We start from the raw sequence: 57,671 nt of genomic DNA, 5'->3' as shown, positions 1-57,671 counted from the left end.
CGGGTCCGGTACGAACCGCTCGGCGGTCGCACCGGGCCGGCCGAGGTACCCCCGGGCCAGCCCGGTGCCCGCCGCGTACAGCTCGCCCGGCACGCCGACCGGGACGGGACGCAGCCGCGGGTCGAGGACCAGCGTCCGGGTGCCGTCGATCGGACGGCCGATCGGTACGGTGTCGCCGTCGGCCGCCGCGTCGAGGGTCGCGCAGGCGGTGAAGGTGGTGTTCTCGGTCGGGCCGTAGCCGTTGGTGAACCGCAGCCCGGGAGCGGCGGCGAAGAGTTGCGCGACCGCGGCCGGTGAGATCACGTCCCCGCCCGCCAGCACGTGGCGCAGCCCGTCGAAGGCGTCCGGACGCCGCGCCACCAGCTGGTGGAACAGCCCGGCGGTCAGCCACAGGACGGTCACGCCCTCGGCCCGCACGGTGTCGGCGATCCGGTCCAGGTCGGCCGGGCCGGGGGGAAGCAGGGCCAGTCGTCCGCCGTTGCACAGCGGCGCCCAGATCTCCAGGGTGGCGGCGTCGAAGGCGACCGGGGCGGCCTGGAGGAACACGTCCTGGGCGGTGAACTCCGCCCAGCGCGGCGAGTTGACCAGGCGGGAGACGGCGGCGTGCGGGACGGCCACGCCCTTGGGGGTGCCGGTCGAGCCGGAGGTGTAGCTGACGTAGGCGAGTGCGTGGGCACCGGCCGGGCCCTCGGCCGCCGGCGCGGGCGCCGCCGCTTCGGGTTCGGTGAGCGGCTGGACGGAGAACCCCTCGGGTATCCGGGCGGCGGAGGCGGCGGAGGCCAGCACCAGCCGGACCCCGGCGTCGGCCAGCAGGCCGGAGAGCCGGGCCGCGGGCACCTCGCCGTCCAGGGCCAGGTAGGCGGCGCCGGCCTTGAGGACGCCGAGCAGGGCGACGATCAGGTCGGGGGAGCGGTCGGCGACCAGCGCGACCACCTCCTCGGCACCGACCCCGCAGCGGCGCAGCCGCGCGGCCACCCGGTCGGCGGCCTGGTCCAGCGTGCGGTAGTCGAGCACCACCGGGCCGACGCTGACGGCCGGTGCGTCCGGTGTCCGCAGCGCCTGGCGGTGCACCAGCTCGTGAATCGGACGGACCGGGGTGGCGGGCGTGCTCGTGCCCTCCAGCGCGGCGATGGCGAGCCGCTCGGCGGATGAGACCAGGCCGAGCTCGGAGAGCCGGGTGTCCGGCGCCCGGCGCCCGGAGGCCCAGGCGGCCGCGCACAGGGCGGCGATCCGGTCGGCCTCGGCGGTCGTGGTCCGCAGCGGGTCGTGGGCCAGTCGCGGACCGGCCGAGGTGATCAGCAGCTCGACCGGTGCGTCGGAGGCGGGTGCGGCGTCGGGCTCGGCACGGTAGCCGAGGTCGGGTGGCGGCGCGGCGGGGTCGGACCGCTCGGGCCCGGCGGGGCCCAGTGCGGCGGCCAGCCGGTCGGTGAGCGCGGCGAAGGACGGGTCGTCGTCCAGCCCCACCCCGACCGATCCGCCGCCGGGCAGCGCGATACGGACGGTCTCCTGGAGGGTGCGCCGCCGCACCACCGCGACCAGCGCGGCGAGTGCCGCGGGCAGGGGCGCCTCACTGAGCCCGGGGAGCGGGACCGCCCTTCGCCGGGCTTCGGCGGGCCACACGGTGCCGACGTGGTCGGCGGTGGTGGGCGTGGTCATCGGAAATCCTCCGCTCTGGTACGGACGGGTGCGGCTGGGGCGGGCAGCGGCGTCCGGGGACGCACCGCGGCGCTCATGGTCGGCCGTCCCGGTGGTGGGCGAGCAGATCGAGGACCTCCTGGTTGGAGAGCCGGTTCAGCCGGGCCAGTGCGGCCGCCAGGTCGGCGTCCGCGCTGTGCTCCAACTGGCGCCGGCGGACCAGCTCGGCCAGGGTGGCCACCGTCAGCTCGCCGCGCAGCACCTCGGCGACCGACAGTTCGACCCCGAACGCCCCCCGGATCCTGGAGAGGATCCGGGTGGCGAGCAGTGAGTGCCCGCCCAGTTCGTAGAAGCCCTCGTCCCGGCCGACCGGGCGCTCCAGGCCGAGCGCCTGCGCCCAGATGGCGGCGAGCTCACGCTCCACCGGGTCGCTCGGCGGCTCGGGCGCGGGCCGCTCCGCGCCGAGCGGCCCGGACGGCTCGGGCAGGGCGCGGCGATCCACCTTCCCGCTGGGGTTGAGCGGCAGTTCGGGCAGCACGACCCAGGTGCGCGGCACCTGGTGCTCGGGCATCCGGGCGAGCAGGTGCGCGCGGAGCTCGGCCTGGTCCGGGGTGCCGTCCGCGCCGACCACGTACGCGATCAGCCGGGGATCGCCGTTGGCGTCGGGGCCGGCCACCACGGCCGCGGCGCGCAGCGCGGGGTGCCCGCCGAGGACGGCTTCCACCTCGCCCGGCTCCACCCGGCGGCCACGGATCTTCACCTGGTGGTCGAGGCGTCCGAGGAATTCGAGCAGCCCGTCCTCCCGCCAGCGGCCGCGGTCACCGGTGAGGTAGAGCCGCTCGCCGGGCCGGAACGGGTCGGGCACGAAGCGGGCCGCGGTGAGTCCGGGCCGGCCGTGGTAGCCGCGCGCCAGGTGGACGCCGCCGAGGCAGAGCTGGCCGGGGACACCCACGGGCACCGGCTGGAGCCGGTCGTCCAGGACCAGGACCGGTGCCCCGGTCAGTGGCCGCCCGATCGGCAGCCGCGGGGTGTCCGCAGCGGGCGCCGGGATCGCCGTGTCGGTGACCGCGACCGCGGCCTCGGCCGGACCGTAGAGGTTGAGCAGCTCGGTCCGGGGCAGCAGGCGCAGCGTCCGGGCGGCCAGCGCCGGAGTCAACTCCTCGCCGATCAGCAGCAGTCGGCGCAGTGAGCCGCTGCCCGCCACGGCCTCGGGCGAGGCCAGGAAGGCGCGCAGCATGGAGGGGACGAAGAACGCCTCGGTGACCCCCTGGTCGTGGATCAGCCGACCGAGCCGGGTGAAGTCGCGCAGGTCGTCCGGCTCGCCGATCACCAGCCTGGCACCGCGGACCAGCGGCCGGAGGGTTTCCAGCACGGACACGTCGAAGCCGAGCGGGGTGCGGTGGAGCACCGCGTCGCCGGGTCCCAGCGGATGGAGTTCGCACAGTCGGCGCAGCAGGTTGACCAGCCCGGCCTGGGTGTTCACCGCGCCCTTGGGCTGCCCGGTCGAGCCGGAGGTGTAGATGACGTAGGCCGCCTGGTCGGGGTGGACCGGCATCTTCACCCTGCCGCCCGGCCCTGTGAGGTCCTGCCAGGGAAGGATCAATGGGCTGATGTCATCCGGTGATTGACGTGATGTCAGACCGTCCGCCAGCCGCCGCGCGGCCGCTTCGTCATCGGTGATCAGGGCCTTGGGCCGCGCGTCCTCGATCAGGTAGCGCAGGTGCTCCGCCGGATAGTCGACGTCCAGCGGGAGATAGCCGGCGCCCGCCTTGGCGATGCCCAGGACGGTGGCCACGAGGGCCGGTGAGCGGGTCAGGTGAACGGCGACCAGGTGCTCCGGTCCGACCCCGAGGGCGCGCAGCCGGTGGGCCAGCCGGTCGGCCTGGGAGTCGAGCTCGCGGTAGCTGAGGTCGATGCCGCGGCCGGTCACGGCCACCGCCTCCGGGGTGGCGTCCACCTGCCGTTCGAAGAGCTCGGCGAGGCTGCCGCTCACCGGGGCGGCACGCTCGGCGCCGCTGAGCCCGTGGACCAGCCTCCGCTGTTCGGCCTCGCCGGTCAGCGCCGCCTCGGCGGTGGGCCGCTCCGGGGTGCGGAGCAGGTCGAGCAGGACGGTCCGCAGAGCTCCGGCCATCCGCTCGGCGGCCGGGCGGCCGAACAGCTCGGTGGCGAAGACCAGCCGCCCGGTGAACCCTCCGTCGGTGCCGGGCGAGAGGTGCGCCGAGACATCGAACTGGGCGCCGGGGAGCGGGATCTCGAACGGCTCGGCGAAGCCGGTGGCGACCTGGGGGAGGGGTGGGTTCAGTGCCAGCCCGGCGCGGGCGAGGCCCGCGCCGCCGCCGGGGGCGTGGCCGACCATCTCCTCGAAGGGCAGATCCCGGTGGTCGACCGCGGCGGCGATGACCGACCCGGCCCGGTGCAGCAGGGTGCGCAGGGACGGGTCACCGGCGAGGCTGATCCGCAGCGGCAGGGTGGTGGCCGCGAAGCCGACCACCCCCTCCGCCCCCTCGGGCCGGGTGCCGGCGGCCGGGGTGCAGACCGTCACGTCCTGCTGCCCGGTCCAGCGGCCGAGTACCGTGGCGAAGGCCGTGAGCAGCACGGTGAAGACCGTGACCTGTTCCCGTCGGGCGAACTCGGACAGCTCCTCGGCCAGTTCGGCCTCGATGGTGAGCGGGATCCAGTCGCCCGACGAGGACGGCACGGTCGGTCGCGGCCGGTCGGTGGGCAGTTCCAGGGGCGCCGCCCCGGAGAGGGCCCGCCGCCAGTGCTCCCGGCTGCGGGCCGCGGCCGGCGCATGGCGCGGTGACAGCACCTCGTGCTGCCAGGCGGCGAGATCGGCGAACCGCGGTGCGGTGCCGGGCGATCGCGTCGGTTCGCCGGCCGACCGCTCCCGGTAGCGGGCGAGCAGGTCGGTCAGCAGGACGCCGAAGGACCAGCCGTCGACGGCGATGTGATGCACCGTCAGGACCAGGATGTGTTCACCGCTCGGGGTGGCCAGCAGGGCCGCGCGCAGCGGGAGTTCGCGGGTCAGGTCGAAGGGGCGGGCGGCCTGCTCGGTGCGGCACCACTCGGCGGCGAGGTCGCGGGCCGAGGCCCCGTCCGCCTCCGGCGGGAGCCGGACGAGGGGCACGTCGAGGTCGCCGCCCGGCCGGACCTCCTGGAGCAGTCGGCCGTCGTCGTCCAGTCGGAACGTGGTCCGCAGGGCCTCGTGCCGTTCCTGGAGTTCGACCAGGGCGCGGACCAGGGCGGAGCGGTCCACCGGTCCGGGCAGCCGCAGCCCGGCGGCGATCCGGTAGGCGGCGCCGGCGCCCGCCTGGTCCAGCACCCAGATGCGCCGCTGGCCGGGCGAGGCCGGCGACACGGCGGGAGCCGCGCCCGGGGCGAACGCGGGGGCGCCGCGCCGGGGCTGCTCGGCCCCGGCCCCTCCGGCGGGCTGTCCGGGCTCCAGGCGGGCCAGCTCGACCGGGGTGATCCCGCCGAGCAGCGCCTCGATGGTCACGTCGAGTGTGAGCCGCTGCCAGAGCTGCTCACTCAGACGGGCCGCGCGCAGGGAGTCCAATCCCTGGGATGGCAGCGGGAGTTCGTCCTGGATCCGTTCGATCGGAAGGTCCAGTGCGTCGGCCAGTAGCCGCTTGAGCGCTGCCCCGGGCCCGCTCCGCACCGCCGCCCCCGGGCCCGCCCCTGCCGCCGTATCGGTGCCCGTGCCCGTGCCCGTGCCCGTGTTCAGCCGCAGGCTGTCGTAGCGCCCGGCCAGGTACTCCTCCCGGCAGAAGCGGCGGCGGATCTTCCCGCTCGACGTCCGCGGCACCGCACCCGGGCGGACTAGGACGAGGTCGCTCAGCTCGATCCCCTGGGCGGCCACGACGGCCTCCCGGACCGCTGCGCCGATCTCGTCGAACGCCTTCCGGTCGAACCCCCGGGCCAGTTCGTGCACCAGGACCACCCGCTCGCCGGCCCCGCCCTCCACCCCGAACGCCGCGCCGCGACCCGGCTGGAGCTGCGGGTGGGCGCGCTCGGCGGTGAGCTCGATGTCCTGCGGGTAGTGGTTGCGCCCGCGGACCACGATCAGTTCCTTGGCGCGGCCGGTGATGAAGAGTTCGCCCCCGTGCAGCGCCCCGAGGTCGCCGGTGCGCAGGAACGGCCCGCTGCCGTCGGCGAGTTCGGCGCCGAAGACCTCGGTGGTCGCGGCGGCCGAGCCCCAGTAGCCCTGGGCGACGACCGGGCCGCTCACCCACACTTCGCCCACCCGGCCGGGCCGGCACGGCTTGCGGCTCTGCGGGTCGATCACCAGCACCGTGTCCTCGTCGTGGCCACGCCCGCAGCCGACCAGCCGCACGACCTCGTCGCCGGTGCGGTCCTCCGGTCGCCGGACCCTGAACTCGCCCTCGCCGAGGGCCGAGCGATCCACATCGACCACCCGGGCCCCCGAGCCGGCCGGGCCGCCGGTCACGAAGAGCGTCGCCTCCGCCAGCCCGTAGCAGGGGTAGAAGCCGCGGGGGTCGAAGCCGGCCGGAGCGAAGGCGGCCGCGAACCGCTCCAGGGTCTGCGCCCGGATCGGCTCGGCTCCGACCAGGGCATGCCGCCAACTGGAGAGATCCAGGCCGGCCCGCTGGTCCGCCCCGATCCGGCGGACGCACTCGGCGTAGGCGAAGTCCGGCGCCGGGCTGATGGTGGCGCGGTACTCGCTGATCGCCTCCAGCCAGCGGATGGGGCTGCGCGCGAAGGACATCGGTGCCATCAGCGCGCACGGGAAACCGTCGTGGAGCGGCTGGAGGATCCCGCCGATCAGCCCCATGTCGTGGTAGGGCGGCAGCCAGCTGACCCCGACGCTGCGCTCGTCCGTGCGCAGGGACCGCCGCAGCATCGCGGCGTTGTGCAGCAGGTTGCCGTGGCTGAGCACCACCCCCTTGGGCGCCGAGGTGGAACCGGAGGTGTACTGGAGGAAGACCGTCCGCTCGGGCTCGGGGGAGTACGGCCGCCAGCTCTCCGGGTCGGCCCCCGGTTCGTCGGTCGCCAGCCAGCCCACCCCCGGCAGGAGCGAGTCGGGGTCGCCGAGCGAGGCGGTCACCCGGGCCAGGGTGGCCCGGTCGGTCAGCGCCAGCACGGGGGTGCAGTCCGCGGCGATCCCGGTGAGCCGTTCCAGGCTGCGCCGGTCGGCGGGCGGGTAGCCGGGGACCGCCACCATGCCCGCGTAGAGGCAGCCGAAGAAGGCCACCAGGTAGTCGAGACCGGGCGGGTGCAGCAGCAGTGCGCGCTGGTGCCGGACGTCCCCGCGGGCGAGCAGGGTGGCGGCCAGGGCCCGCGCCCGGGCGTCCAGTTCGGCGTACCCGAGGTCCCGGGTGCCGGTGTCCGCCAGGAGGTGGAAGGCGGTCCGCTCGGGTGTGGCCTCAGCCCGGGAGCGCAGCAGCTCCACCAGGGACCGGGGGCGGGCGGAAGCGGTGCCGGTCATGCGTCGGGCCCCCCTCCGGTCGGCGCGGTGCCGCGGGCGGCGCTGCGCAGGAAGTCCGCCCGGTTGATCCGCCGGATCGGCTCGTTCCTGGTCGGCTGCTCCCGGAGTTCGTCGATGGCCTTGGCCACCGCCGCGACCGTCGGCGTTTCGAACAGTTGGCCTAGCGGCAGGTCGATCGCGAAATGGCCGCGCAGCCGGTCGATGACCTCGGCGCCGATGAGCGAGTGGCCGCCGAGGGCGAAGAAGTCGTCGTGGACACCGATCCGGTCGGCCCCGAGGACGTCCGACCAGATCCGGGCCACTTCCCGCTCCGTCGCGGTGCCGGGCTCACCGTCCCGCTCGGCGGGCGGCTCGGTGTGGTCGATGAGCAGCTCGGCCGGAACGGGGAGCGCGGCGGTGTCGAGCCGGCCGCGGCTGTCCAGGGGCCAGTACGGCAGTGGTTGGATCTGGCGCGGCACGGCGTGGGAGGGCAGCCGTTCGCGCAGGTGGTTGCGGAGCAGCACCTCGGCGGTCCGCGCACGGGCGGACCACCCCGGGTCGTTCACCAGGGGGTCGGGCCCGGGGCGGTCCGTCCGGTCGTCCAGCCCGAACAGGCTCGGCAGCGGCGACTGTTCGGCCTCGGCCTCCCGGTGGCGCAGCAGGACGTCGAGCCGGCCGGCGGTGCCGGGGGTGGGGCCGAAGGCCGCGCGGTAGCCGACCGCGGCCGCCGCGGCGGCCAGCTCGACCGGGTCGACGCCCGTTTCGGCGTCCACCGGGATCTCGCGCAGGTCGGCGACGGTGGCGGTGGCCGAGGGGTCGCGCAGCAGCCGGAGGCGGGCGAGATCGGCGGCCAGGCCGGCGTCCGGCACGCCGCGCAGCCCGGCCAGGGCGGGCCGCTCGGTGGTGAGGAGACGCACGACGTCCTCGACGGTGGAGGTGGCTCCGGCGTCCCGCCAGGCGATCCCGGGGCGGCCGCCGTCGGCGGGGGTGCCGGTCGGGGCCTCGGCGCGGTGCAGGATGACGTCGTAGCGGTGGCGGTTCAGCTCGTGCCGCTGACGGGCGGTCCTGACCAGGGCGCTCGCATGGCTCACCTCGGGGGTACGGGCGGCGAACTCCCGGAACCAGGCGGGGTCGACGGCGAACTCGCCGCTGGTCGCGGCCCGCCGGGCCAGTTCGGTACGCACGCGCGGGGCCGGGGTGTCGCCGGGCAGCTCGGCCAGGCAGCCGGGCAGCAGCGCCGCCTGGGCCAGCGCGAGCGCGGGGACGTCCGCCACGTAGACGGCGCCGCCCGGCCGGGCCAACCGGATCGCTCCGTGCAGCACCCGCTCCAGGTAGTCGGCGTCCGGGATGTAGCCGACCAGGCTGTTGACCACGACGGTGTCGAAGGAGGCGGCGGGCAGCGCGTCCAGGTCGTCGGGAGCCCGCTCCAGCAGCTTCACGTCGGCGGCCTTGGCGGCCAGCCGGTGGCGGTTGTCGTCGATGTGCTTGAGCGCCCGGGCGGAGAGGTCGGTGGCGCAGTAGGACTCGCAGCGCGGGGCCAGCCGGAAGAGCAGCAGGCCGGTGCGGCAGCCGATCTCCAGCACCCGGCGCGGGCCGAGTTCGAGGATGGTGTTGGCAGCCCCGTCGACCCATTCGCGGATCGCCTCGGCGGTCAGCCGCTCGCCGGTCCGGGGACTGGTCCAGCCGTTCCCGCCGCGGACCGGGTCCTCCTCCGGGTGCTGGCGGGTGTAGGCGGAGACGAAGGCGCGGCGCCCGTCGGCCGGGCCCTGGCCCTGGCCCGCGGCCAGGGTGAGGTGGACGACGGGTTCGGCGCTGCCGTCGGGGCCGGTCAGCACGGTGGTGCGGGCCCGGTCGACCAGGTGGTGGGCGGCGAGCTCCGCGGTCAGGTCGCCGGGCTCCAGCGGGCGGCCGCGGACCACGGCGTGGCCCTGGTAGCGGCCGAGCAGTTCGATCGGCCCGGCCGGGGTGCGCCGGGCCCGGTCGCCGGTGCGCAGCAGCCGCGCGCCGGGCCGGAACGGGTCGGGGAAGGTCTCCCCGGGCATCGGGCCGTCGCCCGCCGGCCGGACCGGACCGCCGACGCAGAGCTCGCCGGCCACCCCGTCCGGTACTGGCTCGCCGCGGCCGTCGAGGACTTCGAGGCGCAGGCCGCCCAGTGCCCGCCGCAGCGGGATCCGCCCCGAGGGGGCGGCGGTGGAACCGTCCAGCGGCACCGGGTCCAGCGCCACCAGCCCGAGGGCGGGGTGGCTGTAGCACTGGTACACCTCCGCCCGTGGGTGGCGCAGGGCGAACCGGGCGGTGTCGGCCGCGGTGAGCCGGCCGCCGTGCTGGACCACGATGGGCGGCCGGCCCTCGGCTGCCGGGGCCAGGGCGAGTTCCGGGCCGAGCTCGCCGACCACGGTCAGAGTGGGGTCGGGCCGGCCGGCCAGGACGCCGCGCACCCGCTCGGCCAAGCCGTCCGGCACGGCCGTGGGCTCCGGGGCGCCGGTGGGTTCGGGTGCGGCGCTCCGGTGGCGGATCGCCTCCGCCGTGAGCATCGGCAGTCGCACGACGGGTGCGTCGGGGTCGGCGAGGGCGCCGGAGAGCAGGGCCTGGAACGCGCTCAGCAGGCTCTGCACCGTCTCCCGGGCGAACAGGTCCGAGGCGTACCAGAGCCGGCCGGTCAGCCCGCCGTCCGCCGCGGGGGAGAGCTCGAACTCCAGGTCGAAGCGGGCCCGTCCAGTGTCCAGCGCCTCCAGTTCGATGCCGAGACCGGGGAGGGTGAGCTCGTGGGACGGAGTGTTGTGCAGCCCGAGCATGTGCCGGATCAGCGGGGTGTGCGCGCTCACCTCGCGTTCCGGGTTGACCTCTTCGATGATCTTCTCGAAGGGGACGTCCTGGTTGGCGTAGCCGTCCAGGGCCTCCTGCCGGGCCCGCCGGAGCAGCTCACGGAAGGTGGGCGAGCCGGTGACGTCCATCCGCACCGGCAGGGTGTTCACGAAACAGCCCACCAGCGCCTCGGTCTGCGCCAGGTTGCGGTTGGCCACCGGAACGCCGATCACCAGGTCCTCCTGGCCGCTCCAGCGCGAGAACACCACTGAGACGGCGGCCAGCAGCACCATGAAGGGGGTCGCCCGCTCGGACTCGCCGAGCGCGGTCAGCGCCTTCACCTGGTCCGGGGGGAGGGCCACGGGCAGCGAACCGCCGTCCCAGCTGCGGATCGCCGGGCGCAGTCGCCCGGTCGGCAGGTCCAGCGCCTTCGCTCCGGCCAGCCGTCGGCGCCAGTACGAGAGCTGGTCCTCCAGGGTCGAGCCGGCCAGGTGGTCGCGCTGCCAGACGGCGAAGTCGCCGTACTGGATGCCGGGTTCGGGCAAAGGGGTGGACAGGCCGGTGGCGAAGGCCGTGTACAGGGTGCCGATCTCGCGCAGCAGCACGCCCAACGACCAGCCATCGGTGGCGATGTGGTGCTGACTCAGCAGCAGCAGGTGCTCGTGCTCGGCCAGCCGAAGGACCAACGGGCGCAGCATCAGGTCGTGTTCGAGGTCGAACGGCCGGTCGACCTCCCGGCGGCAGTGCTCGACGACCGCCTGCTCGCGTTCGTGGTCGGGCAGTCCGCTCAGGTCGACCACCGGGAGCGGCACCGGGGCCGGTGGATTGACCCGGCTGGTGGACGCGCCGTCGGCGAGCCGGTACGTCGATCGCAGCACCTCGTGGCGGCGGACGGTCTCGTCCAGGCACCGCTGCAGGACGGCGATGTCGAGCGGGCCGCGCAGGCGGGCGGCGCCGGCCGTGTTGTAGAGGGTGGACGACGGCTGCAACCGGTCGAAGAACCAGATCCGCTGCTGGGCGAAGGAGAGCGGTAGCGCGGTGCGGTCGCCCGTCCACGGCGAGATCACGGGCAGCTCGGTGCCGACCCCCTTCTCGTCGAGGAGTCGGTTGAGGAGCCGCTGCTGCTCACTGGTGAGTCGGTCGGTTCGCATTCTGTCGCACACCTCCGTGGCTGGGGACCGGGCCCAGGCCCGGGGCGGGCCCCTGGCGCGGGGCGGGATCATGGTGCGGGCCGGTCAGAACGGGTCGAGACAGGACAGGAGTTCGCGCTCCAGCTCGCGGAGCAGCTCGGCCTCCTGCTCCTGGGCGAAGAAGTGCCCACCGGGGAAGACCCGCGAGTGGAAGTCGCCGGTGCACTGCGCACGCCAGGACTCCAGATCCTCGACCGGTACGCCAGGGTCCGACGCGCCGCCGTAGGCCCGGACCGGGCAGTCGAGCGGCGGCCGGTCGGGGTTCGCCGGACGGCCGGCGATCAGGGTGAGGTCCGCGCGGATCACCGGTACCAGCAGGGCGAGGTACTCGTCGTTGGCCATCAGGTCGGGGGAGGTGCCGCCGGTGAACCGCAGGAAGTCGATGACCTCCTGGTCGGTCAGCTCCCGGTCCTGGGGCAGGGGCAGGTCCTCGATGACGGGTGCCGCGGCGACGGCCAGCAGGGCGGGCTGCCAGTCTCCGTCCCGGGCGAGGGCGTGGCAGAGTTCCAGCCCGAGGTGGGCTCCCATGCTCTGGCCGAAGACGGCGAGCGGCCGGTCGAGCAGCCCGCTCACCTCACTGCGCAGCGGGCCCTCGATCAGAGCGGTCAGATCGGTCACCGGTGCCTCGGCCAACCGGCCGCCGTGGCCGGGGAGTTCGACACCGATCACGGCGATCTGGGCGGGTAGTCGGGCAGCCCAGCCGCGGAACAGGTGGGCGCCCGCGCCCGCGGGCGGAAGGCAGAGCAGGGTGAGGGCGGCGCCTGGACGGCGCGTCCAGTCACGGAACAGCACGGTGCGCGGGCCTTTCGGGGCTACGGCTGCGGAAGGGGACGGGCCCGGCCGGCTCGGGAGCGGCCACCGGGCGGAGCCGGGGAAGGCTCGGGGACGACGACCCGGGGGCCGTCCCGCACCGCGGCTGCGGCACAGAGCGGCCCCCGGGCACCAGGTCAGCGCCGGGCGAGGCGCTCGTGGGCGATGCCCTCCTGGGCGAAGCGCTCGTGGGCGATGCCCTCCTGGGCGAAGCGCTCGTGGGCGATGCCCTCCTGAGCGAAACGCTCGTGAGCGATGCCCTCCTGGGCCATACGCTCGTGGGCGATGCCCTCCTGAGCGAAACGCTCGTGGGCGATGCCCTCCTGGGCCAGGCGCACGGGCGCCTGGCGGCGGATGCCGAGATCGGCGAGCAGAGCCATTTACACAACCTCCTTCACTGGGCTGAGTACTCCTACGGTTGCCAGTTCCTCCAGGACCTCGCCGCTCAGCTCGACGGTCCCGGAGTCCACCGTGGCCGCCTGGACCCGGTGGAGCTCTCCGACCGCCTCGTCGGTCAGCTGGAAGTACCTGATGGAACCGGCCTCCCGGAGGACCAGGTAGTCCCCCGGGCTCTCCACCGGCTCGGCCCCGTCGTCGCGGGCCAGGTCGGTGAGAGACTCATGGAGCCGCACCACTTCGTGCGCCTCGGCGCGATAGATCCGGTGCTCGCCACCGCTGTACACCTGGACGGTCGGCCGGTGTACGGAGAGGCTCACCCGAAGCTCGGCGCTCTCCAGGTTGAAGGCGTCCCGGACGGTGCTGGAGACCTCCAGCTGTCCGAACAGCTCCTGGAAGCACTTGCGCTCCAGCGGCCTGCGCAGGCGGGGCTCGATCTCGATCAGGTCGCCGACCTGGTCGACGACGCGTTCGAGCAGCTGCCACAGCGATCCGCCGTCCACCATCACGTACTGCAGGAGGGTCCGGGGGAAGCTGGTGAACAGGGTGTACGCGGCGTGCATCCCGGTGACGAAGCGGGTGTAGACCGCCGGCGGAAGGACCGTGCTGTGGAAGGGGTACAGCGACGGGTCCTGCTGGGCGTACGGGTTCCGGTAGACCATCGCCGGAGTGTCGAGCAGCAGCCTGGGCTTGAGCTCGGTGTAGCTGCGCTCGACGTTCTCGAACTCCTGCTCGGTTGCCGTGCTGTTGTACACGGTGAGCGTGTTGAGCCGGATGCCGCAGCCGAGATTGCGGGCCAGCAGCGCGGTGGTCAGCGCCTCGTTCGTGGCGGTGTGGTCGCCGTCGAGCGGCGGGTCGATCATGAAGGCGCAGGTCGGGACGATGCCGCGCTCCAGGCAGTCGGTCAGTCGCGTCCTGAGCGACTCCCACCCCTTGTAGAAGTGCTTGGCGAAGCTCTTCTGCGCCTTGCTGGTGATCGCGTCCACGCCGACGAAGAGCTCGGTGCAGCCGGCCGCGGCCAGCACGTCCAGCAGGGGCGGGGTGAGCCGCTGCATGGTGGCGTACGCGTTCCAGGTGATCCCGGTGCCGGACTCGGTCAGTGCCTCGCACAGATCCTTCGTCACCTGCACCGAGTTGACCAGGTTGTCCTGGACGAAGAACAGGTGCCGGGCACCCATCTCGTACATCCGCTTGACCTCGTCGGCGACTTTGTTCGCGCTCTTCACCTGCTCGCCCTGACCCCAGTGGCCCGGGCTGTAGCAGAAGGAGCAGCGGAACATGCAGCCCCGGCCGTGGTCCACGTTGAGCAGCCGGATCGGGTTGAGCGCGAAGTACTCCTCGACGTCCACCAGGTCGTAGGCGGGGAAGGGGAGTTCGTCAAGTCCGCTCATTCCCTTGAGCGTTCGACGCAGGACGACGCCGTCCTCGCTCCGGTGGGCCACGTTGACCAGCTCGGCGGGTGCGTCGGGAGCGCCGCGCAGCTTGCGCATCAGGTCCGGGAAGGCGCGCTCACCCTCGCCGGCCACCACGTAGTCGATCCAGCCGTACGTGGTGAGCACCTGCTCGGTGATGGCGGAGAAGTGCGGTCCGCCGAGTACCGTCACCAGCTCCGGCCGCTGCTCCTTGAGGCGGCGGGCCAGCTCCAGGCAGACGTGCGACTCGACCACCATCGAGGTGAAGCCGACCACGTCGGGCTCGGTCTCGGCGATCATCCGCACGGCCCGCTCGTAGAAGTTCTCGTCGGCGAGCGAGGGGTCCTGCATGACCCGCAAGTTGAAGTCGACCAGGGTCGGCTGGACGCCATCCTCCCGGACCACCGCGGCGAGTGACAGCAGACCCAACGGCGGAGCCAGATCGTAATGGTCCATGAAACCGTTGGGCGGCTGGACAAGAGTCAGGCGCATTGCATTCCCGTCCGTCGGCTCGGATTCCGTCCTGGATTCGCTCCGAGTTATCGAGTCCGTGTGCTTCACAATCTTTCGCAACCCGCCGCGGACGACCAGTCAGGGAACACCCCTACAGCCGTTCTCCGCCGCTGATCACCCTCCTTGACTGGGGTGCTGGGCCGATCGATACTGCCCTGTGATCTGAGATGCCACCTGGAAGGAAATCCCTTCATGGAGTCGGAAGTCGTCATCACCTCGTATTCGGAAGCTCTCGACGTCTATCGTCAGAAGGACTTGCGGCAGGCTCAGTACGATCAGGCCGACGTCCTGCTCGAAGGCGTATTGGTGAATTTGCACGGCGCGGCCCACCGGGACCGCCGGCGGGTGGAGAACCGGCTGTTCCGCCGGGAGACCTTCGTCACCTACGAGCGGGAGCTCTTCCCCGAGCTGACCCGGAAGGCGATCGCCCCGCACCAGCGGGCCGGGTCCGCGGAACTGGTGAGCCTGGGGCACGAGTTGCTGCTGCACCTGGCCGTGGTGGTCGCCGGGATCGACCGGCCGGCCGGGACGGCCGAGGAGACCGCCCGGCTGCGGGGCCAAGTGAACCTGTTCATCGAGGCGCTCACCATGGCGCAGAGCACCCTCGACAAGGACGAGCGCCGTGCCGCCGTCGCCGGCGGATTCACCGACTGGACCGAGGAGTTCCTCGCCCCCTCGGCGGCCCGGCGCCGCGCGCTGCTGGCCGAGGAAGGGGCGACCGGCTGTCCGGTACCGCCCGACCTGCTCGGCACCCTCCTGCGCCACCAGGACGAACTCGGCCTCTCCGACGGGCTGATCGGCCGGGAGACGGCGTTCTTCCTGCTGGTGGCCGCCCACACCAGCGCCACCGCCTTCGTCCGGACGGTGCACCACATGCTGGAGTGGCTGGCCGAGCACCCCGGGAGCCGGGAGCTGGTGCACACGGACCCGTTCTTCGTCCAGCGGTGCGTGCACGAGACCATCCGGCTGAACTCCTCCAGCACGGTGGGAATGCGCCGCGCGGTGGAGCCGGTCGTGCTGCGCTCGGGCCGGAAGATCCCGGCAGGGGCGAAGGTGGTGATCGACCTCGCGGCGGTCAACCGCGACGAGAGCGCGTACGGGCCCACGGCCGACGAGTTCGACCCCTACCGGGAGATCCCGGCGGGGGTGATGCCGTACGGGTTGAGCTTCGCCGCCGGAGCCCACGTCTGCATCGGCCAGGACCTCGCGGCCGGTGTGGTGCCGACTCCCGGGAGCGACCCCGACCAGCACCTGTTCGGTCTGGTCGCGCTCGCCGTCCGGGAGTTGTTCCGCGGTGAGGTGTCGCTGGACCCGGCGGACCCGCCGCGGGCCGATCCGACCACCACCCGCCGCTACTGGTCCCGCTACCCCGTCAGGCTCGGACCGCGGGTCACGGTGGACCAGGAGTCCTGCCTCAGCTCGGGGCGCTGCGTGGAGGCCGACTCGACCGCGTTCCGCTTCGGCCCCGGGGAACTCGCCGAACCGAGCGCGCAGGCCGGCCGACTGCCGGAGGAGCGGCTGCGCCGGATCGCCGAGGACTGCCCGGCCGCCGCGATCCGGCTGCACGGGATCTGAGTCACCGGCGCCGCTTCGGACCGTATGATGGGGGGGGCCCCGGCCGCCGTGGCCGGGGCACCCCCCTTCATCACCGCTCCTGCTCGCCCAGCTGCTCCGACAGCTCCTCGCCGGTCAGCGAGCTGACCTTCTGGATGAGCTCGGCCACGGCATCGGGGTCGACGCCCTGTTCCGCGCCGATCCGGCGCAGGTGCGAGGCCAGGGCCCGCACGGTGGCCTCGGTCAGGAAGTCCGGAATGGACAGCTGGATCCGGAAGAGGTCGCGGATCCGGGACACCGTCTGGGTCGCGCGCAGCGAGTGCCCGCCGAGCTCGAAGAAGTCGTCGAGCACTCCGACCCGGTCGGCGTCCAGCACCTGCGCCCAGATGTCCGCCAGCACCTCCTCCAGCGGCCCCTGCGGGTCCTGGTGTTCCGTCGAGGCGCCGAGCGCGTCGTCCGGCGCCGGCAGGGCCGAGCGGTTCAACTTGCCGCTGGGCAGCAGTGGCAGACGGTCCAGGATGACGAAGTTGCTCGGCACCATGTGGTCCGGCAGCCGCTCGGCGACGAACTGCCGCAGCTCGGCCACGGACGGCGCGCTGTCGCGCACGGTCAGGTAGGCCACCAGGCGGCGGGTGCCGCCGGCGTCCTCCCGGGCGGTCACCACCGGTTCCACGACGGCCGGATGGGCTCCCAGCGCCCCTTCCACCTCGCCGAGTTCGATGCGGAACCCGCGGATCTTGACCTGCTGGTCGAGTCGGCCCATGAAGTCCAGGACACCGTCGGGCCGGAACCGGGCGTGGTCGCCGGTGGCGTACATCCGGGCCCCCGGCTCAGGGCTGAACGGGTCCGGGACGAAGCGCTGCGCGGTCAGCGAGGGACGCCGCCAGTAGCCGCGTCCGGGCCCGGCGCCGCCGATCAGCAGCTCGCCCGGCATGCCCAGCGGCACCGGATCGGAGTGCTCGTCCAGGACGTAGATCCGGTGGTTGGGGAGCGGTCGGCCCCACGGGATGGCGCCCTGGCTCGGGCCGTCCGCCCGTACCAAGTGGGAGGTGGTGCAGTACGAGACCTCGGTCATCCCGGCCAGGTTGAACAGCCTGACCGAGGGGAGCAGCGCGGTCAGCCGGGCCGGGAGGGCCGGGGGCATCCGGTCCCCGCCCACGCCGGCGACCCGCAGCCGGACGCCCTCCAGGCCGCCGTGCTCGGTGGCGTGGTTGACCAGCATGTCCAGCAGGGCAGGGGCCGAACTCCACGCGGTGACACCCTGGTCGCGCAGCAGTGCGTGCAGCTGCTCCGGGTCGGTGGTCTCGATGTCGGCGGGGACGACGACCGCCGCCCCGGCGGCGAGGGCGCCGAAGACCTCGTACACCGACATGTCGTAGTTGAGCGAGGAGATCGCCAGCATCCGGTCCTCGGGGGTGAGCCCGTAGACCCGGTTCATGCCGGTGACGCTGTTGGCGACCCCGCCGTGCTCGTTCATGGAGCCCTTGGGGCGGCCGGTGGAGCCGGAGGTGTAGATGACGTACGCCAGGTTCCGCTCGTCCACCGACGGCTCGGGCCGGTGGGCCGGCTGGGCGGCGAGGGCCGCCTCCTCCCGGTCCAGGCAGATGATGCGCGGGAACTCCAGCCCCTGCCACTCGGGGCGCTCGGGGTCGAAGACGCCCCGGGCCAGCGCGGCGGAGTCGGTGAGCACGCAGCGCACCCCGGCGTCCTCGGCCATGTAGGCGACCCGGCGGTGCGGATAGGCCGGGTCCAGCGGGACGTACGCGCCACCGGCCTTGAGCAGGCCGAGCAGCGTCACCACCATGTCGGCGGTGCGGGAGAGGCTCACCCCGACGATCTGCTCGGGGCCGATCCCCTGGGCCCGCAGGTAGTGGGCCAGGCGGTTGGCGCGCTCCTCCAGCTGGCGGTAGGTCAGCCGCTCGCGCCCGGCCAGTACGGCGACGGCGTCACCGGCGAGGTCGGCCCGTGCCTCGAAGAGGGCGTGCACGGTGCCGGCGGTGAGCCCGGCGGCCGCCGAACCGCCGCCGGACAGCCGCTCGGCCAGCTCCGGGCCCTGCTCCTCGGGGAACAGCCGCAGCCGGGAGACGGCCAGGTCCGGCTGGTCCAGCGCCGAGCCGATCAGGTACGTCAGGCAGTCGGCCATCCGTCGCACGGTGTCGGCGTCGAACAGGTCGTGGGAGAACTCCACCCGCCCGTGGATGCCGCCGTCCTGGCCGGGGACCAGGTCCAGGCAGAGGTCGAACTTGCCGGCCACCGTCTCCTGGTCGAGCACTTCGAGTGCCAGGCCGGGCAGGCTGAGGTCCGTCATCGGGACGTTCCGGAGCGCCAGCATCACCTGCACCAGCGGGACGGTGCCGGCCTTCCGCTCGGGGTGCAGTTCCTGCACCAGCCGCTCGAACGGCACGTCCTGGTGGGCGTACGCGTCCAGGCAGACCGCCCTGGCCCGGTCGAGCAGCCCGCGGAACGACGGGTCGCCGGCGGTGTCCATGCGCAGCGGCAGGGTGTTGACGAAGAAGCCGATCAGCGGTTCGAGCTCGGGCCTGGTCCGGCCGGCCACCGGGGCGCCGAGCACCAGGTCGTCCTGGCCGCTCCAGCGGTGCAGCAGCACCGCGACCGCCGCGAGCAGCACCATGTACGAGGTGGCGTTCTCGGCCGCCGCCAGCGCCTCGATCCGCTCCACCGTCGCCGGATCGAGCCGGAACGGCACCGAACCGGCCGCCGCCGACCGCACGGGCGGGCGCCGCCGGTCGCCCGGCAGTTCCAGGACCGGGGCACCCTCCAGGCACATCCGCCAGTGCTCCAGCTGGGCGGCCAGCCGCTGCTCGTCGAACCGGTCGTGGTGCCAGGCCACGTAGTCCGCGTACTGCACCTCCAGCGGCGGCAGCGGGGACGGGGCTCCCTGCGTGAACGCGCCGTACAGGTCGGACAGTTCCTTCAGCAGGACCCCGAGCGACCAGCCGTCCGAGGCGATGTGGTGCAGTGTCAGGAGCAGGACGTGCTCGTCCTCGGCCAGTCGGACCAGACGGGCCCGGATGGGACGGTCCGTCGCCAGGTCGAACGGCAGTCGCGCCTCCTGGAGGTGGAGCTCGTGGACGGACCGCGCCGCCTCGTCCCCGGCGAGCCCGCACAGGTCGGTCAGCGGCAGCGGCAGCGGCGCGGGGGAGTGCACCACCTGGACCGGGCGGCCGTCCTGCTCGGTGAAGGTGGTCCGCAGGGGTTCGTGCCTGGCGACGATCTCGGTCAGGCAGTCGCCCAGGACCGCCGCGTCGAGCTTGCCGAGCAGTCGCACCCCGGCCGGCATGAGGTACGCCGCCGATCCGGGGTCCTGCCGGTCCAGGTACCAGAGCCGCTCCTGCGCCGAGGACGCGGGCAACGGACCGTCGCCGCGCGGAACTTGCCGGATTCCCTCGTCGCGCAGCGATTGGCTGCGGGCCAGCTCCAGGGCGAGCAGTGCGCGGCGCTCCGGGGACAGCGCCTCATAGGCGCTGCGCAGATCGTCGCCGCCGGATGCCGTCGCATCGACGTGTGAGGGTTCCGCTGTCATGCTGTACTCCAGACTCGCCGGGGCCTCGTACGGGCATGTGCTGCCTGGCTGTCGAGCCTCGCGGCGGTGCCCGTGGCTCGCCAGTCAGGGAAAGTCCCCTCGCCACCGCGGGCACGGGCGGCCACTGCGCCAGGTCGCTCCGGACACCGCCCGCCGGCCCCGCCGCCCGCCGTCCGTCAGCGGAACCACCTCATCGAAACGGGAGTTGAGCCATGAGCGAACCCACCCTGAGCCGGCCCGCGACCGGTGCCGCCGAGCGCCGCCTGCGTGCCGTCTGCGATCTCTCGATGGCCACCGTCCGGGAGGAAGGCGGCCGCCACGAGTACGACGGACGGGTCCAGGACCTCTCGGCGGAGGGGGTGAAGGCCGGCTTGGCCCGTCTCGCCCCGGAGGGCGGCGAACGGCTCCCGGACCGCTGGGAGGAGGCCCACCTCGCCGCCTTCGAGAACGGACTGCGCTTCGCCTTCCACGAGTTGGAGCTGCACCGGCGCGACCCCTGGCTGCACCTGGCCAACCTCGACCTCTCGGTCTACGAGCGCGAGTACGCGCCGCTCGCCGACCGCCTGGCCGCGCGCCACCGCCATCTCGCGAACTGGCCCGACGCGGTGGACATGGCGGTCACCACCCTGGACCGGGTCAGCGCCCCCGCCGCGGCCGCCCTGCTCGGCGCGGCCCGCGGCCTCGCGGACGGCCTCCAGGGCGAGGACCGCACCACCGAGGCGGCCCGCCGGGCCCACCAGCGGCTGCTGACCCACCTGGTGCGGGCGGCCGAGGAGGGCGACCCCGATGCCTCCCTGGGCGCCCAGGGCCTGGCCGGTCTGATGGGCGCGGCCGAGGGAGTGGAGCTGGACCTCTCCCGGCTGGCCGACCGGGCGGAGGAAGAACGGCGGCGCCTCACCGACATGTTGGGCGAGGCCTGCGCGCTCATCGACCCCGCCCGCCGGCCCGCGGAGCTCGTTCCCGAGCTGCTCGCCGACCATCCGACCGCCGACCGGGTCATCGCCGAGGCCACCGCCGTCACCGCGGAGGCGATCGCCTTCACCCGCGCGCACCGGCTCACCCCCGACCTGGACGGCGAGTGCCGGGTCGGGCCCGCGCCCGAGTCCCGGCGCTGGGTGAAGGCGATGCTGACCTGGGCCGCGCCGAACGAGTCGGACGCGCCGTCGCGCTACTGCGTCACCCCGCCCGATCCCTCCTGGCCCGCCGACCGGGTGGAGGAGTGGCTGACCATCTTCAGTGCCACCACGCTGCCGGCGATCACGGTCCACGAGGTCGCCCCGGGCCACTTCGCCCATGGCCGGGCGCTGCGCAGGGTGGCCGGTCCGGTGCGGCGGACCCTGCTCTCGCAGACCTTCATGGAGGGCTGGGCGCACTACGCCGAGGAGGTCTGCCTGGAGGAGGGCTTCCGCTCCGGTGACCCGAGGTTCGCCGTGGGAGTGGCCCTCGAAGGGCTCTGCCGGGTGGTCCGGCTCACCTGCGCGATCGGCCTGCACACCGGCGCCTTCGACGTCGCCGAGGCCACTCGGCGTTTCATGGCCGATGCGCTGCTGCCCCGCGCCACGGCCGAGAGCGAGGCTCACCGAGGCACCTTCGACGCCACCTACGGCCGGTACACCTGGGGCAAGCTGGCCATGATGGACCTGCGGGAGCGGGCCCGTGCGGCCGCCGGGCCGGCCTTCTCGCTGGAGCGCTTCCACCGGTCCGTTCTCGCCCTCGGCTGCCCGCCGCTGGCCGTGCTGCCGGCCGTCTTCGAGGAGTAGGGTGCTCCTGGCGGCCGTCGTGTCACGGACACTTTTGAGACAACTTTCGCACCATGCTGCTCTGCTGCATCTTGTTGCCTGGCAACTAGCGGACACCGCTTGAGTCTTGGCGGAGGTCCCGGTGACGGGGCAATCTTCCGATTGTCCAAGCTGATTTCGCCTGTCGCTCTGTGGAGGCCATTAGTGTTTGACGACCCCGATGCCGTCTATCAGGTTGTGGTCAACCATGAGGAGCAGTACTCGATCTGGCCTGCGGACCGGGAGATCCCGGCGGGCTGGCGCGCAGCCGGACCGAGGGCCAGGAAGGAAGAGTGCCTGAGTTACATCGATGAAGTCTGGACCGACATGCGTCCGTTGAGCGTCCGCGAAGCGGCTTCCGCGCTGACCAAGGACTGACGAACCGTCAACTTGCCTCTCCCGTCTTCGCTTCCCGAACGGAGTGGTGCCAGTGGTGCTGCAGATCCCCGTCCACCCCTCCGGCCCGGCGGTGGACGAGCCGGCCGGGACGGAGCGACCCGAGTCGACCGGGCGCGCGGCGGTCGGGCCGGCGCTGGTCGGGCGCAGTCGGGAGATCGCCTTCCTGTGGCGCTCGCTCGAACTCGCCCGCCACTCGGCGCAGGTGGTCCAGCTGGTGGGTGAGCCGTGGGTCGGCAAGACCCGGCTGCTCGCCGAACTGGCCTGTGCCGCGCGGACGGAGGGCTGGACCGTCGCGGTCGGGATCGCGCAGCCGGCGCCCCCCGTGGACCCCACCCGGCTCCCGGGCGGCGCCGGGCCGGCCGCCGACCCCGCCGCACCGATCGTCGCCACCGCCCTGGAGCGGCAAGTCGCCCGCTGGACGGAAGAGTCGGCCCTGCGGCTGGACGAGGCGACCCGGCACGTCCTGGCCGGATACTTCCCCTCGTTGGCGGCCGCAGGCGCACCGGCCGCCGCGCCGGTCCACTGCCCGACCGCGCCGCAACGGCCCCATCCGCGGCCGGACCCCGCCGGGGCCAAGGCGCGGCCCTCCCGCACCCGGACCGTCCGAGCCCTGCGCACCCTGCTGGAGACCCTCGCCGGACAGGGCGGCCTCGTGCTGATCCTGGACGACGTCCACCGGGCCGACCCGACCACCCTCGACCTGCTCGGTGACCTGGCCTCGGACCCGCCGGACGTCCCCCTGCTGGTGGCCGCCGCCCACCGCGCCTCACCCACCGGCGACCTGCTGACCGCCAGACTCGGCCACGGTGACGGCCCGGCCCACCGCATGCTGGAGGTCACCCCGCTCGCCGACCGCGAGCTCGATCGGCTGATCCCCGCCGAGACCGGACGGCTGCGCCATCAACTGCTGCTCCGGGACGCGGCCGGAGTGCCCGGCCTGCTCCAGGCACTGCTGTCGGCCCGGGACACCGGGACTCCGGCCTGCCAAGCGCAGTACAGCGCCACGGACCTGGTCGCCGGACCGCCGCCGGTGGCGCTCCGGCCGGTCGCCCTGGACTTCCGGGTGCTCTCCGCCCCCGCCTGGCAGGTCGCCTGCTCCGCCGCGGTGAGCGGAGACCCGTTCATCCCGGAGGTGGTGGCCGCCGTCGCCCGGCTGCCCCAGGAACAGGTCCTGTGCTCGCTCGACGAGCTGATCGCCGAGGGGCTGGTCACCCCGAGCCGTACCCGCTCCGAGTTCCGCTTCCGCCGTCTGGCCGTCCGGGTCCTGGTCTACTGGTCGGCCGAGGAGGGCTGGAGGCGCGGCGCGCACAAGCGTGCGGTCACCGCCCTGCGCGCCACCCGGGCCACCTCCTCCGCCGCTCTGCTCGCCAGCCACCTCGAACACTGCGCCCCGCAACGCGGTGGCGACGTCGACGTGCTGCTCACCGGAGCCCGGGAGAGCCTGTTCACCGCCCCGGCGCGCGCCGCCCGCTGGCTGCGCCAGGCCGACCGGGCGGGCGCCGGTCCGCGGACCGGTCCACTGCTCGGCAAGGCCCTGCTGCTCAGCGGGCGCCTCCAGGAGGCCGCCGGCGTCTTCGCCGGCCACGACGGGCCTGCCGACCCCGGCGGGGACGGGCCGCCCCCCGAGGCACTCTCGGACGGGCCGCACCGGGGAGCCGCCCGGTATCCCGACACCGGGCGGGCCGCCCGCCCGGGCCTGTCCGAGTGGTACGCGCGAACCCTGCGCCTGCTCGGCCGCTATCCGCACGCCTGGCGCGTCCTCACCCCCCGGAACCCGTCGGCCCGCTCCTCCGGCGAGGTCCTGGAACACGCCGCGCTGGTGCTCGACTCGGCGGTGCACCCCGGGGATCAGGCGGAGCGCGAGGACTGCCCCCCGTGTGCGCAGCTGCTCACCGGGGCCCTTGAGGAGGTCGCCCCCGAAGTGCGGGCGCACGCGCTGGCCCTGCTCGCCTGTGGAGCGGGCCCTTCGGCGGGATCCGGCAACGACGCCCGCGCCATCCGGACCGCCCAGCGCCCGAGCTCCGCGGAACGGTACGCGGTCGAGGCCGCCGAGCTGCTGGACGAACTGCCGGACCACCGGCTGGCCGGTCAGCTGGAGGCGCTTCGCTGGCTGGCCGAGGCCGAACTGCGGCTGGAGCGGCCGCTGAGCGCGAGCCGGCACTTCCGCCGGGCCCTGCGGCTCGCCGTCCGCTACGGCCAGGGCTGGCTGCTCAGCCAGTCCGCGTGCGGGCTCGCCCAGGCCGGGCTGCTCCTGGGGGACCACGCCTCGGCGGCGTCGTACGCGGAGTTCGCGGTGGAGGCCGCGCGGAACACCGACAGCCCGGCGCTGCTGGCGGCGGCGCTGGCCCGGCAGGCCGGACTGGCGAGGCTGCGCCGCGGCGCGGCTCCGGACACGGAGCAGCCGGCCGAGGAGGCCCTGGCCGCCGCCCAGGAGGCGGGCGGACCCTGGCCGCACCGGGTGGCGGAGCTGCTGGGTGCGACGGAGCCGGAGCCGTCGCCCGGCGGCGCGCTGGAGGCGCTGAGCCAGCGCGAGTTCGAGGTCGCCGAGCTGGTCAGTGCGGGCTACACCAACCAACAGATCGCGACCAGACTGCAGTTGAGCCACAAGACGGTCGAGACGTACATGGGGCGGATCTTCCGGAAGCTGGGGATCTACTCCCGCGCCCAGGTCGCGCACATCGTGGGCCGGGCCGACGCGGCCGGTGCCGGTCCGGCGCCCCGCGGTCAGCTGCGGACAGCCGACCGCGTCTGACGGCGGGCCGCGGCCATCGCGGGAACGCCGGTGATCAGCTCCCCGGACGATCGCCGGAACCGACCGTCGAGGCCCCCAGCCGGTCCGGGTCCACGGCCATCCAGCGGGTGATGGCCCGGGCGAGTTCCCTCCCGTCCTGGTCGAAGAGCGCGGAGGTGTTCGTGAGGGTGCCGCGTTCCCGGGAGCGCAGCACCGCGGTGGTCACGTAGCGCCGGCCCACCACCGGCAGGGAGTCGATCCGGGCGGTCATCCAGCCCAGCACCCTGGGTGTGGTGTGTGGTGCGGTCCAGCCACCGGGGCAGTCCAGGGCGGCCCAGACGATCTCGGCCGGGACCAGCCCGTCCGGGCCGGCGATCGAGGCATCGGGCAGCCAGGTGCAGGCGACCGAACCCCGATCGTCCAGCGGCCCGGGGAAGATCCGCAGGCCGTCCCGGGCGGGCCGGTCGTACCCGCACACGAAGCAGCCGGGGAACGGGTGGTGGGCCAGGCCCTCGAACCGGGCCTCGGCCGCCCGCGCCCGTGCCACGGTCACCGCGGGCAGGGCCTCGATCGGGTGGTCGGTGGGTGAGACGCTCGCCAGCAGGTCGGCGCCGTCCCACAGGTGTATCCGACGTCCCGCGGCGCGGATCTCGCACTCCCGGTCCAGTGGGGGAGGCGCGTGCAGGGTCACCGCCACCGTGTTCGCACCGAGCCGCGCGGCGGCCCGGGTCGCGAGCAGCCCGCAGGCGTAGCCGCCGTTGGCGGAGGACGGCGGCCCGTTGAACCGTCGTCCCATGATGAGCGTTCCGGCGCCGTGCGTCATCCCGGTCCCCGTCCTCTCGCGTCGTCCCGGCCGTGCGGTGATCACGGTCTCGCCGGGCCCGATCCTCACCCCCGGCGGCCAGGGCATTCCCGTTGCCGCGCCGATCCGGCACATTCCGGCTGTCGGGGGAACCCCGGACTGTTTGATCACGGGGCGACTAACCACTCTTGCCAGGCATGGGAGCACCAGAGTCCAGCGATGCCACAGCCATGCCGGGCGGGCCCGGTTCGGAGCCGGAGGGCGAGCCGACCGGGGCCCGGCCCGACACCGACACCGACACCGCAGCCGTCGTCCCCGAGGCTGCCCCGGTGGCCCGCCGGAGGCACCGGCGGTGGCCCTGGATCACCCTGGCGACGCTGGTCGCCCTGGCCCTGCTGCTCGGCGGCGGCGGCGCGGTCTACGTCGACTGGACGGTGCACCGCTCGCTGCCGACCCTGGACGGTCGGCTCGACGTGCCCGGCCTGGAGCACCCGGTCAACGTCCTGCGGGACGGTTCGGGCATTCCGCAGATCTACGCGGAGGATCCCCACGACCTCTTCCTCGCCGAGGGCTACGTCCAGGCCCAGGACCGCTTCTGGCAGATGGACGTCCAGCGGCACATCACGGCCGGCCGGTTGGCCGAACTCTTCGGCGCCGGCCAGGTGGACAAGGACAAGGTGGTCAGGACCCTGGGCTGGTACCGGGTGGCGGAGCAGGAGGTCGAGCGCGCCGCGCCGCAGACCCGGGCCAACCTGACCGCCTTCGCCGACGGTGTCAACGCCTACCTCGGACAGCGTCAGGGGAGCGAGCTGAGCGTCGAGTACGCGATCCTCGACTTCGTCAACTCCGGCTACCAGCCGGCACCGTGGACCCCGGCCGACTCGGTCTCCTGGCTCAAGGCGGTCGCCTGGCAGCTCAACTCGACGACCAATTACCAGATATCGCGCGCGGTCCTCTCCGCCAAGTTGCCGGCCGCCGACGTCGACCGGCTCTACCCGCCGTACGACTTCACCCGCTGGGACCCGATCACCGGCCCGGCCACGGCCGTCTCCACTCCGTCGCCGTCCACCCCGTCGCCGTCCGCCCCCGCCGCCGTCCCCGCCGGGGCGGGTTCCGCGGTGGCCGGCCTGACCGAAGTGAGTGCCGAGCTCACCCGGGTGCTCGGTCCGACCGGCACCGGGATCGGCTCCAACTCCTGGGTGGTGTCCGGCAGCAGGACCACGACCGGGACCCCGATGCTCGCCAACGACCCGCACCTGGCGCCCTCGCTCCCGGGCACCTGGTACCAGGTCGGGCTGCACTGCAGGACGCCCGGTCCGTCCTGCCCGTACGACGTCAGCGGGTTCACCTTCCCGGGGATGCCGGGTGTGGTGATCGGCCACAACAGCCGGATCGCCTGGGGGTTCACCGCCCTCGGCACCGCCGACTCCGATCTGTACCTGGAGAAGGTGCAGGGCTCCCAGTACGAGTACCAGGGGCAGCAGTTGCCGCTGGAGACCCACACCGAGACGATCGACGTCGCGGACGGCCGGCCGGTCACGCTGACCGTCCGGGCGACCCGGCACGGGCCGCTGATCTCCGACGTCCTCGACACCGCTCGCCAGGCGGGCGAGCAGGGCCGTGAACCGGGAGTCCCGCCGGCCGACGGCGGCTACGCGGTCGCCCTGCGCTGGGTGGCCCTCGACCCGGGACCGACCATCGACGCCCTGTTCGAGATGGACACCGCGACCGACTGGACGTCCTTCCGGGCGGCCACCGCCCACTTCACCGCGCCCGCCCAGAACATCGTCTACGCCGACGTGGACGGCAACATCGGCTACCAGATGCCCGGACTGGTCCCCGTCCGGCAGGCCGGTGACGGGAGCCTCCCGGTGCCGGGCTGGACCGGCGACCACGAATGGACCGGCTTCGTGCCCACCGACCGGCTCCCCAGCTCCTTCAACCCGCCGCAGGGCTACATCGTCACTGCCAACAACGCCGTCGTCGGCCCCGACTACCCGTACCCGATCTCACCCGACTGGGGCCCGGGGTACCGCAGTCAGCGGATCACCGACCTGATCGCCCGGGGCGGCAAGCTGGACGCGGCCGCGATGCAGAAGATCGGGCTCGACACCCGCAACCCGAACGCCGCCGAGCTCACCCCCTACCTCCTCGACGCCCCGGTCGCCAAGGAGACCTCGGCCGCCCGGGACCTGCTGCGCGGGTGGGACTGCACCCAGCCCGCCGACTCCGCGCCGGCCGCCTACTTCAACGCGGTCTGGTCCCATCTGCTGGACCTCGTCTTCGCCTCGCGGCTGCGCCCGGTCGGAGACCCGCAGGCCTATGCGCCCGGCGGCGGCGGACGCTGGTTCGACGTCGTGCGTACGATGCTCCGCAACCCCGATGACCCGTGGTGGAGCAGCCCGGACCGTCCGGGCCCGCACGGTCGTGACGCGGTCCTGGCCACCGCGATGGACGAGGCCGCGGCCGACCTGTCCGGACGGCTCGGCGAGAACCCGCAACACTGGCGCTGGGGCGCGCTGCACACCCTCACCCTGACCAACCAGACCCTGGGCACCGGCGGCCCCGGACCGGTCAAGTGGCTGCTCAACCGCGGTCCGTACGAAGTCGGCGGTGGCACCGACCTGGTGGACGCCACCGGCTGGTTCCCGCTGGACGGCTACCAGGTCGACTGGGCGCCGTCGATGCGGATGGTGGTCGACCTCGGGCACCTGGACGACTCCCGCTGGATCAACCTCACCGGGGAGTCGGGCCACACCGCCTCCGCCAACTACACGGACCAGACGGCGCTCTGGCTCAAGGGCGACACGCTCGCCTGGCCGTTCACCGGCAAGGCCGTGGAGGCGGCCGCGACCCATCACCTCACGCTCGGCCCGCCGGGGGCCCGCTGAGCCGGGGCGACTCGGCGCACTGTCGGGAATCCTCCCGACTTCCTCCGGGAATCCCCGTTCGGCAGGCTCGTGAGGTATTCGGCCCACTCATCGGCACTCATCCATCGTCCGGTTCCCGAGAAGGAGTGACATGACGTCGATCGCGGAGACAGCGGCGGACCTCGGCATCCGGGTGGACGATGGTGTCCCGTACCTCCAGCTGACTCCCGAGGAGGGAGCCCGGGTCAGGGAGCTCAGCGACGCCCTGCTGGCCGAGGCCCCCGGGCAGTCACTGGAGCAGCGACTGGAGGCCCTCGCGGTCCGGGCCCACGAACTGCCCGTGCGGCTGCGGTCCGTACTCACCCACTTCCGGCTCACCGGCCGGCCGTACGGCGGCCTGGTGGTGGCCGGTCTGCCCGTCGACCAGGACACCCTCGGGCCGACCCCGCTCAGCTACACCGAGGAGCCGCGGGGCCACGAGACCGAGAGCGCGGCCGCCGCACTGCTGCTGGCGGGCTCGCTGCTCGGTGCGCCGGTGTCCTACCTCAGCCAGCAGCGCGGCCGCCTGGTGCTGGACGTCTTCCCGGTCACCGGACACGAGGACTCCCAGCTCGGCTCCAGCTCCACCGCCAATCTGGAGTGGCACAACGAAGACGCCTTCCACCCGCTGCGGGCCGACTGGATCATGCTGTTCTGCCTGCGCAACCCGGACCGCGTGCCCACCACCTTCGCACCGGTCCAGGACCTGGAACTGGACGAGGAGACCAGGCGGGTGCTCGGCGAGGAGCGGTTCGTCATCTTCCCCGACGAGTCGCACACCGAGGGCTTCAACCGGGACACCACCGGCATGGACGAGGACGCCTGGGTCGGCCGGGCCTTCGCCCAGATCGCCGAGATGAACAGCAGCCCCCGGCTGACCTCGGTGCTCTCCGGCCCCGTCGACGCGCCGTTCATCCGGATGGACCCGGCCTTCATGAAGCGCGACCTCGGCGACCCGGTCGCGGAGCGGGCCCTGGAGACGGTCATCGCCGCCATCGACGCCCGGCTGCGTGATGTCGTCCTGGCCCCCGGCGAGTTGCTGATCATCGACAACAAGCGGGCGGTGCACGGCCGTCGGCCGTTCCGGGCCCGTCACGACGGTACCGATCGCTGGCTGCGCCGGATCAACGTCGCGGCGGACCTGAGGGTCTCCGAGGACCGCCGTTACGGCCCTCACGGCCGGGCCCTGGCCTAGGGCCAGGGGCAGGGGCAGGGCTCCAGGACCATGGGCGTCGCCGGACGTCGCGGAACCAGCGGAAGGAAGAACCGATGGCAGACGCCGCGTTGGTGATCGACGCCTCCTACGCCCAGCGCAGCCTCTGGCTGGTGGAGCAGCTCGACCCCGGGCAACCCACCTACCACGTGCTGGCCGCCGTGCGGATGCGCGGTGAGCTCCAGGTGCCGGCGCTGCACCGGGCCCTGGCCCACCTGGTCGAGCGGCACGAGTCGCTGCGCACCGTCTTCCGGTTCGACAAGACGGAGCTGCTGCAGGTCGTCCTCCCCGAGCTCGCGGTCGAGCTCCCGGTGGAGGAGGTGACCGAGTCCGACCTCGACCGGCGCATCCTGGCGGAGGTCGAGCAGCCGTTCGACCTGGAGCGGGGCCCGCTGCTGCGGATGCGCCTGCTGCGCCGCGGCCCACTGGACCACATCGCCGTGCTGACGATGCACCACATCATCACCGACGGCTGGTCCTGCGAGATCCTGGTCCGCGAACTCTCCCAGAGCTACGAGGCGTTCGCGGCGGGGCGCGAGCCCGCCCTCGATCCGCTGCCGATCCAGTACGTCGACTACGCCGTCTGGCAGCACGAGACCCTGCGGGGCCCGGCACTTGAGCGGCTGCTCGACTACTGGCGCGAACGGCTCTCCGGAACCCTGCCGCTCCAGCTCCCCGGCGAGCGCACCCGGCCCCTGGAGTCCTCCACCGCCGGGGCGGTCCACTCCTTCGGGATCCCGACCGAGCTGATGGACCGGCTGGAGCGGCTGGCCCGCTCGGCCGGAGCCAGTCCGTTCATGCTCCAGCTCGCCGCCTTCAACGTTCTGCTCGCCCGCTACTGCGGAACCCACGACATCGTCGTCGCCACCCCGGTCGCCGGCCGCGACAGGTCCGAACTCGCCGGGGTGATCGGCTACTTCGTCAACACCCTGGCCCTGCGTCTGGACAGCTCCGGCGACCCCACCTTCACCGAACTGCTCTCCCGCGCCAGGCAGACCTGCCTGGGCGGGTACGCCCACCAGGACCTGCCGTACGAGAGGCTGGTCGAGGAGATCAGGCCCGCCCGCACCGCCGGCCTCGGCGGATCGCCGGCGCGGGTGATGCTCTCGCTGCAGAACATCCCGCACCAGGAGTGGTCGGCCGGTGGACTCACCTTCGAGGCCCTGCCGGTGGCCGGTCGGACCGCCAAGTTCGACCTCTCACTGGAACTGGTACCCGGCCCCGGATCCACCCAGGGCACCCTGGAGTACCGCACCGAGCTCTTCGAGGCCGCCACCGTGGAGCGGATGGCCCGGCACTTCGTCACCCTGCTGCACGGCATCGCGGCCGCTCCGGACACGCCCATCTCACAGCTGGAACTGTTCGAGGAGGACGAACGGCTCCGGCTGCTGGCCGGCGGGGGACCGGAGCCCGAGGTCGACTGCGTCCACCGGCTCTTCGCCCGCCAGGCCCGCCGGACCCCGGACGCCGTCGCCGTGCGGCACGGCGCCCGGAGCGTCAGCTACGCCGAACTCGACGAGTGGTCCGACCGGTTCGCCTGGCGGCTGCGCGAGCACGGGGTCGGCCTGGAGACGCCGGTGGCGATCTTCCTGGAGCGTTCGCCGCAGCTGGTCGCCGCCTACCTCGCCGTGCTCAAGGCCGGGGGTGCCTACCTGCCGCTGGATCCCGCGTACCCGCCCGAGCGGATCACCCATCTGCTCGCGGACTCCGCCGCACCGCTGGTGGTGACGACCGACGCGCTGGGCGCCCGGCTCCCGCAGGGCGCCGCCCGGCTCGTCCTGCCGGACGAGGAGGCGGCGGGCGAGGAGGCGGCGGGCGAGCCGCGGGCGTCGGCCCGCGGGACGGCCGCGCCGGACGGCCCTCCGCCGGACCTGGCGGGCCCGGACAACCTCGCCTACCTGATCTACACCTCCGGGTCCACCGGATCCCCCAAGGGCGCGATGAACACCCACCGGGGCGTCGCCACCTTCGCCCGCGCCGCGGTACAGGCCTTCGGCCTCACCCCGGACGACCGGGCCCTCCAACTCGCCCCGCTGGGCTTCGACGTGGTGGCCGAGGAGCTCTACCCGCACCTGCTGAACGGCGGTTCGGTCGCCTTCCCCGTGGGCGACGTGCCGATCGGCACCGCGGAGCTGTGGTCGGCGGTCGCCGGGAGCGGCGCCACCATCCTCTCCACCACGCCCTCCAGGCTCGGCGCCTTCACCGCCACCGACCGCGCCACGATCCCGCCGACCCTGCGCACCCTGGTCTTCGGCAGCGAGGCCGCGCCCGCCCTGAGCCGCCTGCTTCCCTGGGCCCAGTGGCCCGGCCGACTGATCCAGGTCTACGGCGTCACCGAGGTCGGCTGCACCTCCACCGCCACCCTGGTCGACTACACCGGCTCCCCGGACGAGGTCGTACCGCTCGGCCGCCCGCTGGCCGGCACCCGGGCGTACGTCCTGGACGGCGGACTCCAGCCCGTACCACCCGGTGTGACCGGCGAGTTGTACCTGGGCGGCCCGGCGGTCGGCCGGGGCTACCACGGCCGACCGGGTCTCACCGCGGAGCGCTTCCTGCCCGACCCGTTCGCCGAGCGGTCCGGCGCCAGGCTCTACCGCACCGGCGACCTGGTCCGCCGACGGGACGACGGCACCCTCCGGTTCGTGGGCCGCTCCGACCATCAGGTCAAGATCCGCGGCTACCGGGTGGAACCCGGCGAGGTGGAGACCGCTCTCAGCCGGCACCCCGGACTGACGGAGTGCGCGGTCACCGCCCACGACGGCCCGGCGGGCAGCCGGCTGGCCGTCCACTTCGTCGCCGCGCCGGGCGCCGAGGAGGTGGACGGCCCCGCGCTGCGAACCTTCCTCGCCCGGCGCCTGCCCGAGTGGATGGTGCCGCAGAGCTACGTCCCCGTCGCCGCCTTGCCGTTGACCGCCAACGGCAAGGTCGACCGAACGGCGCTGCCGCTCCCGCCGGCCCTCGGCGGACGGGCGGAGTACCTCGCGCCGCGCACCCCGATCGAAGAGGAGCTGGCGCGCATCTGGGGCGCTCTGCTGGGGGTCGAGAAGGTCGGCGCCCATGACAACTTCTTCGAGCTGGGCGGCACCTCGCTCATCGCCGTCCGGATGGTCGGCGAACTGGTCGAGGAGCTGGGGATCCGGCTGCCGCTGCGCGAGCTCTTCACCGGCGAACCGACGCTCGCCGCGATCGCCACTCGCGTCTTCGAGCAGCTCCTCGCCGAGGACGGGGCCGGGGAGTCCGACAGCGCCGACAGTGCCGAGAGCCCGGCGGACCGGTCATGACCGCACACCTCCCCGCGCCCGGCTCCCCGGCATCCGCCGGCCCGACCGCGGACCTGGCCGCCCGCGCGCGCCTGGAAGCCGCGCTGCTCGCCCGCCGGACACGCGCCCCGCGCACCGGTGTTCCCCGCCTCCCCCGCGGCCCCGGGGAGAACGAGTACCCGACCGCACCCATCCAGCGCTTCCTATGGGACGCCCACCACGCCGACCCCGGCCGGAACATCTGGGTCGTGCTCGGCGGAGTCCGCGTCACCGGCCGGCTTGACCTCACCGCTCTCCAGCGGGCGTTCGACCTCGTCGTCGAACGTCATGAAGCCCTGCGCACCCTCTACCGCACCACCCCGGACGGCGAGCTGCTCCAAGTCGTCCAACCTGCCGCGAACTACCGAGTCGCCCTGCGGCTCCATGAGATGACGGACCGTCAGGACGAGCAAGAGCTGGCCGCCGTCCTCAGCGGCCGCTTCGACCTCGAACGCGGCCCGGTGATCCGGCTGGACGTGCTGCCCCTGAGCGAGCAGGAGCACGACCTCGCCCTGGTGCTGCACCACATCGCCGGTGACGGCGCGACCGTGCACCTGATCGCCGAGGAACTGGCCGCCGCCTACTCCTCCTTCGCCGCCGACGGGGCCGCTCCGCCACTGCCCGCGATCGGGGTGCAGCCCGCCGACATCGCCGCGTGGCGATCGGCCCGGCTGACCACCGCCAGGCGCCGCGAACTCCTCGACTACTGGACCGGCCGACTGGCCGACCTGCGCCTGCCCGCGCCACCGGCCGACCGCACCCCGGCGGCCGTGCTCGACACCCGGGGCCGCACCCACCAGCTGCGGCTGTCCGACACCACCCTGCAGGCGCTGCGCCGGATCGGCGCCGAGCACAGCGCCAGCCTCTTCCTGGTCACCCTGGCCGCCTTCTACGTCCTGCTGGTCCGGTACTCCGGCCAGCGCGCCAACACGGTGGCCGCCCCGGTCTCCTACCGCGACCAGCCGGAGTTCCACCGTCCGGCCGGCGCGCTCTTCGACCTCATGCTGCTCCACACCGAGCTGACCGGCGACCCGCGCTTCGTCGAGGTGCTGGCCCAGGTCCGCGACCGGACGGTGGACGACTTCGAACACGCGGAGCTCCCGTACCCCGAGGTCGTCGCCGCACTCGGCTACCGGCCCGAGGACAGCCACGGCCTCCTCCAGCAGGTGCTCTTCACCGAGGAGACCGACGCCGGGGTCCCGCTCCCGGCCGGCCACGCCCTGGCCGGCGAGGTCATCAGCGCACCTCCCTGGCACCACGCGCTGCGCCCCCTCACCGTCCGCGTCACCGGCCGACCGGGCAGCACCCACATCGTGGTGACCCACCGCCTCGACCGCTTCAGCGAGCAGCGCGCCCGGAACATCGCCGCCGACTTCGTCGACCTCCTCGACCTGATCGCCACCGACCCCACCGTCCGGGTCCTCGGCTCCCCCGCACTGCCCGCGCTCCGCGCCCGCTGAACGGGGCGACCCGAGGAGGACACCCGCGTGAAGAGCGTTCTCGCCACACCGGGACTGCCCCTGTTCATGACGGGGCAGACCGTGTCGATGCTGGGCGACACCGCGATGTGGCTCGCCGCGGACATCTGGGTGAAGCAGCTCACCAACAGCAACGGTGCGGCCGGCCTGGTGTACTTCGCCTTCGTCGCGGGCACGATGTTCGCTCCGCTGTCCGGGGTCCTCGCCGACCGGGTCCGCCGACACCGCCTGCTGCTGTGGACCAACGGCGTCATGTGCGCGGTGGTGCCGACACTGCTGTTCGTGCACGACGCCGGCCAGGTCTGGGTGGTGTACCTGGTGATGCTCGCTTACGGCGTCTCCACCAGCCTCACGGAGGCCGCCCAGTCCGCGCTGCTCACGGTGATGCTGGCCGAGGACCTGCTGGCCGACGCCAACGCCCTGCTCCAGACCAGCCGCCAGATCCTGCGGCTGGTCGCACCACTGGTCGGAGCGGCGGCCTTCACCGCGCTCGGAGGCGCCACGGTGGCCCTGCTCGACGCCTCCACCTTCGCCATCACCGTCGTCACCCTGCTCTTCCTCAAGGTGGACGAGCCGCAGCCGGCTCCCTCCAAGGTCCACTGGGCCCGCGACCTGGTCATCGGCTCCCGGCACCTCATGAGAACCGCGCGCATGCGGCAGGTGATGGTGGCGGTGAGCATGGCGATGGTGGTCTTCGGCTTCTTCAACACCGCCCAGTTCGCGGTGGTCGGTGAGGGACTGCACCGGCCGGTGACGTTCCTCGGCGTCCTCAGCTCCGCCCAGGGCATCGGCGCCGTCCTGGCCGCCCTGACCGCGGGGTGGGCGTGCCGGCGGATCGGGGAGGGGCGGGCCGTGGGCATCGCCCTGCTGATCATGGCGGTCGGCGCCGTGCTGCTGATGGCCCCGACGGCGTGGCTGGTCTTCCCGGGGATCGTCATGGCCGGGTTCAGCCTCCCGTGGGCGATCGTCGGGGTCGTCACCCTCCTGCAGCGGACCACACCGAAGGACATGCTGGGCCGGGTCTACGGGAGCTTCGACCTGTTCACCAGCACCCCCCTGGCCGTCTCGATCGCGGCGGGGTCGGCGCTGATCGCTCCCCTGGGATACCGCCTCCTGCTGGCGGTCATGGCGGCAGGCGTCGCCGTCCCGGCCCTGTACCTGATGACCCGCCCCGAGCAGAAGGAGCGGGCCGAGCAGCGGGAACGGGCCGAGGTCCGACCGTGAGGTCACCCGCCCGGTGGGCCTCCTGGGCGCCGTACGGCTGCCGGTTCGCCGCTCAGGGGCGCGACGACCGGCAACCGTACGGCACCCCGCCGGGAGGTTACGGCCGGGCAGCGTCCTGGTGGGAGGCGCCGTTGCCCAGGTCGATGACCAGGCGGACGACGAGTTCGCCGTCGACGGTGCGGGTGCGGTCGCCGATGATCCGGTTGAGGTGGCGCACCCCGGGTTCCAGCTCCATCACGTGGGTGAGCAGCGGGTCGGCGGTGCCGTCGGTCCGCAGGGCCTCGGCGGCGGCGACGAGCTGGGGGCTGGTGACGCCGCGGTTGCCGCTCAGGGTGAGGCTCAGGCCCGGACGGGTGAAGGTGGTGGTGGCCGGGGGCCAGGAGCCGCCGGTGTTGGCGCGGCGGACGCCGTCGAGGTCGACCCCGGGCAGCAGGGGCGTACTGGCGCGCGGGGGGACACCGCCCAGGGGGTGGACGGCGACCAGGCGTTCGCCGAGGGAGCCGAGGGCGGTCTCGACGGCGCGGACGGTCCCGCCGCGGTGGGTGGTGACGAGGAGCGCGACGGAGCCGGTGGCGTACCGGTCGAGCGGGTCGGTGTCGAGGACGCCCACCGCGTGCGGGACGTGCTCCCGGGTCCACCGGAGGCCGGCCTCGCTGCGGTGGACCACCACGACCCGGACCGTCGGGAAGAGGAAGCGGGGCGCGAGGAGCGCGGCGAGGTTGCCGGTCAGGCCGTCACCGTGGACGACCAGGGTGTCGGGCGCCGACGTGGCCAGGCAGGAGAGGGCGTAGCGGACGACGGCGTACGGCTCGACCAGGGTGGCGCGGGCCGCGGGGAGGTCTTCGGGCAGGTGGGAGACCAGGCCGCCGTGGACGGCCGAGGCGCCGATGAGGACGCGCTGCTGGAACAGGCCCGGCACGTTGTGTCCGAGGAGGAACGAGGGGTCGCCGGGGTGGGTCGGGTTGACGACCACCCGGTCACCCGGGGCGAAGCCGTCGGCGCCCGGCCCGACGGCGACCACCCGGGCGGCGCCTTCGTGCCCCACGACGGGCGAGGGGTCGTCGCGGTCGCCGCGCAGGATCTGGATGTCGGTGCCGCAGAGGCTCACGTGCTCGGGTGCGAGCAGGAGCTCGCCCGCGCCCGGGGCCGGGGTGGGCACCTCCTCGATGCGGCAGGTGGTGCCGTGGCGGACGATCGCGCGGTGGGTGGCCGTGGCCGGCATGAGGTCCTTCCGGGAGGGTGTGGGTCGAAGCGGCCGCTGTCAGAGCTCGGTGACGGTGAGCGCCCGGTGCTGTCAGGGCCTGGTGATGTCAGTGCTTGGTGACCGTCAGATCTTGGTGACGGTCAGTGCGCCGCGGGACAGGGCGAGGGCGCCCGCCAGGGGGTCGACCTCGCCGGGGCGGCAGAGCCGCAGGCCGCGGCCGGCCCGCCCGGGGTCGCGGTCGGCGTAGCTGCGCACCTCGCTGACCTGGCGGACCAGCTCGGCGCGGTACGGCTCGCCGAGGCCTTCCGCGTAGCCGCCGCCGATGCCGATGAGGTCGGTGCGGGGATCGAGGCAGCGCACGGTGCGCACGATCTCGGCGACGGGTTCCACGACGGTGGCCAGCAGGCGGTGGGCGGCCGGGTCCCCGGAGCGCAGCAGGCCGGGGAGGGCGTTGCGGACCGCCTCCGGACGTTCCATGCCGAGGGCGGCCGCGACGTGCGGCAGCGCGGGGCCGGCGGCCACCGCGGCCACGTGGCCCGTCCCGCCGCAGGGGCAGGTCAGCGAGCGGACGGCGTCGGGGGCGGTGGAGACGGCCGGGAGGTGGCCGACCTCGCCCTGCAGGCCGTGGGCGTCGACCGGGACGGAGCGTTCGGTGAGGTCGGCGGTGCGCAGGGCGATGCCGCTGCTGACCGTGACGTACACGACCCGGCGGTGGTGAGGCTCGGCGAAGCGTTCCACGAAGCTCGCCAGCGCCGCGGTGACGTCGTTGTACAGGTGCCAGCTGACGTCCGGGCGGCGGGCGGCGAGGAGGGCGCGCAGCGGTACGGGCCGCTCGGGGCCACCGCCCCAGAGCGGGCCCGAGCCGTGCAGCACGCCGTGCTCCTCGTCCATCGCGGCACCGCAGGACATCGCCACCCGGGCGTCCGCCGGCACCGTGTCGGCCAGCGTCTCGACCAGCAGGTCGAGGAGCGCGGCCGGATCCTCCCCGGGCCGGTTGAGGACGCTGGGCGCGGGGAGCCGTACGGTCCGCCCGGACCCGGTCCGGATGCGCAGCCAGGTGCCGCCGAGGTCGACGGCGACCTCGGCGCGCACCCGCGGGCCGGGCTCCTCCGTCACCGCCCGTGTGCTCACCGCCGTATCTCCTCGGCCGGTTCGGCGTGGGTCCGGGACGGCTGGATCTCCACCCGGATCCGGCCGTCCCCCGGGTGCGCGCTGACGGCGGTCAGGTCGTCGACGCGGTACGGCGCCGCCTCCTCGGCCGGCGCGGCGACGGCGACGGCGGTGCCACCGGAGCGGCGGGCGGCGAGCAGACCGGGGGCGGAGTCCTCGAAGAGGAGGCAGTCGGCGATGTCCACGCCGAGGAGGCGGGCGGCGGTGCGGAAGCCCTCGGGGTCGGGCTTGCCGGCTTGTACGTCGCCGGCGCAGACGGCGACCTCGGGCAGGGGCAGGCCGGCGGCGGCGAGGCGGCGCTCGGTCATGGTGCGGGAGGCCGAGGTGACGACGGCCCAGGCGTCGGCGGGCAGGGAGGTGAGCAGCCGGCGGGCGCCCGGGATCTCGGCGACGGCGTCGGTGGCGGCCTCCTCGCGTTCCCGGATCCGGGCGACCTCGGCGGCGACGGTGTCGCCGTCGGCCTCGGGGAGGCAGCCGGCGACGATGTCCCGCGCGGTGCGGCCGGGCAGCGCGGCGAGCACGGTCTCGGGGGCGAGGCCGTGGCGGGCGGCGAATTCCCGCCAGACGCGGTCGATGGACGCGGCGGAGTCGACCAGGGTGCCGTCCATGTCGAAGAGCAGGGCGCGGGCCGTCACGGCCAGGGGGGTGGTCATCCGATCTCCAGGATGTCTGCGGCGAGCCGGATCAGGTCGAGGTCCTGCTCCCAGCCCCGGCGCAGACGCTGGTCGCCGGGGTCGGTGTCGAGGATCACGTGGTCCGCGCCGCTGTCGCGGAGCAGGGCGATGTCGGCCCGGATCTGGTCGGGCGTGCCGTAGCCGAGGGGCCGGGACTCCGTGGCGACGGGGGCGGTGGTGGGGAGGAAGAAGATCCTCGGCGCGAACTGCTTGCCCTCCGCGAGGGCCTTGGTGGCCTGGAGGCACAGCTGCCGGCTGGGGTGGAGCGGGTGCCAGGCGGTGCCGATCCGGTTGACGCGCTCCAGGGCCCGCGGTCCGTTGCCGCCGATCCACAGCGGGGGGTGGGGGTCCTGCAGGGGCCGGGGCGCGGTGTGCACCCGATGGCCCCGGTGGGTGATGACGTCGGAGGTCCAGGCCTCGACCAGGACGTCCAGGACCTGGTCGGTGAGGGCGCCGCGCCGGTGGAAGTCCACGCCCAGGACCTCGAAGGCGCGCGGGGCCCAGCCGACGCCGAAGCCCACGACGAGGCGGCCGCCGCTGAGCTGGTCGATGGTGGCGGTGGCCCGGGCGAGCGCGATCGGGTGGCGGTGCGAGGCGATCAGGACGCCCGCGCCGAGCCGGACCGTCTCGGTCTGCCCGGCCAGCCAGGACAGGGTGGCGAGGCTTTCGTAGAACGGCGCGGGCGAGCGCCGGTGGGCGTCGTCGGTGAGGGCGAGGTGGTCGGAGACCAGGACGGTGTCGAAGCCCAGCCGTTCGGCCTCGCGGGTCCAGGTGAGCATGCCCTCGGGGGTCATCTGGTGACCGAAGTTGGGCAGGTTGATGCCGAATTTCACCCGGTCACCGGCCGGGGGAGGGTGAGCCCGAAGGGCGCGTGGTGGGCGGTGGCCGCGGGGTGCGGTGCGGCGTGGAGTTCGAGCAGGTTGCCGCCGACCCGGTCGAGGGAGCGCGGCGGTTGCTGGTCCGGGATGCCGTGTTCGAAGAGTTCGAGGTTGACGGCGTCGTCGACGACGAGCATGGCCATCGCCGAGATGCCCTCGACGTCGAGGTCGAACTGGCGCCGCATGAAGGCCCGTTCGGCGGCGATCTCGGTGGACAGGACGACCCGGGCCCGGTGGTGGGTGATCAGGTGGTCGATGGCGGCGTCCAGGCTCCGGACGCTGTACCCGGTGTGGTCCAGGCCGAGCAGGGTGGGCAGGACCGCGTCGTCGGCCGGCCGCTGGCCGTGGTGGAGCCGCTCGGTGGTGATGTCGGCGTAGCCGGGGGTCTCGGGCCACTGCTGCAGTTCGAAGAGGGTGCCCCACGGGGAGCGGAAGTAGATCCAGCGGTTCCCACGGATCGGGCCCTCGGGGATGGTGATGATGTCACCGAGGACATCGACGCCGGGGACCTTCTCCAGGTGGGCGGCGGCGGCCTCGATGTCGCCGACGCGCAGGCAGAGGTGGTTGGTGCCGACGTCGACCAGTCGGGGCGGCTCTTCGGGGGCGGCGAGCGGCGCGGTGGGGACGAACCGCACCTCGGTGCCGGCGGAGAAGGACACGGTGCCGGCCTCGCCGTCCCGCCGCGCGGTGGAGGGCCCGGTCAGGTCCGCGAGGAAGGCCGTGGCCTGCGCGACGTCGGGCACCGCCACCGTGATCCGGTGGGCCGGTGGGCGGGTGTCCGGAGTGGTGTCCGGGGTCGTGGTCATGCGCGGGTTCCTCCGTGGTGCGGGGCCGGTGCCTGGTGCGGGTGCGGGTGCGGGTGGGTCACGGCAGGAGCAGGACCTTGCCGCGCAGGCCGCCCGCGCCGAAGTCCTGGTGGGCGCGGGCCGCGTCGGCGAGCGGGTAGCGGGGGCCGGTCGGCACCGTGAGCCGGCCGGCGCTGATCAGGTCGCTCAGGGCCTGAAGCTGGTCGCCGTTCTCGTTGACGTAGCTCTTGCGGGGGGTGATGCCGCGCTCGGGGGCCGGCTGGTCGTTGTCGTCGATGGCGACGAACTGGCCGCCGTCGGCGACCGCGCGGATCGAGGCGGCCACGCCCGCGGTGTCGACGACGGCGGTGTGGGTGGCGGCGGGGAGGTCCTGCGCCAGGGTGTGGACGGTGCCGACGCCGAGGGCCCGCAGGGCTTCGACGTCGCCGGGCCGGGCGAGGGCGTCGACCGGGTGCCCGTCGGCGAGCAGCAGCTGGACGGCGATCCGGCCGACCGCGCCCGCGGCGCCGGTGACGAGCACGGGTGCGCCGGGCGGCAGGGTGAGCTTGTCCAGGGTCTGGACGGCGGTGAGTCCGGCGAGCGGGAGCGCGGCGGCCTCCTCCAGCGGCACCCCGACGGGGGCGGTGGCGAACAGGCGCGCGTCGGCGACGACCTGTTCGGCGTAGGTGCCGTAGCGGTGGGCGGGCTGGGCGACCATGCCCACGACGGGCTGGCCCACGGTGAACCGGGTGACGTCGGCGCCGATCTCGGTGACGACGCCGGAGACGTCCCAGCCGGGGACGGCCGGGTAGGTCAGGTTCATGGTGAGGAAGCCGGAGCGGGTCTTGAGGTCGACCGGGTTCACGGCGGCCGCGGTGACGGCGACGCGGATGTCCTGCGGGCCCACGGGCAGCTCGGGCACCTCGTCGAGGGTCAGGACGTCCGGGTTGCCGGTGTGGTGGAAGGTGACGGCTTTCATGCCGGCGGGTTCTCCTTCGGAGGAACGGTGGTGAAGGCGTGGCGCGCGTTGGCCTCCGCCGCGGTCAGGACGAGTCCGCCGTCGGCGACGACCGAGGCGCCGGTGACGTAGCCGGAGCCCGGGCCGGCGAGGTAGGCGATGAGCGAGGCGATCTCCTCGGCCCCGCCCGGGCGGCCCAGCGGGATGTCCGGCCGGGAGATCTCCCGGTAGGTGTCCTCGTCCAGGACGCCGTTCATGGCGGTGGCGGTCTCACCGGGGGCCACGGAGTTGACCCTGATGCCGTACGGGCCGAACTCCAGGGCGAGCACCTTGGTGATCATGCCCAGGGCGGCCTTGCTGGCGCAGTACAGCGCGCCGCCGGTGATGGGCACGCTCTCGTGGACGGAGGTGACGTTGACGATGCTGCCGCGGACGCCGTCGCGGATCATGCGGTGGCCCACCGCGGAGGCGAGGGCCATGGGGGCGAGCGTGTTGACGGAGAACACCTCGTCCGCCCGCTTGAGGTCCAGGGCGTCGGCGGCGCTGCGGTCGTTGACGCCGGCGTTGTTGACCAGGCAGTCGATGCGCCCGGCCTCCTCGATGGCGGCCAGGCAGCTGTCGACGGCGGCCTGCGGCTCGCGCAGGTCGGCCCGGACCGGGACGCACTCGGCGCCGCTGGTCCGCCGCAGGTCCTCGGCGACCCGGCGGATCCGGTCCTCGCCGCTGGCGTAGCCGAGGAGCAGCCGGTGGCCGGGGCGGGCGAGCGCCCGGGCGGCGGCCCGGCCGATGCCGCTGCTGGCACCGGTGATCAGGACGGTGTGGAGGTCAGCCAACGCCCAGCACCACCTTGGGCCGGGTCCGGCCGAGTTGGAGCACCTCGAAGGCGTGGGCGACCTCGGCGAGCGGCACCACCCGGTCGACGAGGCCGGCGCCGACCTCGTCGACGAGTGCGACGGCGCGGGCGTAGTGGTCGACGCCGTGCCGGACCCCGACGATGCGGATGCCGTCGAGCGCGATCCGGCCGGGTTCCACGGTCTCGGTCTGCGCGGGGACGCCGACCAGGAGGCACAGGCCGCCGGGGCGCAGGCGGTCCAGCGCGGCGTTGAGGGTGCCGGGGGCGCCGGAGCACTCCACGACGATGTCGTAACCGGTGGGGGCCTCGTCGGTGCGGGTGAACCGCTCGCGGTAGCTGCCGGGCGGCAGATGGCCGACGGTGCCGGGTTCGGCGATGTCGAGGGTCACCGGGTAGCGGGCGAGGACGGCGGCGGCGAGGCTGCCCATGGTGCCCGCGCCGACGACCAGGATCCGGTCGCCGGGCCGGGGGTCGGCCGCGTCGACCGCCTCCAGGATGGTGACCAGCGGCTCGACCAGCACGTGCTCCGGCCGAGGCCGCTCCGTCTCCGGGCCGAAGGGGACCAGGGCGTGGCGGGGCATCACCAGGTACTCGGCGGCGGCGCCGGTCCAGCCGTACAGGCCGACCTCGCGCAGCTCGGTGCAGAGGTTGCGGCGGCCGGAGGCGCAGGAGCGGCAGGACTGGCAGGGGATCATGGTGGAACCGGTGACCACCTCGCCCTGGCGCAGCCCGGTGACCCCGGTGCCGAACTCCTCGACGGTGCCCACCCATTCGTGGCCGAAGCGGTGCGGGAAGGCGGCCCGCCCGTCGACGAGGTACGCGGAGGTGCCGTGGAGGATCTCCAGGTCGCTGCCGCAGAGGCCGACGTAGGCGATCCTGATCAGGACCTCACCGGGCCCGGCCTCCGGGCGCTCGGTCTCCACCAGGCTCGCGGCGTGCGGCTTGTCGATGACGGCGGCGCGCATCATCGCCCCCCGCCGACGGCCCGGGAGCGGCGGGTGCCCACGGCCAGGGCGAGGACGGCCGCCAGGGCGAGGGCCGCGCCGACGATGGGCAGCGAGACCAGCGATCCGCCGGACGACAGGGTGAGGGAGCCGATCCAGGCGCCGGCGGCGTTGGCGAGCTGGAAGCCCGCGATGTTGACCGTGGCCGCGAGGTTGGGCGCCTCGCTCGCGGAGCTGATCAGCTTGGAGGCCAGCGGCGGGATGATCGAGAAGCCCGCGGCGCCCAGGACGAACAGCCAAGGCGCGGTGAACCAGGTGCTGGAGCCGAAGAGCGCGAGCAGGCCGAGCGAGACGGCGAGCGCGCCGAGCGCGACGAGCAGGGTGCGGTCGATGGAGCGGTCGGCGAAGTGGCCGCCGAGCTGGTTGCCGGCCACCGAGCCGACGCCGAAGACGAACAGCAGCACGGTGACGTGGCCGGCCGAGAAGCCGGTGTAGTCGCGCAGGAACGGCGCGATGTAGGTGAAGACGACGAACAGCGCGGCCTGGGCGAGCGCGGTCAGGGTGAGGGCCGCCCACACCGAGGGGCGGGTGAAGACGGTGAGTTCGGCGGAGATCGACCCGGCCGGGCGGGCGGGCGCGCGCCGGGTGACGGCCACCAGCCCGATGGTCGCCAGGGTCTGGAACACCGCGACCACCACGAAGGAGGTCCGCCACCCGAACTGGCCGCCGATCAGGGTGCCGAGCGGCACGCCGAGCACGGTGGCCAGGTTCAGGCCGAGCGAGACCCGGGCGATCACCCGGCCCTGGAACTCCGGCGGCACCAGCGAGGTGGCGAGCACCAGGCAGAGGGCGAAGAAGGTGGCGTGCGGCAGCGCGGTGATGATCCGGAAGACGATCAGCAGCGGGAAGTTGTTCGCCAGCGCGGTGCCGAGGGTGCCGACGACGAAGACCGCCATGGAGCCGATGATCAGCGGAGTGCGCGGCACCCGGGTGGTGACGATGGTGAGCAGCGGGCCGCCGATCATCACGGTGACGGCGTAGACGGTCACCAGGAGGCCGGCGGTGGCGTCGGACACCTTGACGTCGCTCGCGATGTCCGGCAGGACGCCGGCCACGAGGTACTCGACCGTGCCGACGCCGAAGACGGCGAGCAGCATCCACAAGACCGCGGCGTTGGCCTTCGCCGCCGGTGTGGGAGCGGGTGCGGCGGTCTCGGTCCCGATGGTGTCGGTCAACGGGCACCTCCTGTCGTGTCGTTCTTCTCGGTGGTGGACGCGTCGTCGCTGCGCTCGTCGGTGGCGCGCGCGGGGGCGCCGGTGTACTCCACGACCGCGCAGCCCCAGGTGAACCCGACGCCTATGCCGGTGAGCAGCACCCGGTCGCCCGGCACGAGGGTGCCGGAGCGGCGCAGCAGGTCGAGCCCGATGACCGGGTCGGCGGCGCCGGTGTGCCCGATCTCCCAGCCGCGGTCGGCGAGCGTCTGCTCGGCGTCGATCTTCAGCGGGACGAAGCACTGCTTGCGCAGCAGGACCTTGCCGAAGTTCGGCACCAGCCAGCGGACGATGTCGGAGTGGCTCACGCCGGCGTCGGCGAGCGCGGTCTCGGCGCAGCGCGACAGCGCGGCGGCGTTGCGGGTCCAGAACTCCTCGGTGCCGCGGTCCTCGACGAAGGCGGAGACCCGCTGGGGCAGGTTCAGCGGGGTGTCGGAGGCGTACTGCGGCATCGTCATCGGGTCGTCGCCCCGGTGCATCCGCTCCAGCAGCGGGTCGCTGACCACGGAGGTGGAGAGCACCCGGAAGGGGCCGCCGTCGTGGCCGAGGACCAGGGCGCCCGCGCCGTCGCCGTAGACCACTCCGCTGTCGGAGGACCAGCGGTCGAAGAGCGGCAGCTGCCACGCGTCGGAGGCGGTGACCATGCCCTTGCCGGAGCCCGCGCACCAGCGGCCGACGAGTTCCATCCCGACGACGGCGCCCGCGCAGGCGGTCCGTATCTCGATCGGGACGCAGTCCGTGATGCCGAGCTCGCCCTGCAGGTAGGCGCCGCAGTTCCAGGCCTCCAGCCCGTTGTGCAGGACCACCGCGTGGACCAGGAGGTCGATGTCGGCGGGGTCGGCGCCGGCGTCGGCGAGTGCGGCGCGCCCGGCGGTCACCGCCATCTCGGGGGCGGTCTCGCCGCGTTCGGGGCGGGCCACCACGACCGACACCTGCGCGGTCTTCTGGTACTCGATCTCGTCGTACCGTCCCGCCGCCACCATCTCGGCGGCCGACTCACGTTCCTCGGGCAGGTAGGAGGCGAAGCCCTCGATGTAGAGGTTGTCCCACTTCACGCGGCCTCACCGGCCCCGACGAGTCCGGCGGTCGCCCGGCGTCCGGCGCCGTCCCGCCGCGCGGTGTCGAGCTCCTTGAGCGCGATGCGCAGTTCCTCGGGGGTGACGTCGTTGACGAAGCGGTGGTGCCCGATGCCGACCGGCAGGGGCAGTCGCTGCTGTCCGTCGCGGTGGCGCACGGTGTCGGCGAGGGCGCCGTCCAGGATGCCGGGGCGGGCCAGGACCTCGGTCCACAGCGGCAGTCGGAGCTGCTCCATCAGGGTCAGGACGCGCTCGGCCTGGTACTTGGTGACATCACCGCGCAACCGCCCCATCACGGTGGTGAGCGCCATGTCGATGGCGACCGCCTCGCCGTGCAGCAGCTCCGGCAGCGCCTCCATCTCGACCGTGGGGCTGAAGGTGTGTCCGTAGTCGACGCACCGCTCCAGGGTCTGCTCCCACAGGTTGGGCTGCAGTTCCTCCAGCATCAGGTGGATCGCCTCGGAGATCACCTGGCGGGCCGCGGTCTCCAGGGTCGGGGTGCTGCCCTGGAAGCGGTCCTCGATCAGCTGGGGCCCGAAGTCCTCCAGGAGCTCGAAGAGTTCGGCCGACTTGATCAGCGCCATCTTGAGGATCTCGGCCAGGCCGTTGGAGAGGTGGCGGGCGTCGAGGGTGCCCAGGAAGGAGCGGTCCACGAAGGTCGCGACCGGCGGCGCGTAGGTGCCGAGCCGGTTCTTGCCGTGTCCGTAGTTGACGCCGGTCTTCACGCCGACCCCGGCGTCGACCAGGCCCACCAGCGTGGTGGGTATCCGTACGTAGGGGGTGCCGCGCCGGTAGAGGCTGGCGGCGAGTCCGACGACGTCGAGCAGGACGCCGCCGCCGATCGCGATCACCGGCTCGCGCCGGCGGTCGATGCCGAAGTCGTTCATCGCGTCCACCACGTCCGTGACCGCGCTCCAGCGCTTGACGCTCTCGTCCGCGCGGACGGGCAGGAGGGTGGCGGCGATGCCGTGGTGGTCGAAGTAGTGCGCGATCCGTTCCCCGTGGAGCTCCTGGACGGCGGAGTCGATCACGACGAGCCGGCGGTCACCGGACCGTAACGGGGCGTCGGCGCAGCCGGAGAGCAGCAGGGTGCTGTCGGGCTCGAATAATCCGGCGGCCTCGACGATGTGGTACCGGACCTGTTTGATCGCCTCCACCGTCCACGACGGGGTGGTGGAACGGTGACGGGTGAGGCCCTCGGTGAAAAGAGCGGTGGCATGCATGTGCGGTCCTCGATGGTCGGGGAGTGGCGCGACGCGGCCGACGGTCAGGTGTCCGCCGCGCTGCCCTGGTGATATGACGGAACGTCATGCCTTGTGGGCACGACGGTTCGTGTCATCGGCGTGGCGATACTAGCATTCGTGTAGCGCTCACTACATGAATATCGTGTTTCACTGGTGTGAAGCCGTCCTTCGGCGCGCGCCTGCGACCGGAGCGCGCCACCGACGACATGGGAGCATCGATGGCAGGCGTACGCGGCCAGGGCCGCAAGTTCGATCTCGAAGACATCCTGGAAAAAGCCATGTTCGTCTTCTGGCGGCACGGGTACGACGGCACATCGGTGTCCACCCTCACCCGGGAGATGGGGATCGGCGCCCCCAGCCTCTACGCCGCCTTCGGCAGCAAGGAGGGCCTGTTCCTCGCCGTCGTCGAGCACTACAACAGCGGCTGGGGCGGCTTCATGCAGCGCGTCTTCGACGAGGAGGAGCGCGCCTCCGTCCTGATCCGCCGCCTGCTGTACGAGGCGGCCGACGCCTACGCCCACGTCGACTGTCCCGGCGGCTGTCTGATCATCAGCTCCGCCATCCGGGTCTCCGACACCAGCCAGCAGGTCGCCGACCGCCTGCGCGAGCTGCGCAACGCCAACATCGACCGGCTGGAGGCCCGCATCGGGGCCGACGTCGAGGCGGGCATCCTGCCGGCCGGCCTTGACGCGCGCGCGGTCGCCGAGTTCCTCGGGGCGATCGTCCAGGGCATGTCCCACCGGGCGAGGGACGGCGCGACGGTCGCCACGCTGCGGACGGTCGCGGGGATGGCGTGGGACTCCGTGCGGGTCCTGCTGGGCGAGACCTGAGTCGGCGCCTCCCGCCCCGGGAGGCGCGAACGGGGAGGGGCCCCGGACCGGATCGACGGATCCGCTCCGGTGCCCCTCCCCGCGCGAGGGCCTCACCCGCCCCGCGATCGCCGTCCGTGGTGGCGGCCTGAGCGGCTCCTTGCTGATCGGGGTCGGCCTCACCGCTGCCGCGCTCGCGCGACGGCTGCCATGTGGGATACCGCGGTACGGGATACCGGGCGCGGGATCCGGAACCAGCCGTACCGGGCCATCGGTAAGGACTGTTAGCGTAAGGACCTCACCGCCCCTTCGCTGCCTACGGCCGTACCGACACCATGGCGGCGCCGGGATCTGTCGACCGACCCAACCGCTTGGAGAGAGAGCATGACGCAGCGTCAGGACCTCATCGCCGTCCGCCCGATCGCCGAGGCTGATGTTCACACCGCGGTCGACACCCTCACCCGGGCCTTCGCCGACTATCCCTTCACCCGGTACGTGCTCGCCGCCGACCGCCACGAGGATCGGATCCGGCGTTTCCAGGAGCTGTGCCTGACCCGCATAGGCATGGTGTACGGACGTACGTGGGTTGCCGACGGGGGCCTCGCCGTCGCCGCCTGGACCACCCCCGAGCAGGACCCCTCGCCCGCCTTCGCCGAGCTCGGCCCGCTGTTCGGCGAGCTCGCGGGGGACCGCGCGGCCGCCTTCGAGGCCGCCGAGGAGGTCGTCGAGCCCCACCGGCCGCAGGAGCCGGTGTGGTTCCTCAACACGGTCGGCGTCGCCCCCGAAGCCCAGGGGCGGGGCCTCGGCGCCGCGGTGCTGGCCCCCGGTATCGAGGCGGCCGCCCGGGCGGGGTACCCGGCGTTCCTGGAGACCTCCACCGAGTCCAACGTCGCGTTCTACCAGCGTCTTGGCTTCGAGGTCAGCGCCGAGGTCCCGCTCGAGGGCGGCCCCCACACCTGGTGCATGCGCCGGGACCCGCGCTGAGCGCGGGCCGTGGAACCCGCTGAACCGTCCACCGTCCACCGTCTCGCGCCGCGCGGGGCGGTGGACTCGGTCAGGGGCGCGGGTGGCGCAGGGGGACGGCGGTGCGGACGGTGTTGGCCTGGTGGGCGGCCGGGCGGGCGACGGGCAGCCAGGCGGGACGGAAGCGCTGCTGGTGCTGGGTGCATCAGTCCCGCAGGAGCTTGCCGAGCCGGGTGGCCTGGGGCGGGGCGGGAGCGTCTGCAACGCGGACGGCGCGGCGCAGCAGGTCCTGCACATGGGCCTCGGGGTCCCATTCGTCGGCGAGTTGGTGCAAGGCGGCCGACGGGATGCGGGCAACTCAGCAGCTTGCCGTCCGTCGGCAGCCTCGGCATCCGGGAGGACCCCCCGTCAGCAGTTCCGGCTCAACCGCCGCGCGATGGCCTCCAGGAGTTCGTCCAGTGCCGCCTCGCGCGTTCGCCCCCGAGGCCGGGCCAGCCCCACTCGGCTGGGTGAGACCCCGCGGACGGGGTGGAACACCACGTCCGGGTGCGCGTAGAAGCGGGCTGCCGACGCCGGGGCCAGTGCCACGCAGCCGCCGGCCACCGCTCCGAGCCATTCGTCGGGCCGACTGGTGACAGCACCGACCCGGACGGGGTGTCCTTCCCGCTCGTCCACTGCCAGCCAGTGCTCCCTCCAGGCTCCGGTCTCGGCTCCGGCCGCAACGAACGGTTCGTCCCACATCTCCCGGAACTCCACCATCTCGCTGTTCGCCAGAGGATGCCGGGCCGGCAGCAGCACCCCGCGCTCCTCAGCGAACAACTCCCGCACGTTCAGCCGCTCCTGCCCGGGAAACGGCAGACGCACCACCGCCGCGTCCACCTCGCCCCTGGCCAGGCCGGCGCTCGGGTCCGACCAGTCGAACTGGCGCAGTTCCACCCGCCACTGCGGCTGCGCCTGGCGGAACTCGGCGATGACCTCGGGGACGGCACCCAAGGCGCCCGCGTCCAGGAAGCCCAGGCGCAGCACCCGGGCCGCCCGGCCGGCCGCCCGGACCGCCTCGTCCCAGCTGTCCAGCAGCGCGGGCACTCGCGACGCGAGCTCCCGGCCGGCCTCGGTCAGCGCCATCCCGGACCGCGAACGCACGAAGAGCCGTACCCCGAGATCGTCTTCCAAGCGCCGGATCTGCTTGGTCAGCGCGGGCTGCGAGACGAACAGCTTCTGCGCCGCCCCGGTCAGGCTGCCCTCCGCCGCCACCGCGGCGAAGTACCGAAGCAGGCGAGTGTCCACATCCATGCCATCAGGTTATAGAAGAAGGTATTGGACGGTGCGGAGGCGTCCGGGGAGTCTGAAGGCATGACCGGTACTCATGTCGCACTCCTCGTTGTCACCCTGTTCACCGCTGCCATCAACATCGGTATCGCCGCCGCCGACCTCGCCGGAGCGCGCTTCGTGCTGGCCAACTCGGCAGAGGTGGGGGTCCCCCGAGCCTGGCTGCCCCGGCTGGGTGCCCTCAAGCTGGCCGGTGCGGCAGGCCTCCTCCTCGGTCTCAGCGATGCTCTGCGCCCCCTCGGCGCCGCCGCGGCTTGCGGTCTCGTCCTGCTCTACCTGGGCGCGCTCGTCTTCCACCTGCGCGCCCGTGTTCTCCACAACCTCGCGTTTCCCGGGTTCTTCTTCGCCGCCGCCGTCGCCTCGCTGGCCCTGACCGTGTCCTTCTGACGGCGGCACCGCCCAACCTTTGATGAGAACACTCCCTCGCGGCGACAGGTCATCCCACTGGTCCCGTCCCGGCCAGGGTCGAGCGCCTGCCATCGAAACCTGGTCGTCACGCGGGGACCGAGCCGCCGCGGAGGCATGTCGGCCTGCGGCTGTCGTGGCACGACGCCGTCGCAGGCCGGGGCGTCGAGCGTGGGGGAGCGGCGTGGCGGCGCGACCAGCCCCGTGACACCAAGGAACAGACACACGGCCCTGCCCCCCCCCCCCCGCACTGACCCGCGACCGGCTGACGTCTCGGCACTGACGCCGGGTTGGCGGCCACAGACGTACGGCCGGCAGGCCGCACACCCCGGGCGGGCCCACAAGAGCCCACCGCGCCTGCCCCACGCCGCAAGAACAGCCGACAGGACCGCCCCGCCGACCCCGTCAGGCCGTCGTCGCCCGGGCCTGCGCCGACGACAACACCCTGTAGCCCAGGGCACTATCCACTGCTGCCCGGACAGACCGCGGCCCAAGAAGACCACCACCCGATCACACAGCCGAACGCGCCCGGAACGACGCCGGCCCGGATGGCGCACGGAACTCCGGGGGCGCAGCAGCATCCCCCTTCACCCTCGGAGAGAGGACGACTGACATGACCCGCCTTCACCCCCTGACCCGGCACGGACGCTGGGTGATGACCGGTGCGGCCGGCACCGTGGGGCGCCATCTGCGCGGCGCGCTCGCACAGCGCTTCGAGCACCTGCTGCTCCTGGACACCGCCGAGATCCGCGACTGCGCGCCGCACGAGAGTGCGGTCCGGGCGGACCTGCGGGACTTCGCGCTGCTCAGAGAGGTTCTCACCGATCTGGACGGGATCATTCACCTCGGCGGAATCCCCGATGAGGCCGACTTCCACGACCTCGTGGACGTGAACATCACCGGTTCGTTCCACGTCCTGGAGTCCGCCCGGATCAACCGCGTGCCCCGCGTGGTGTACGCGAGCAGCAACCGCGCGACCGGCTTCTACCCCACGACCCAGTCGGTGAACCCCGACCTGCCGGTGCGACCGGACGGGCTCTACGGGGTGAGCAAAGCGGCAGTCGAGGCACTGGGACGCCTGTACGCGGACAAGTTCGGCCTCCAGGTCGCCTGCCTGCGCATCGGCAGTTTCGAGCCGGCCCCCTCGACACCGCGGGAGCTGGCCACCTGGCTCAGCCCGGACGACTGCACCCGGGCCTTCCGTGCGGCGCTCGACGCCGACTACGGGTTCGTCACCTTCTACGCGGTCTCGGACAACCGCGGCCGCTGGTGGGACCTGGAGGCCGGACGGGCGATCGGGTTCAATCCGTGCGACGACGCCGCCGAAGTCGGCGCCCGCATCGCTGGAAGCCCCGCCGAGCCTCAAGGAGGTGACTTCGCATCTCCCGGCTACACCCTGAGCCGGCAGCGCCACCTGAGCAACGTCCCCACCGAAACGGGGAGTTCACAGCCGTAACCAGCCACCCCGGGACGGTCCGGCACCCTCGCGCGGCGACCGTCCGCCGGACAGCGGGCACCGGCCGGGGACCCTCGCTCCAGAGTCCGGGCAGATGCAGCCCGCGGTCCGCCAACGCCCGGCCCTGAGCGCAGGCACAGGCGGCGAATGCCCGATCCGACGGTTCTCCGGCCCTCACCGAACTCGCCACCGGTCTCGGCGTGGCCGTCATGGGCGCCAGCCAGATCGCGCAGGATGCGATGGGGCCCGACCGGGTCCATATGGAAGGAGACGGTGCAGGCGGCGGAAGCAGCTCGCCGGACATGCGGACCCAGCCCTCCAAGGCCGCCGATCCGAATGCCACCCCCGACGGACACGTCACCAGCATCCCCAAGGCAGCACGCTCGCCGCTCATCCTCCCCAGCGCCGGGCTGGCCCCGGCCGGGGTTGCCCAGCACGAGGTCGACCGGGATGGCCGCCGGCCGCAGTGGTCCCTGCCCTGAGGGTTCCCTGGCCCGGTGACTACCCGAAGGCGGCCGAGCGGCCCGGCCCGGACGCCGTACCTTCGGCGAGGACGGTGTCCGCTTCGCTGAGCATGCGGCGGCGTTCGGCCAGGACGTTGTCGAACGCGGTGGTGTTCTGCTGGATCAGGGTGCGTTGAATGGCGGCCTCGGCTTCGTTCCAGATCCGGACGAGCCGGGTCTGTTGTTTGCAGGCGACGTCGGTGAGGGCGGTCGTCCGCTCTTCGTCGGTGGGTTGTTCGGAGGGCCAGGGGCCGGTCTGCAGCGGTGTCGCGTAGTCGTGGCCGGCCTGCTTCATGCACCGGGACCATGCAGCGACGGCGGCCACGACCTCCGGGGTCTTCGTCGATTGGTCGAAGGACTCCTGGTTGACCGACCGGACCAGGTAGGCGTCTCCGGGGTAGCTGGTGGTGCCGGTGATCCGGCGCGCAGCGGATTCCTGGCAGCCCTGCGGGCCGGTGAGCGCGTTCAGCTGGTCAGAGGAGAGCGGTACCTGTGTCGGGTCCGGGTGGGCGGGGAGGTGGTAGCCGGTGGTGCGGGCCCCGAAGGCGCTGGTGAGTCCGTAGCGCCGTTCGTACCGGCCCAGCACGGTGGCCGGGGCGGTGGCCGGGGCGGGTGGGCGGACTCCGGCGCTCCGCAGGCAGTCGGCGACCAGCCGGTCCAGGGCAGTGTGCAGCCGGGCGTTGTCGGCGGGTGGGAGGAAGTACGGGTCCAGGGGCAGGGAGATGACGGTGGGGTCGTCGGCGGGGTCGGGCGCGGTCTTGGTGCCGTCGGCGGAGGTGCCTGCCGGGCCGGATGGCGTTCCCCTGGTGGAGGCTGGTGCGGTGCCGGTGGTGGTCCCGCTGTTCGTGGAGCAGGAGGCGAGCAGCAGAAAGCAGGTGGCGACGGCCGCGAGCGGGGCGGTGAGCCGCGGTGTGTTCATGGGGTCGTGGCCTCGAATCTCCGGTCGGCCGGGCCGTCCGAGGAGTGGGACGGCCCGGCCGGTTCCTGCTGGGTCAGCCGATGACGAGGAACGAGGCGTTGTTGTTCTTCGTCTTCACCAGGTTGGCGTTGCCGCAGGCCGGAACATCGTCCCAGGGCCCGCTCCAGCCGCTGTTGTAGTACACCCTGACGTAGCCGTAGCAGTTGCCGGGGAACTGGTAGGTGGCGGAGGCCGCGTTGTTCTTCACCGCGACGCCCTGTCCGTTGCCGGGGCCCTGGAACGCGCCGGCGTAGGCGAGGTCTTCGAAACCCCTGAAGCCGGTGAGCAGGTCCCAGCCGGCCACCGAGCCGGACTGGTTGCTGTTGTACCAGAAGCAGAAGGCCCTGGCCCCGCGGCAGTTCCCGTTGTTCGGTGCGGCCTGCGCGGCGGGCGCCACCGCCAGCGTCGCGGTGGCCGCTGTCCCCGCCAGCAGCAGCGTGGTGAGGATGCGTCGTCTCTTCATGTTCTTCCTCCTGGTGTCTGGACATCCCGGACCGGGCGGATGCCGGCCGGGTGTGTGTCGATCGGTCCCTGTCCCCGGGGTCCGTTCCGGGGCAGGAACGCCGTTGCGGAAGCGCGGTGTCACGGAAGCTCGAAGCCCTGCGCATCTGCGGCCGGGCGGGTGCCGCCGGAGCGTTCGTCGCCGGGGGCGGGGAACCGGGCGGCACCCGCGCGGCTTCCGGGACGGGCGGGAGAGGCGTCAGTGCCAGCCGGTGCAGGGACCGGCGCCGGAGATGCAGGCGCGGGCGCTGACCGAGCCGTCGACCATGTCGCCGTAGCCGGTGGAGCCGATCGCGTTCCAGAACTGGATGTCGGAGCTGTTCTCCACCCAGAACAGCTGTCCGTTCGAGGCGCCGGAGATCTTCGCCCAGTTCGCCTTGCAGGAGGAGCTGTAGCGGAGTTCGATCGTGCCGTAGGCGGAACCCTTCGACTCCACGGTGTAGGCGTCCGCGTTGCAGCCCATCTGGATGGGGTCCCGTCCGCTGCAGGAGGACGCGTAGCAGCCGGCGGTGACCTGGGGCGTGGCGGCGGACGCGGTGGGGACGGCGAACCCGGTCAACGCCGTGGTGGCCGCGGCGAGACCGAACAGGATCCCGGTCGTACGGTTGATGCGCTTCATGCGGAGTTCCTTCCTGAAAGAGCGGAGATCGGTGGTGCTCGGCGGGCGGTCCATCCGCCGGCCGTGCATCGGCCCGCAGGAGGCCGCCGGCGCGGCGGTCCTGGAGCCGGTGCGCAACGCGATCTTTTGACGGTGTGGAAGCGAGCGGACTTCGCGGCGGCCCGAGATGGTGATGCCTCGGAGGCCGTCGCGCACCATGGGAGCGGCGAACGTGCCCCGTAGAGGGGCGGTGGTGCCGCCGGACCGTGGTCGTGCCGATGCCGAGGAGCGGTCGTTGCCGCGTCCGGGGCTCCGGCACGGTTCGAGTTTGCTTAGCCAGCCGGTTGTTGCGCAGCCCTCCTCGCTGGACGAAACAAAGTGCCGCTCCGCTGGCCGGAAGGGCCGGTGGAACGAGACAGGCCGATGAGGAGCCGTTGCAACAGCGTTGCCCCGCACATAGGTTGGCGTGGCCCGGTGGTGTCACGGAGCGGGGGGAGCATGAGGGATGGGGCGTCAGGAGATCCCGCTGGATCCGGCCGGCGGGCCGGTCCAGCGCTTCGCGGTCGAGCTGCGCGAGCTGCGGCGGGATGCGGGGGATGTCACCTACCGGGTGATGGCCGGCCGTACCGGCTATTCGGTCGCGACGCTGTCGCGCGCGGCCGGGGGACAACAGCTTCCTTCGTTGCCGGTGGCATTGGCATACGTGCAGGCCTGCGGCGGAGACCCGATGGAGTGGGAGCGGCGCTGGCACACCGCAGTACGGGAGGCGGCAGCCGAGGACGGTGATGGTGCCGATGCGCCCTACCGGGGCCTGGCCCGCTTCGAACCCGGTGACCGGGACCGGTTCTTCGGCCGCGACCGGCTCATCACCGACCTGCTGGCCCTGGTGGACACCCGTCGTCTGGTCGCCGTCGTGGGCGCCTCGGGCAGCGGCAAGTCCTCCCTGCTGCGCGCCGGACTGATCCCGGCACTCCGGGACAGGGGCGCGACGCGCACAGGCCCGGCCGCCATCCGGATCTTCACTCCGGGCGCGCGGCCCGCCTCCGACCACGGTGCGCTGACTGCGTCCGAAAACGGTACGGGCGACACGGTGCTGGTAGTGGACCAGTTCGAGGAGGTGTTCACGCTGTGCACCGACCCGGCGGAACGCGCCGCCTTCCTCAACCTGTTCCTGGGGGCGTGCGCGCCGGACAACCGATTACGGGTGGTCCTCGCGGTGCGGGCCGACTTCTTCGGCCACTGCGCCAACCACCACGGGCTCGCGGCGGCCCTGCGGGAAGCCACGCTGCTGGTCGGACCGATGGGCCCCGCCGAACTGCGGGAGGCGATCGTCAGACCGGCCGCCGGCGCGGGCCTGATCGTCGAACGCGCCCTCACCTCAAGGATCATCGAGGAGATCCACGGCGAGCCGGGCGGACTCCCCCTGCTGTCGCACGCCCTGCTGGAGACCTGGCGGCACCGCAAGGGCAGGGCACTGACAGAAGCCGCCTACGAGGCAACCGGCGGCGTGCACGGCTCCATTGCCCGAACCGCGGAGCGCACCTACGAACGTCTGACACCGCACCAGGCCGCCCTTGCCCGGCGCGTCCTGCTGCGACTGGTCACCCCGGGCGAGGGAGGGCAGGACACGAGCCGTCCCGCTGACCGCACGGAACTCGAATCCCTCGGCTCCGATGACGCCGACACCGACACCGCGGCAGTACTGGAAAGCCTGGCCCGCGCCCGGCTGATCACCCTGGACGGCGACACCGTCCACCTCGCGCACGAAGCACTGATCAGCTCCTGGCCGCGCCTGAACACGTGGATCGACGACGCCCGCGACAGGCTGCGCCACCACCGGCACCTCACCGAGGCCGCCAAGGCCTGGGAAGAACTGGACCAGGATCCCGGAGCGCTCTACCGGGGCACCCGCCTGGCAGTGGCCGAAGCAACCTTCGCCGGCGTGGGGCTCCACGGTGACCTCACCCCGCTGGAGTCCCGCTTCCTCACCGCTGCCTTAGCCGCCCGCGACCTGGAAGACCGGAAGACTGCACGCTCCGCCCGACGGCTGCGGACCCTGCTCGCCACGCTGTCCGCCCTGATCGTGCTCGTCCTGCTGGCCGGGGTAGTCGCGTGGCAGCAGAGCCTCACCGGCGAACGCCGCCGTACGGAGGCCGCCGCCCGCCGGGCCGCCGCCGTGGCCGACGGCATGCGCTCCTCCGACCCCCTCACAGCCATGCGACTGAGCCTCGCCGCCTGGAAGACCGCCGACCTCCCCGAGACACGGTCCGCACTGCTCGGCGCCACCGTTCAACCCGACCAGGACGTCTTCGCCGACCCGCCCTCCGACAAGGCTGCCCCGGAGACGCACTTCCTCAGCGGCGACGGCCGCACCCTGGTCAGCGTCGGCCGGGATCAGGTGGTGCAGTGGGACGTCAGCACACATCGGCAGGTGGCTTCGCTCCCCGGCATGGCGAAGACAGCTTATTTCGTGACCGACATGAGTGCTGACGCCCGGGCACTCACGGTCTACAATCCCCTGCAGGTGAATGTATGGGACCTAGCTACGGAAAGTAGCAGCAAAGTCCCAGAAACACGCACCGCTTCCGGATCCCTCCTTCGTCCCACCGCGGCCCGGTTCGGTCCGAGCGGGCGGACTCTGCTCCTCTACGGGCTCGACCTCGACCTATCAGAATTCGTGATCCAAGTATGGGATCTCCGCAGCAGCAAGGTACTGCTCGAACGGCGCACCAGACGCAGTGATCACCGCGAGGTCAGCAACGACGAGTTGCGCCGTCTACCGGGCCTCCGAGAGCGACAGATTCTGCGAGAGGGCCGACTCTCTCAATACCCTTACCCGGATGCATCGTTGAGCCCCGATGACCGCCTGATGGCGCTCTGCGTTCCTGGAGAGCCGACGCAGGTGTGGAATCTGCCGGAGCAGCGTGAAGTGCCTACCCCCTGGGCTCCAGCCGTCACCGCGGAACAATGTCTCAACCAGGCGGTCCGGTTCACGCCGGACAGCCGCCTGCTGGCAGTCACCGATAGTCAGGGAGTCCGGATCTGGGACATCGCCTCGGGAACAGAACTCCCACGGATCGAGCATGCCAGCATATCAGAGGTGGCGTTCAGCCAGGACGGAACATTCATGCTGGCGTGGGACGGCAAGGAGTTGTTGCTGTGGCGCCTTGACACGCCATCGGTCCCCGTCTTCAGACATCCGCTGGCCGACACCGACGTCGGCCAGTTCAGACTGGATCTGGATGAGCGCAGGATCCGCTACCTCCAAGGGTCGACCGGCGCAGAGGTCCGCACCATCGACCTCACAAATGTCCTAGACTCGAATTGGGAAGGCCAATCAGCCGCGACCGCCATGTTCAGCCCCGACGGCAGCACGCTTGCCACGCTACTGTCGTCCCCGGGCGCAGGCACGTATCGCTTTCGGCTGCGGGATCTGCGCGGCGGAGGACATGTCGTCGACCTTCCCTCCATGTCCTGCCCATCGCGTTCCGAAGGCTTGCTGCCTCCCGACCCGTGCACCTTCCTCATGGCATTCCGTCCCGACGGGCGAGCCTTCGCCTATGGCGTCATCGACTACACGTCGATCGATGCTCCCCCACCATCACGTGTGTTCATCTGGGACATCTCCGCCGGCCGCACGAGCGAGGCCCTTGACCTCTCGGCTCCCGATTCGTTCCCGGAGAGCACCGTCGACGCGATCGCCTTCACACCGGACGGAAGATCGCTCCTGGCATCACGCCAGATGCAGACGGAATCGGTGGAAGTCTGGGACCTGTCCCGGCAGACCAGGACGTACAAGATCGCCCGCATCGGGGGAGACCGACTCACCGTCCGACCGGACGGACGGCTCGTCGTCACCTCGCGCAATCAAGTCGCCGACCTGCCGTCCGGTCTGGTGATCCCTCGTACGCTCACCCAGAGCATGACCCACGCCCTGGCGTTCAGCCCCGACAGCGCGTACTTGGCCACCGGCGA

The 57,671-nt window shown here is 73.2% G+C and carries 39 protein-coding genes (2 of these 39 only partly in view); 15 read left to right on the top strand and 24 right to left on the bottom strand.

The annotated features are described in order from the left end of the window. From QWJ13_RS28310 to QWJ13_RS28285, 6 genes are all read right to left on the bottom strand, one after another. Positions 1-1,656: the 5' portion of an amino acid adenylation domain-containing protein gene (locus QWJ13_RS28310; protein ID WP_316527991.1), read on the bottom strand. 708 nt of this gene lie to the left of the window's left edge; only the first 1,656 of its 2,364 coding nucleotides appear in the window; the start codon lies at positions 1,654-1,656; the stop codon falls past the left edge of the window. A 73-nt stretch (positions 1,657-1,729) separates the two neighbouring features. After that, a complete protein-coding gene (locus QWJ13_RS28305) occupies positions 1,730-7,081 on the bottom strand; it encodes a non-ribosomal peptide synthetase (RefSeq protein ID WP_316527990.1) in 5,352 nt (1,783 codons plus the stop codon). Further along, positions 7,078-11,016, bottom strand: coding sequence for a condensation domain-containing protein (locus QWJ13_RS28300; protein WP_316527989.1), 3,939 nt, complete (start codon positions 11,014-11,016; stop codon positions 7,078-7,080). The genes QWJ13_RS28305 and QWJ13_RS28300 overlap by 4 nt, the downstream gene beginning before the upstream one ends. A gap of 84 nt (positions 11,017-11,100) precedes the next feature. Next, a complete protein-coding gene (locus tag QWJ13_RS28295; RefSeq protein ID WP_316527988.1) occupies positions 11,101-11,847 on the bottom strand; it encodes a thioesterase II family protein in 747 nt (248 codons plus the stop codon). Positions 11,848-12,002: 155 nt separating this feature from the next. Continuing rightward, positions 12,003-12,245: a hypothetical protein gene (locus tag QWJ13_RS28290; RefSeq protein ID WP_316527986.1), complete on the bottom strand. Its 243-nt coding sequence runs from the start codon at positions 12,243-12,245 to the stop codon at positions 12,003-12,005. Continuing rightward, on the bottom strand, positions 12,246-14,129 hold the full coding sequence (locus QWJ13_RS28285) for a B12-binding domain-containing radical SAM protein (protein ID WP_316527985.1): 1,884 nt from the start codon (positions 14,127-14,129) through the stop codon (positions 12,246-12,248). 249 nt (positions 14,130-14,378) lie between these two features. Between QWJ13_RS28285 and QWJ13_RS28280 the strand changes: the two genes are divergently transcribed. Then, positions 14,379-15,761 (top strand): cytochrome P450, encoded by a 1,383-nt coding sequence (locus QWJ13_RS28280; RefSeq protein ID WP_316527984.1) that lies wholly within the window; start codon positions 14,379-14,381, stop codon positions 15,759-15,761. Positions 15,762-15,831: 70 nt separating this feature from the next. Here the strand turns inward: QWJ13_RS28280 and QWJ13_RS28275 are convergent, their stop codons facing one another. Then, positions 15,832-19,284, bottom strand: a complete 3,453-nt coding sequence (locus tag QWJ13_RS28275; protein WP_316527983.1) for an amino acid adenylation domain-containing protein — start codon at positions 19,282-19,284, stop codon at positions 15,832-15,834. Between the two features lie 212 nt (positions 19,285-19,496). Between QWJ13_RS28275 and QWJ13_RS28270 the strand changes: the two genes are divergently transcribed. The 3 genes from QWJ13_RS28270 to QWJ13_RS28260 all read left to right on the top strand — a co-directional run bounded on the left by QWJ13_RS28270 (position 19,497) and on the right by QWJ13_RS28260 (position 24,213). Further along, on the top strand, positions 19,497-21,044 hold the full coding sequence (locus QWJ13_RS28270; RefSeq protein WP_316527982.1) for a DUF885 family protein: 1,548 nt from the start codon (positions 19,497-19,499) through the stop codon (positions 21,042-21,044). A gap of 183 nt (positions 21,045-21,227) precedes the next feature. Beyond that, positions 21,228-21,440 (top strand): MbtH family protein, encoded by a 213-nt coding sequence (locus QWJ13_RS28265; RefSeq protein WP_316527981.1) that lies wholly within the window; start codon positions 21,228-21,230, stop codon positions 21,438-21,440. Between the two features lie 52 nt (positions 21,441-21,492). After that, on the top strand, positions 21,493-24,213 hold the full coding sequence (locus tag QWJ13_RS28260) for a LuxR C-terminal-related transcriptional regulator (protein ID WP_316527979.1): 2,721 nt from the start codon (positions 21,493-21,495) through the stop codon (positions 24,211-24,213). Between the two features lie 34 nt (positions 24,214-24,247). Here QWJ13_RS28260 and QWJ13_RS28255 read toward each other — a convergent pair whose 3' ends face one another. Next, positions 24,248-24,988 carry a hypothetical protein gene (locus QWJ13_RS28255; RefSeq protein ID WP_316527978.1) on the bottom strand — a complete coding sequence of 247 codons (741 nt, stop codon included), beginning with the start codon at positions 24,986-24,988 and terminating at the stop codon, positions 24,248-24,250. Between the two features lie 203 nt (positions 24,989-25,191). On the opposite strand from QWJ13_RS28255, the gene QWJ13_RS28250 reads away from it, so the two are divergent. From QWJ13_RS28250 to QWJ13_RS28230, 5 genes are all read left to right on the top strand, one after another. Then, a complete protein-coding gene (locus tag QWJ13_RS28250; RefSeq protein ID WP_316527977.1) occupies positions 25,192-27,885 on the top strand; it encodes a penicillin acylase family protein in 2,694 nt (897 codons plus the stop codon). Positions 27,886-28,015: 130 nt separating this feature from the next. Further along, complete coding sequence (gene gntD / locus QWJ13_RS28245; protein ID WP_316527976.1) at positions 28,016-29,098, top strand: guanitoxin biosynthesis L-enduracididine beta-hydroxylase GntD; 1,083 nt, start codon at positions 28,016-28,018, stop codon at positions 29,096-29,098. Positions 29,099-29,172: 74 nt separating this feature from the next. Continuing rightward, positions 29,173-32,397 (top strand): amino acid adenylation domain-containing protein, encoded by a 3,225-nt coding sequence (locus tag QWJ13_RS28240; RefSeq protein ID WP_316527975.1) that lies wholly within the window; start codon positions 29,173-29,175, stop codon positions 32,395-32,397. Further along, on the top strand, positions 32,394-33,875 hold the full coding sequence (locus tag QWJ13_RS28235; RefSeq protein WP_316527974.1) for a condensation domain-containing protein: 1,482 nt from the start codon (positions 32,394-32,396) through the stop codon (positions 33,873-33,875). The genes QWJ13_RS28240 and QWJ13_RS28235 overlap by 4 nt, the downstream gene beginning before the upstream one ends. A 27-nt stretch (positions 33,876-33,902) precedes the next feature. Beyond that, complete coding sequence (locus tag QWJ13_RS28230; RefSeq protein ID WP_316527973.1) at positions 33,903-35,117, top strand: MFS transporter; 1,215 nt, start codon at positions 33,903-33,905, stop codon at positions 35,115-35,117. A gap of 97 nt (positions 35,118-35,214) precedes the next feature. On the opposite strand, the gene QWJ13_RS28225 is transcribed toward QWJ13_RS28230, so the two are convergent. The 11 genes from QWJ13_RS28225 to QWJ13_RS28175 form a co-directional block, all read right to left on the bottom strand. Next, complete coding sequence (locus tag QWJ13_RS28225) at positions 35,215-36,339, bottom strand: alcohol dehydrogenase catalytic domain-containing protein (protein WP_316527971.1); 1,125 nt, start codon at positions 36,337-36,339, stop codon at positions 35,215-35,217. Between the two features lie 105 nt (positions 36,340-36,444). After that, complete coding sequence (locus tag QWJ13_RS28220; protein WP_316527970.1) at positions 36,445-37,452, bottom strand: ROK family protein; 1,008 nt, start codon at positions 37,450-37,452, stop codon at positions 36,445-36,447. Continuing rightward, entirely contained in the window at positions 37,449-38,144 is a 696-nt protein-coding gene (locus tag QWJ13_RS28215) for an HAD-IA family hydrolase (RefSeq protein WP_316527968.1), read from the bottom strand. The genes QWJ13_RS28220 and QWJ13_RS28215 overlap by 4 nt, the downstream gene beginning before the upstream one ends. Beyond that, complete coding sequence (locus QWJ13_RS28210) at positions 38,141-38,998, bottom strand: TIGR03619 family F420-dependent LLM class oxidoreductase (RefSeq protein WP_316527967.1); 858 nt, start codon at positions 38,996-38,998, stop codon at positions 38,141-38,143. Before QWJ13_RS28210 ends, QWJ13_RS28215 begins: the two co-directional genes overlap by 4 nt. Further along, positions 38,995-39,849: a VOC family protein gene (locus tag QWJ13_RS28205; RefSeq protein WP_316527965.1), complete on the bottom strand. Its 855-nt coding sequence runs from the start codon at positions 39,847-39,849 to the stop codon at positions 38,995-38,997. Before QWJ13_RS28205 ends, QWJ13_RS28210 begins: the two co-directional genes overlap by 4 nt. A 58-nt stretch (positions 39,850-39,907) precedes the next feature. Beyond that, entirely contained in the window at positions 39,908-40,807 is a 900-nt protein-coding gene (locus QWJ13_RS28200; RefSeq protein ID WP_316527963.1) for an NADP-dependent oxidoreductase, read from the bottom strand. Beyond that, on the bottom strand, positions 40,804-41,619 hold the full coding sequence (locus QWJ13_RS28195; RefSeq protein ID WP_316527962.1) for an SDR family oxidoreductase: 816 nt from the start codon (positions 41,617-41,619) through the stop codon (positions 40,804-40,806). The genes QWJ13_RS28200 and QWJ13_RS28195 overlap by 4 nt, the downstream gene beginning before the upstream one ends. Beyond that, positions 41,612-42,604: a zinc-dependent alcohol dehydrogenase gene (locus tag QWJ13_RS28190; RefSeq protein ID WP_316527961.1), complete on the bottom strand. Its 993-nt coding sequence runs from the start codon at positions 42,602-42,604 to the stop codon at positions 41,612-41,614. Before QWJ13_RS28190 ends, QWJ13_RS28195 begins: the two co-directional genes overlap by 8 nt. Then, a complete protein-coding gene (locus QWJ13_RS28185; RefSeq protein ID WP_316527960.1) occupies positions 42,604-43,818 on the bottom strand; it encodes an MFS transporter in 1,215 nt (404 codons plus the stop codon). Before QWJ13_RS28185 ends, QWJ13_RS28190 begins: the two co-directional genes overlap by 1 nt. After that, entirely contained in the window at positions 43,815-44,909 is a 1,095-nt protein-coding gene (locus QWJ13_RS28180; RefSeq protein ID WP_316527959.1) for a 3-oxoacyl-ACP synthase III family protein, read from the bottom strand. The genes QWJ13_RS28185 and QWJ13_RS28180 overlap by 4 nt, the downstream gene beginning before the upstream one ends. Then, positions 44,906-46,153 (bottom strand): sedoheptulose 7-phosphate cyclase, encoded by a 1,248-nt coding sequence (locus tag QWJ13_RS28175; protein WP_316527958.1) that lies wholly within the window; start codon positions 46,151-46,153, stop codon positions 44,906-44,908. The genes QWJ13_RS28180 and QWJ13_RS28175 overlap by 4 nt, the downstream gene beginning before the upstream one ends. Positions 46,154-46,392: 239 nt before the next feature. Here QWJ13_RS28175 and QWJ13_RS28170 point away from each other — a divergent pair, with 239 nt between their 5' ends. Beyond that, positions 46,393-47,004, top strand: coding sequence for a TetR/AcrR family transcriptional regulator (locus QWJ13_RS28170; RefSeq protein ID WP_316527957.1), 612 nt, complete (start codon positions 46,393-46,395; stop codon positions 47,002-47,004). A gap of 363 nt (positions 47,005-47,367) precedes the next feature. Further along, positions 47,368-47,967, top strand: coding sequence for a GNAT family N-acetyltransferase (locus QWJ13_RS28165; RefSeq protein WP_316527955.1), 600 nt, complete (start codon positions 47,368-47,370; stop codon positions 47,965-47,967). 184 nt (positions 47,968-48,151) lie between these two features. On the opposite strand, the gene QWJ13_RS28160 is transcribed toward QWJ13_RS28165, so the two are convergent. Both QWJ13_RS28160 and QWJ13_RS28155 read right to left on the bottom strand, forming a co-directional pair. Next, a complete protein-coding gene (locus QWJ13_RS28160) occupies positions 48,152-48,280 on the bottom strand; it encodes a hypothetical protein (protein WP_316527954.1) in 129 nt (42 codons plus the stop codon). Positions 48,281-48,354: 74 nt separating this feature from the next. Then, on the bottom strand, positions 48,355-49,239 hold the full coding sequence (locus QWJ13_RS28155) for a LysR family transcriptional regulator (protein WP_316527953.1): 885 nt from the start codon (positions 49,237-49,239) through the stop codon (positions 48,355-48,357). 60 nt (positions 49,240-49,299) lie between these two features. Between QWJ13_RS28155 and QWJ13_RS28150 the strand changes: the two genes are divergently transcribed. The 3 genes from QWJ13_RS28150 to QWJ13_RS28140 all read left to right on the top strand — a co-directional run bounded on the left by QWJ13_RS28150 (position 49,300) and on the right by QWJ13_RS28140 (position 51,618). Beyond that, positions 49,300-49,662 carry a DoxX family protein gene (locus QWJ13_RS28150; protein WP_316527952.1) on the top strand — a complete coding sequence of 121 codons (363 nt, stop codon included), beginning with the start codon at positions 49,300-49,302 and terminating at the stop codon, positions 49,660-49,662. Between the two features lie 631 nt (positions 49,663-50,293). Continuing rightward, positions 50,294-51,136, top strand: a complete 843-nt coding sequence (locus tag QWJ13_RS28145) for an NAD-dependent epimerase/dehydratase family protein (protein WP_316527951.1) — start codon at positions 50,294-50,296, stop codon at positions 51,134-51,136. Positions 51,137-51,438: 302 nt separating this feature from the next. After that, positions 51,439-51,618 carry a hypothetical protein gene (locus tag QWJ13_RS28140; RefSeq protein WP_316527949.1) on the top strand — a complete coding sequence of 60 codons (180 nt, stop codon included), beginning with the start codon at positions 51,439-51,441 and terminating at the stop codon, positions 51,616-51,618. Between the two features lie 19 nt (positions 51,619-51,637). Here QWJ13_RS28140 and QWJ13_RS28135 read toward each other — a convergent pair whose 3' ends face one another. From QWJ13_RS28135 to QWJ13_RS28125, 3 genes are all read right to left on the bottom strand, one after another. Beyond that, positions 51,638-52,558, bottom strand: coding sequence for a hypothetical protein (locus QWJ13_RS28135; protein WP_316527948.1), 921 nt, complete (start codon positions 52,556-52,558; stop codon positions 51,638-51,640). 73 nt (positions 52,559-52,631) lie between these two features. Next, on the bottom strand, positions 52,632-53,060 hold the full coding sequence (locus tag QWJ13_RS28130) for a hypothetical protein (RefSeq protein ID WP_316527947.1): 429 nt from the start codon (positions 53,058-53,060) through the stop codon (positions 52,632-52,634). Between the two features lie 237 nt (positions 53,061-53,297). Then, positions 53,298-53,717, bottom strand: coding sequence for a DUF2690 domain-containing protein (locus QWJ13_RS28125; RefSeq protein ID WP_316527946.1), 420 nt, complete (start codon positions 53,715-53,717; stop codon positions 53,298-53,300). A 484-nt stretch (positions 53,718-54,201) separates the two neighbouring features. Here QWJ13_RS28125 and QWJ13_RS28120 point away from each other — a divergent pair, with 484 nt between their 5' ends. Continuing rightward, on the top strand, positions 54,202-57,671 hold the 5' portion of the coding sequence (locus QWJ13_RS28120; RefSeq protein ID WP_316527945.1) for an nSTAND1 domain-containing NTPase. The gene runs 418 nt beyond the window's last position; 3,470 of the gene's 3,888 nt are visible here — the first part of the coding sequence; the start codon lies at positions 54,202-54,204; its stop codon lies off the right edge, out of view.

The sequence above is a fragment of the Kitasatospora brasiliensis genome, assembly GCF_032654805.1.
Lineage (GTDB): Bacteria > Actinomycetota > Actinomycetes > Streptomycetales > Streptomycetaceae > Kitasatospora > Kitasatospora brasiliensis.
Note: the sequence above shows the minus strand (reverse complement) of the source record. Positions and strands in the feature narration are given on the sequence as shown.

What these genes read in the sequence shown, in the direction of transcription:
- QWJ13_RS28135 (WP_316527948.1), bottom strand. Translation starts at nt 52,558, where the DNA reads ATGAACACACCGCGGCTCACCGCCCCGCTCGCGGCCGTCGCCACCTGC.
- QWJ13_RS28130 (WP_316527947.1), bottom strand. Translation starts at nt 53,060, where the DNA reads ATGAAGAGACGACGCATCCTCACCACGCTGCTGCTGGCGGGGACAGCG.
- QWJ13_RS28145 (WP_316527951.1), top strand. Translation starts at nt 50,294, where the DNA reads ATGACCCGCCTTCACCCCCTGACCCGGCACGGACGCTGGGTGATGACC.
- QWJ13_RS28300 (WP_316527989.1), bottom strand. Translation starts at nt 11,016, where the DNA reads ATGCGAACCGACCGACTCACCAGTGAGCAGCAGCGGCTCCTCAACCGA.
- QWJ13_RS28155 (WP_316527953.1), bottom strand. Translation starts at nt 49,239, where the DNA reads ATGGATGTGGACACTCGCCTGCTTCGGTACTTCGCCGCGGTGGCGGCG.
- QWJ13_RS28250 (WP_316527977.1), top strand. Translation starts at nt 25,192, where the DNA reads ATGGGAGCACCAGAGTCCAGCGATGCCACAGCCATGCCGGGCGGGCCC.
- QWJ13_RS28240 (WP_316527975.1), top strand. Translation starts at nt 29,173, where the DNA reads ATGGCAGACGCCGCGTTGGTGATCGACGCCTCCTACGCCCAGCGCAGC.
- QWJ13_RS28285 (WP_316527985.1), bottom strand. Translation starts at nt 14,129, where the DNA reads ATGGACCATTACGATCTGGCTCCGCCGTTGGGTCTGCTGTCACTCGCC.
- QWJ13_RS28235 (WP_316527974.1), top strand. Translation starts at nt 32,394, where the DNA reads ATGACCGCACACCTCCCCGCGCCCGGCTCCCCGGCATCCGCCGGCCCG.
- QWJ13_RS28305 (WP_316527990.1), bottom strand. Translation starts at nt 7,081, where the DNA reads ATGACCGGCACCGCTTCCGCCCGCCCCCGGTCCCTGGTGGAGCTGCTG.
- QWJ13_RS28280 (WP_316527984.1), top strand. Translation starts at nt 14,379, where the DNA reads ATGGAGTCGGAAGTCGTCATCACCTCGTATTCGGAAGCTCTCGACGTC.
- QWJ13_RS28270 (WP_316527982.1), top strand. Translation starts at nt 19,497, where the DNA reads ATGAGCGAACCCACCCTGAGCCGGCCCGCGACCGGTGCCGCCGAGCGC.
- QWJ13_RS28165 (WP_316527955.1), top strand. Translation starts at nt 47,368, where the DNA reads ATGACGCAGCGTCAGGACCTCATCGCCGTCCGCCCGATCGCCGAGGCT.
- QWJ13_RS28275 (WP_316527983.1), bottom strand. Translation starts at nt 19,284, where the DNA reads ATGACAGCGGAACCCTCACACGTCGATGCGACGGCATCCGGCGGCGAC.
- QWJ13_RS28225 (WP_316527971.1), bottom strand. Translation starts at nt 36,339, where the DNA reads ATGCCGGCCACGGCCACCCACCGCGCGATCGTCCGCCACGGCACCACC.
- QWJ13_RS28190 (WP_316527961.1), bottom strand. Translation starts at nt 42,604, where the DNA reads ATGCGCGCCGCCGTCATCGACAAGCCGCACGCCGCGAGCCTGGTGGAG.
- QWJ13_RS28140 (WP_316527949.1), top strand. Translation starts at nt 51,439, where the DNA reads ATGCGGACCCAGCCCTCCAAGGCCGCCGATCCGAATGCCACCCCCGAC.
- gntD (WP_316527976.1), top strand. Translation starts at nt 28,016, where the DNA reads ATGACGTCGATCGCGGAGACAGCGGCGGACCTCGGCATCCGGGTGGAC.
- QWJ13_RS28175 (WP_316527958.1), bottom strand. Translation starts at nt 46,153, where the DNA reads ATGCATGCCACCGCTCTTTTCACCGAGGGCCTCACCCGTCACCGTTCC.
- QWJ13_RS28170 (WP_316527957.1), top strand. Translation starts at nt 46,393, where the DNA reads ATGGCAGGCGTACGCGGCCAGGGCCGCAAGTTCGATCTCGAAGACATC.
- QWJ13_RS28125 (WP_316527946.1), bottom strand. Translation starts at nt 53,717, where the DNA reads ATGAAGCGCATCAACCGTACGACCGGGATCCTGTTCGGTCTCGCCGCG.
- QWJ13_RS28205 (WP_316527965.1), bottom strand. Translation starts at nt 39,849, where the DNA reads ATGACCACGACCCCGGACACCACTCCGGACACCCGCCCACCGGCCCAC.
- QWJ13_RS28200 (WP_316527963.1), bottom strand. Translation starts at nt 40,807, where the DNA reads ATGAAAGCCGTCACCTTCCACCACACCGGCAACCCGGACGTCCTGACC.
- QWJ13_RS28290 (WP_316527986.1), bottom strand. Translation starts at nt 12,245, where the DNA reads ATGGCTCTGCTCGCCGATCTCGGCATCCGCCGCCAGGCGCCCGTGCGC.
- QWJ13_RS28255 (WP_316527978.1), bottom strand. Translation starts at nt 24,988, where the DNA reads ATGGGACGACGGTTCAACGGGCCGCCGTCCTCCGCCAACGGCGGCTAC.
- QWJ13_RS28215 (WP_316527968.1), bottom strand. Translation starts at nt 38,144, where the DNA reads ATGACCACCCCCCTGGCCGTGACGGCCCGCGCCCTGCTCTTCGACATG.
- QWJ13_RS28150 (WP_316527952.1), top strand. Translation starts at nt 49,300, where the DNA reads ATGACCGGTACTCATGTCGCACTCCTCGTTGTCACCCTGTTCACCGCT.